The sequence below is a fragment of the Enterobacter sp. K16B genome (assembly GCF_020216105.1).
Lineage (GTDB): Bacteria > Pseudomonadota > Gammaproteobacteria > Enterobacterales > Enterobacteriaceae > Enterobacter > Enterobacter sichuanensis.
Genome location: NZ_JAIWJZ010000024.1, coordinates 1 through 56,195, shown reverse-complemented (window position 1 = coordinate 56,195; position 56,195 = coordinate 1). Strand labels below are relative to the sequence as shown.

55 protein-coding genes and 2 pseudogenes (1 of these 57 running past the window's edge) are annotated in these 56,195 nt (G+C 51.7%); 23 read left to right on the top strand and 34 right to left on the bottom strand.

The window, feature by feature from the left end:
* Nucleotides 1-726 carry the 5' portion of an acyltransferase family protein gene (locus LDK53_RS06045; protein WP_225284947.1) on the bottom strand. 1,206 nt of this gene lie to the left of the window's left edge, so the window shows 726 of its 1,932 coding nt (coding positions 1-726); its start codon is at nt 724-726; the stop codon falls past the left edge of the window.
* Nucleotides 727-1,147: 421 nt separating this feature from the next.
* Here LDK53_RS06045 and LDK53_RS06040 point away from each other — a divergent pair.
* The 4 genes and pseudogenes from LDK53_RS06040 to LDK53_RS06025 all read left to right on the top strand — a co-directional run.
* Nucleotides 1,148-1,564 (top strand): annotated as a pseudogene (locus tag LDK53_RS06040) (resolvase); the annotation flags it as partial.
* A 156-nt stretch (nt 1,565-1,720) separates the two neighbouring features.
* Nucleotides 1,721-2,062, top strand: coding sequence for a hypothetical protein (locus tag LDK53_RS06035; RefSeq protein WP_225284946.1), 342 nt, complete (start codon nt 1,721-1,723; stop codon nt 2,060-2,062).
* Between the two features lie 954 nt (nt 2,063-3,016).
* The gene (locus LDK53_RS06030) at nt 3,017-4,270 is read left to right on the top strand and encodes an HlyD family secretion protein (RefSeq protein ID WP_225284944.1); all 1,254 of its coding nucleotides are present in this window, start codon (nt 3,017-3,019) and stop codon (nt 4,268-4,270) included.
* Nucleotides 4,270-6,450: a peptidase domain-containing ABC transporter gene (locus LDK53_RS06025; protein ID WP_225284942.1), complete on the top strand. Its 2,181-nt coding sequence runs from the start codon at nt 4,270-4,272 to the stop codon at nt 6,448-6,450. Before LDK53_RS06030 ends, LDK53_RS06025 begins: the two co-directional genes overlap by 1 nt.
* A 147-nt stretch (nt 6,451-6,597) precedes the next feature.
* Here LDK53_RS06025 and LDK53_RS06020 read toward each other — a convergent pair.
* Nucleotides 6,598-7,640: pseudogene (locus LDK53_RS06020) on the bottom strand (hypothetical protein).
* Between the two features lie 113 nt (nt 7,641-7,753).
* Nucleotides 7,754-8,008 (bottom strand): helix-turn-helix transcriptional regulator, encoded by a 255-nt coding sequence (locus LDK53_RS06015; RefSeq protein WP_412174822.1) that lies wholly within the window; start codon nt 8,006-8,008, stop codon nt 7,754-7,756.
* A gap of 251 nt (nt 8,009-8,259) precedes the next feature.
* On the opposite strand from LDK53_RS06015, the gene LDK53_RS06010 reads away from it, so the two are divergent.
* Nucleotides 8,260-8,724, top strand: a complete 465-nt coding sequence (locus LDK53_RS06010) for a hypothetical protein (protein ID WP_225284941.1) — start codon at nt 8,260-8,262, stop codon at nt 8,722-8,724.
* Nucleotides 8,725-8,912: 188 nt separating this feature from the next.
* Here LDK53_RS06010 and LDK53_RS06005 read toward each other — a convergent pair whose 3' ends face one another.
* On the bottom strand, nt 8,913-9,290 hold the full coding sequence (locus tag LDK53_RS06005; RefSeq protein WP_225284939.1) for a helix-turn-helix domain-containing protein: 378 nt from the start codon (nt 9,288-9,290) through the stop codon (nt 8,913-8,915).
* A 223-nt stretch (nt 9,291-9,513) separates the two neighbouring features.
* Between LDK53_RS06005 and LDK53_RS06000 the strand changes: the two genes are divergently transcribed.
* The gene (locus LDK53_RS06000) at nt 9,514-10,098 is read left to right on the top strand and encodes a hypothetical protein (protein WP_225284938.1); all 585 of its coding nucleotides are present in this window, start codon (nt 9,514-9,516) and stop codon (nt 10,096-10,098) included.
* Nucleotides 10,099-10,120: 22 nt separating this feature from the next.
* Nucleotides 10,121-10,954 (top strand): lysozyme inhibitor LprI family protein, encoded by an 834-nt coding sequence (locus tag LDK53_RS05995; protein WP_225284937.1) that lies wholly within the window; start codon nt 10,121-10,123, stop codon nt 10,952-10,954.
* Between the two features lie 153 nt (nt 10,955-11,107).
* Here LDK53_RS05995 and LDK53_RS05990 read toward each other — a convergent pair whose 3' ends face one another.
* From LDK53_RS05990 to LDK53_RS05975, 4 genes are all read right to left on the bottom strand, one after another.
* The gene (locus LDK53_RS05990; protein ID WP_225284936.1) at nt 11,108-11,725 is read right to left on the bottom strand and encodes a Shedu immune nuclease family protein; all 618 of its coding nucleotides are present in this window, start codon (nt 11,723-11,725) and stop codon (nt 11,108-11,110) included.
* A 207-nt stretch (nt 11,726-11,932) separates the two neighbouring features.
* Complete coding sequence (locus LDK53_RS05985; protein ID WP_225284935.1) at nt 11,933-13,915, bottom strand: DUF3732 domain-containing protein; 1,983 nt, start codon at nt 13,913-13,915, stop codon at nt 11,933-11,935.
* Complete coding sequence (locus LDK53_RS05980; RefSeq protein ID WP_225284934.1) at nt 13,915-14,409, bottom strand: three component ABC system middle component; 495 nt, start codon at nt 14,407-14,409, stop codon at nt 13,915-13,917. The genes LDK53_RS05985 and LDK53_RS05980 overlap by 1 nt, the downstream gene beginning before the upstream one ends.
* Nucleotide 14,410: 1 nt before the next feature.
* A complete protein-coding gene (locus tag LDK53_RS05975) occupies nt 14,411-15,322 on the bottom strand; it encodes an ABC-three component system protein (RefSeq protein WP_225284933.1) in 912 nt (303 codons plus the stop codon).
* 985 nt (nt 15,323-16,307) lie between these two features.
* On the opposite strand from LDK53_RS05975, the gene LDK53_RS05970 reads away from it, so the two are divergent.
* Nucleotides 16,308-17,123 (top strand): DUF4225 domain-containing protein, encoded by an 816-nt coding sequence (locus tag LDK53_RS05970; RefSeq protein ID WP_225284931.1) that lies wholly within the window; start codon nt 16,308-16,310, stop codon nt 17,121-17,123.
* On the opposite strand, the gene LDK53_RS05965 is transcribed toward LDK53_RS05970, so the two are convergent.
* Entirely contained in the window at nt 17,101-17,430 is a 330-nt protein-coding gene (locus LDK53_RS05965) for a hypothetical protein (RefSeq protein ID WP_225284930.1), read from the bottom strand. The genes LDK53_RS05970 and LDK53_RS05965 overlap by 23 nt on opposite strands.
* A gap of 303 nt (nt 17,431-17,733) precedes the next feature.
* Nucleotides 17,734-18,597, bottom strand: a complete 864-nt coding sequence (locus tag LDK53_RS05960; protein ID WP_225284928.1) for a YicC/YloC family endoribonuclease — start codon at nt 18,595-18,597, stop codon at nt 17,734-17,736.
* 125 nt (nt 18,598-18,722) lie between these two features.
* Here LDK53_RS05960 and rph point away from each other — a divergent pair, with 125 nt between their 5' ends.
* Nucleotides 18,723-19,439: a ribonuclease PH gene (rph, locus tag LDK53_RS05955; protein ID WP_013094888.1), complete on the top strand. Its 717-nt coding sequence runs from the start codon at nt 18,723-18,725 to the stop codon at nt 19,437-19,439.
* Nucleotides 19,440-19,506: 67 nt separating this feature from the next.
* On the top strand, nt 19,507-20,148 hold the full coding sequence (gene pyrE, locus LDK53_RS05950; protein ID WP_225284926.1) for an orotate phosphoribosyltransferase: 642 nt from the start codon (nt 19,507-19,509) through the stop codon (nt 20,146-20,148).
* Nucleotides 20,149-20,229: 81 nt separating this feature from the next.
* Here pyrE and slmA read toward each other — a convergent pair whose 3' ends face one another.
* The 3 genes from slmA to coaBC all read right to left on the bottom strand — a co-directional run bounded on the left by slmA (nt 20,230) and on the right by coaBC (nt 22,594).
* Nucleotides 20,230-20,826, bottom strand: coding sequence for a nucleoid occlusion factor SlmA (slmA, locus tag LDK53_RS05945; protein ID WP_047957446.1), 597 nt, complete (start codon nt 20,824-20,826; stop codon nt 20,230-20,232).
* A gap of 120 nt (nt 20,827-20,946) precedes the next feature.
* A complete protein-coding gene (gene dut, locus LDK53_RS05940; protein WP_008502691.1) occupies nt 20,947-21,405 on the bottom strand; it encodes a dUTP diphosphatase in 459 nt (152 codons plus the stop codon).
* Nucleotides 21,383-22,594: a bifunctional phosphopantothenoylcysteine decarboxylase/phosphopantothenate--cysteine ligase CoaBC gene (coaBC, locus tag LDK53_RS05935; RefSeq protein ID WP_225285007.1), complete on the bottom strand. Its 1,212-nt coding sequence runs from the start codon at nt 22,592-22,594 to the stop codon at nt 21,383-21,385. Before coaBC ends, dut begins: the two co-directional genes overlap by 23 nt.
* A gap of 171 nt (nt 22,595-22,765) precedes the next feature.
* On the opposite strand from coaBC, the gene radC reads away from it, so the two are divergent.
* The 4 genes from radC to mutM all read left to right on the top strand — a co-directional run bounded on the left by radC (nt 22,766) and on the right by mutM (nt 24,961).
* Nucleotides 22,766-23,434 (top strand): RadC family protein, encoded by a 669-nt coding sequence (gene radC, locus LDK53_RS05930; protein WP_225284925.1) that lies wholly within the window; start codon nt 22,766-22,768, stop codon nt 23,432-23,434.
* A 218-nt stretch (nt 23,435-23,652) separates the two neighbouring features.
* Complete coding sequence (rpmB, locus tag LDK53_RS05925; protein ID WP_002436699.1) at nt 23,653-23,889, top strand: 50S ribosomal protein L28; 237 nt, start codon at nt 23,653-23,655, stop codon at nt 23,887-23,889.
* Nucleotides 23,890-23,911: 22 nt separating this feature from the next.
* On the top strand, nt 23,912-24,079 hold the full coding sequence (gene rpmG / locus LDK53_RS05920) for a 50S ribosomal protein L33 (protein WP_003024094.1): 168 nt from the start codon (nt 23,912-23,914) through the stop codon (nt 24,077-24,079).
* A gap of 72 nt (nt 24,080-24,151) precedes the next feature.
* A complete protein-coding gene (mutM, locus tag LDK53_RS05915) occupies nt 24,152-24,961 on the top strand; it encodes a bifunctional DNA-formamidopyrimidine glycosylase/DNA-(apurinic or apyrimidinic site) lyase (protein ID WP_225284923.1) in 810 nt (269 codons plus the stop codon).
* 2 nt (nt 24,962-24,963) lie between these two features.
* On the opposite strand, the gene coaD is transcribed toward mutM, so the two are convergent.
* The 7 genes from coaD to LDK53_RS05880 form a co-directional block, all read right to left on the bottom strand.
* A complete protein-coding gene (gene coaD, locus LDK53_RS05910) occupies nt 24,964-25,443 on the bottom strand; it encodes a pantetheine-phosphate adenylyltransferase (RefSeq protein ID WP_025758454.1) in 480 nt (159 codons plus the stop codon).
* Between the two features lie 3 nt (nt 25,444-25,446).
* Complete coding sequence (locus LDK53_RS05905; protein WP_225284922.1) at nt 25,447-26,217, bottom strand: glycosyltransferase family 2 protein; 771 nt, start codon at nt 26,215-26,217, stop codon at nt 25,447-25,449.
* Nucleotides 26,217-27,491, bottom strand: a complete 1,275-nt coding sequence (gene waaA / locus LDK53_RS05900) for a lipid IV(A) 3-deoxy-D-manno-octulosonic acid transferase (protein ID WP_025758451.1) — start codon at nt 27,489-27,491, stop codon at nt 26,217-26,219. Before waaA ends, LDK53_RS05905 begins: the two co-directional genes overlap by 1 nt.
* Before the next feature lie 156 nt (nt 27,492-27,647).
* On the bottom strand, nt 27,648-29,282 hold the full coding sequence (locus tag LDK53_RS05895) for a sulfatase-like hydrolase/transferase (protein ID WP_225284920.1): 1,635 nt from the start codon (nt 29,280-29,282) through the stop codon (nt 27,648-27,650).
* A gap of 18 nt (nt 29,283-29,300) precedes the next feature.
* Nucleotides 29,301-30,272 carry a glycosyltransferase gene (locus LDK53_RS05890; protein ID WP_095441439.1) on the bottom strand — a complete coding sequence of 324 codons (972 nt, stop codon included), beginning with the start codon at nt 30,270-30,272 and terminating at the stop codon, nt 29,301-29,303.
* 8 nt (nt 30,273-30,280) lie between these two features.
* Nucleotides 30,281-31,264, bottom strand: a complete 984-nt coding sequence (locus LDK53_RS05885; RefSeq protein ID WP_155030510.1) for a glycosyltransferase — start codon at nt 31,262-31,264, stop codon at nt 30,281-30,283.
* A 145-nt stretch (nt 31,265-31,409) separates the two neighbouring features.
* Nucleotides 31,410-32,780 (bottom strand): O-antigen ligase family protein, encoded by a 1,371-nt coding sequence (locus LDK53_RS05880; protein ID WP_225284918.1) that lies wholly within the window; start codon nt 32,778-32,780, stop codon nt 31,410-31,412.
* A 230-nt stretch (nt 32,781-33,010) separates the two neighbouring features.
* Here LDK53_RS05880 and LDK53_RS05875 point away from each other — a divergent pair, with 230 nt between their 5' ends.
* The gene (locus LDK53_RS05875; RefSeq protein WP_095441437.1) at nt 33,011-34,114 is read left to right on the top strand and encodes a glycosyltransferase family 4 protein; all 1,104 of its coding nucleotides are present in this window, start codon (nt 33,011-33,013) and stop codon (nt 34,112-34,114) included.
* Here the strand turns inward: LDK53_RS05875 and LDK53_RS05870 are convergent.
* From LDK53_RS05870 to rfaD, 5 genes are read right to left on the bottom strand one after another with little or no spacing between them, the layout of a single operon-like run.
* On the bottom strand, nt 34,093-35,202 hold the full coding sequence (locus tag LDK53_RS05870) for a glycosyltransferase family 4 protein (protein WP_225284917.1): 1,110 nt from the start codon (nt 35,200-35,202) through the stop codon (nt 34,093-34,095). The genes LDK53_RS05875 and LDK53_RS05870 overlap by 22 nt on opposite strands.
* Nucleotides 35,199-36,308 (bottom strand): putative lipopolysaccharide heptosyltransferase III, encoded by a 1,110-nt coding sequence (gene rfaQ, locus LDK53_RS05865; protein ID WP_225284915.1) that lies wholly within the window; start codon nt 36,306-36,308, stop codon nt 35,199-35,201. The genes LDK53_RS05870 and rfaQ overlap by 4 nt, the downstream gene beginning before the upstream one ends.
* Nucleotides 36,301-37,287, bottom strand: a complete 987-nt coding sequence (gene rfaC / locus LDK53_RS05860) for a lipopolysaccharide heptosyltransferase RfaC (protein WP_225284913.1) — start codon at nt 37,285-37,287, stop codon at nt 36,301-36,303. Before rfaC ends, rfaQ begins: the two co-directional genes overlap by 8 nt.
* Before the next feature lie 3 nt (nt 37,288-37,290).
* Nucleotides 37,291-38,337: an ADP-heptose--LPS heptosyltransferase RfaF gene (gene rfaF / locus LDK53_RS05855; protein ID WP_025758441.1), complete on the bottom strand. Its 1,047-nt coding sequence runs from the start codon at nt 38,335-38,337 to the stop codon at nt 37,291-37,293.
* 2 nt (nt 38,338-38,339) lie between these two features.
* Nucleotides 38,340-39,272, bottom strand: coding sequence for an ADP-glyceromanno-heptose 6-epimerase (gene rfaD, locus LDK53_RS05850; RefSeq protein WP_025758440.1), 933 nt, complete (start codon nt 39,270-39,272; stop codon nt 38,340-38,342).
* 215 nt (nt 39,273-39,487) lie between these two features.
* Between rfaD and kbl the strand changes: the two genes are divergently transcribed.
* The 3 genes from kbl to LDK53_RS05835 all read left to right on the top strand — a co-directional run bounded on the left by kbl (nt 39,488) and on the right by LDK53_RS05835 (nt 42,661).
* Nucleotides 39,488-40,684 (top strand): glycine C-acetyltransferase, encoded by a 1,197-nt coding sequence (gene kbl / locus LDK53_RS05845; protein WP_025758439.1) that lies wholly within the window; start codon nt 39,488-39,490, stop codon nt 40,682-40,684.
* A 9-nt stretch (nt 40,685-40,693) separates the two neighbouring features.
* Entirely contained in the window at nt 40,694-41,719 is a 1,026-nt protein-coding gene (gene tdh, locus LDK53_RS05840) for an L-threonine 3-dehydrogenase (RefSeq protein ID WP_021242426.1), read from the top strand.
* 141 nt (nt 41,720-41,860) lie between these two features.
* Nucleotides 41,861-42,661 (top strand): glycosyltransferase family 2 protein, encoded by an 801-nt coding sequence (locus LDK53_RS05835; protein WP_225284908.1) that lies wholly within the window; start codon nt 41,861-41,863, stop codon nt 42,659-42,661.
* 11 nt (nt 42,662-42,672) lie between these two features.
* Here the strand turns inward: LDK53_RS05835 and LDK53_RS05830 are convergent, their stop codons facing one another.
* From LDK53_RS05830 to gpmM, 3 genes are read right to left on the bottom strand one after another with little or no spacing between them, the layout of a single operon-like run.
* Nucleotides 42,673-43,605 carry a divergent polysaccharide deacetylase family protein gene (locus LDK53_RS05830; protein WP_045286242.1) on the bottom strand — a complete coding sequence of 311 codons (933 nt, stop codon included), beginning with the start codon at nt 43,603-43,605 and terminating at the stop codon, nt 42,673-42,675.
* 3 nt (nt 43,606-43,608) lie between these two features.
* A complete protein-coding gene (gene envC / locus LDK53_RS05825) occupies nt 43,609-44,868 on the bottom strand; it encodes a murein hydrolase activator EnvC (protein ID WP_025758434.1) in 1,260 nt (419 codons plus the stop codon).
* A 33-nt stretch (nt 44,869-44,901) separates the two neighbouring features.
* Nucleotides 44,902-46,446, bottom strand: coding sequence for a 2,3-bisphosphoglycerate-independent phosphoglycerate mutase (gene gpmM, locus LDK53_RS05820; protein ID WP_225284902.1), 1,545 nt, complete (start codon nt 46,444-46,446; stop codon nt 44,902-44,904).
* Between the two features lie 247 nt (nt 46,447-46,693).
* Here gpmM and LDK53_RS05815 point away from each other — a divergent pair, with 247 nt between their 5' ends.
* From LDK53_RS05815 to cysE, 5 genes are all read left to right on the top strand, one after another.
* A complete protein-coding gene (locus LDK53_RS05815) occupies nt 46,694-47,125 on the top strand; it encodes a rhodanese-like domain-containing protein (RefSeq protein ID WP_013094920.1) in 432 nt (143 codons plus the stop codon).
* An 11-nt stretch (nt 47,126-47,136) separates the two neighbouring features.
* Entirely contained in the window at nt 47,137-47,388 is a 252-nt protein-coding gene (gene grxC / locus LDK53_RS05810) for a glutaredoxin 3 (protein WP_010426371.1), read from the top strand.
* 32 nt (nt 47,389-47,420) lie between these two features.
* A complete protein-coding gene (secB, locus tag LDK53_RS05805) occupies nt 47,421-47,888 on the top strand; it encodes a protein-export chaperone SecB (protein ID WP_003860835.1) in 468 nt (155 codons plus the stop codon).
* A complete protein-coding gene (gene gpsA, locus LDK53_RS05800; protein ID WP_025758430.1) occupies nt 47,888-48,907 on the top strand; it encodes an NAD(P)H-dependent glycerol-3-phosphate dehydrogenase in 1,020 nt (339 codons plus the stop codon). Before secB ends, gpsA begins: the two co-directional genes overlap by 1 nt.
* 75 nt (nt 48,908-48,982) lie before the next feature.
* Complete coding sequence (gene cysE, locus LDK53_RS05795) at nt 48,983-49,804, top strand: serine O-acetyltransferase (RefSeq protein WP_008502718.1); 822 nt, start codon at nt 48,983-48,985, stop codon at nt 49,802-49,804.
* A gap of 32 nt (nt 49,805-49,836) precedes the next feature.
* On the opposite strand, the gene trmL is transcribed toward cysE, so the two are convergent.
* From trmL to LDK53_RS05765, 6 genes are all read right to left on the bottom strand, one after another.
* Nucleotides 49,837-50,307 carry a tRNA (uridine(34)/cytosine(34)/5-carboxymethylaminomethyluridine(34)-2'-O)-methyltransferase TrmL gene (gene trmL / locus LDK53_RS05790; RefSeq protein ID WP_025758428.1) on the bottom strand — a complete coding sequence of 157 codons (471 nt, stop codon included), beginning with the start codon at nt 50,305-50,307 and terminating at the stop codon, nt 49,837-49,839.
* Nucleotides 50,308-50,352: 45 nt separating this feature from the next.
* Nucleotides 50,353-51,693, bottom strand: a complete 1,341-nt coding sequence (locus LDK53_RS05785) for an MFS transporter (protein ID WP_047957462.1) — start codon at nt 51,691-51,693, stop codon at nt 50,353-50,355.
* A 178-nt stretch (nt 51,694-51,871) separates the two neighbouring features.
* Entirely contained in the window at nt 51,872-53,059 is a 1,188-nt protein-coding gene (lldD, locus tag LDK53_RS05780; protein ID WP_225284901.1) for an FMN-dependent L-lactate dehydrogenase LldD, read from the bottom strand.
* Nucleotides 53,056-53,829, bottom strand: a complete 774-nt coding sequence (lldR, locus tag LDK53_RS05775; protein ID WP_025758422.1) for a transcriptional regulator LldR — start codon at nt 53,827-53,829, stop codon at nt 53,056-53,058. Before lldR ends, lldD begins: the two co-directional genes overlap by 4 nt.
* Complete coding sequence (gene lldP / locus LDK53_RS05770; protein ID WP_014882014.1) at nt 53,826-55,481, bottom strand: L-lactate permease; 1,656 nt, start codon at nt 55,479-55,481, stop codon at nt 53,826-53,828. Before lldP ends, lldR begins: the two co-directional genes overlap by 4 nt.
* A 271-nt stretch (nt 55,482-55,752) precedes the next feature.
* Nucleotides 55,753-56,115 (bottom strand): YibL family ribosome-associated protein, encoded by a 363-nt coding sequence (locus tag LDK53_RS05765; RefSeq protein WP_225284900.1) that lies wholly within the window; start codon nt 56,113-56,115, stop codon nt 55,753-55,755.
* Nucleotides 56,116-56,195: the final 80 nt, after the last annotated feature.

Sequence of the window (56,195 nt, the reverse complement as noted above, 5' to 3'; positions counted from 1 at the left end):
CAGCGTCGTGATTGTGCGCAATGCCCTGGTGAGGATTAAACGGTTTGCCCCATACCAGACGAGGCCGCCGCAGAGCATTTCCCAGGCGCGATAGGGCATCAGATAAAACCGGGTAGCGTCATTCACTGTGGCACTCATGCTGAACCAAAATGCGCCCATCGTGAGTACCAGCAGGCATAACCCAGTATTAACCCATTTTCTGAACGGATATAACGCCATAATGATAAGGGGTAATGCCAGATAAAACTGCCATTCAACCGAGAGTGACCATGTATGCAGGAACCAGTTTTCATGCGAGTCGGTGGCAAAATAATCCCCGGACTCTTTTTTTAACTTTATATTGGATATAAAAATAACAATATAGCCAATATAATTTCCGAGTTTTCGGTATTCATTTGTCGGAAGCCAGAATAAGGTCGCCAGCGCCATGATAATACACAGCATAAGCAATGCAGGGATGATGCGTTTAGAACGCGCAGCGTAAAAGTCTATAAGATTAAACGAACGCTTTTCGAGGCCGGTGGATATAATTTTTGTCATCAGAAAACCAGAGATCACAAAGAAGATATCCACGCCAACAAACCCGCCCGGGAGCAGAGCCGGCGCGAAGTGGTAAAGCACCACGGAAAGAATGGCAACGCCACGCAGCAGGTTGATATCCTGGCGGAATTCGCGGTCAACAGTGAAGCTTTTGCTTTCCTCTAATGTTAAGTTGATGTTTGCCATTCACTTTTCCGATCGCTATTTTATCTTTTAATTAAAACGCCGGAGAGTGTATCAAAACTGATCAGTAATTTCTTATGTTCTGATGCCAAACGAAAAAGGCCACTGCATCCAGCGGCCTTTTAAACTGAGATGAGGAAGGTTACTCGATTGGATCTGAATGTTGAGTAGCGGTGTATAGCGATTGATTACATTGACTTTTCTCTACTCAGGCTTTTCATTATGTACACGTCTATGTACACAGAAAATCGACGCTATACTGAGAATGCTGCTTAATTGAGCAATGCAGCGTGACCACTGCGTCCAGATTGTGCGTTTATTGAGCAGTTTAATCCTATATTTGACGATTATGTCAGTGATGGCACTAAATAAGCTTGAGCGTCGTTGCCCGCTATGACCCAATGATACTCACTATGCCACTATACGTCTGACCCGTCTGAGTAACAGCGACTGGATGACGCTGAAAAAACAGATAGAACAACACGAGCTGCGGATTGTCAGCCTAGATGTACCCACCTCATGGCAGGCGCTGTCAGATAAAGACGCTTCGCAGGCAGACCCAGTCACCCGTGTCGTTATAACCACCATCAACAATATGCTTATCGATCTGATGGCCGCAATGTCTCATAAAGACTGGCTGAGTCGCCGCCAACGACAAAAACAAGGCATTGAACGGGAGCAGACACTGGGTAAATACCGGGGGAAGCAGGCCGATCATGAGCGGCATCAGAAAGTTATGTACTACCGGCAGGTTAAGAAATTGAGCATTCAGGAAACCGCAGATGCAACGGGCTACAGCCCTTCCCAGATTTGCCGAATTCAGCTACTTCATAAAAAATAACTATATGATTTAATAAAAAATATACAATCAAGGGCTAGTACTCAAAACATTCGCATCCATGTTTACATTTAATTACAAATGTTCGCTATTCGTACACATTTCGTGTGTGTAATAGTCTGATACCACATTTTGCTAAAACAATGAAAGAGGGATTTTATGTCAAATATCAGAGAATTAAGTTTTGATGAAATAGCGCAGGTAAGCGGTGGTGGAAACGCAGGTGACCATGACCACAATTATGGTGGCTCCAAGAGTTCAGGTCGTTCAGGAGGTTGGGGAGCCCCAGCAACAACGGCTAATAATGCCGGATTTGTCATTATTGGTGGGGTACTGACGGCTGTAGCTACAGGTATTGGCGGTCCTATTGCTGGAACCGTGGTAGGAACGGCCTTTGCGGCTGCATCTCAGTCTTTGCCTAACGATAGTAACAATAACAGGGGCGGTGGCTCCTGGCACGATACAAACCCTGGTGGAATGGTTGGGGAATGCCGCTGGTAAGTCAATTTGAAAAATGCTGCCGTTAATCACGGCGGCATCCTAATATAATTGTTCAGTAAACCACTAAGTTCCCAACACCAAGATTGATGATATATATGGAATCTTCAACAGGTGTGAGTGTTATGAATTAAGAGGGAAGAGTATGTTTCTTTATATATGGAGAGAGTTTTTTACTGGCTGGAAAAAAAGGAAAATCACGCGGTTAAGAGCATTTTGTTACCAGTTTCTTATATTGTCCCTTCAGTTATTCATTGCGTTTTTATCAGCAAAAACAATGAAACTTTCTGCAATGGGAGAAATATCTATCTTGATAGCTATGAGTATGTTTTCATTACTGGCTGCATTGCTTGTTGCAACAGTTTATTGCAGCATGCTGATCATGACAAAAAGAATTAGAGACTTGGGTTTTAAGTATTGCTTTATCATTACTATCTTTACATTCTCTGCCAATTTTTGTGCGTTAAAGTTGAGAGGTTTCCACTCAACTCAGCTCATGAATCATGACTATTTGTATATCCTTAATTATGTTTTTTATGTATTGATTGTTATCTGGAATCTTTATGTTATGGTAGGAAAATCAAAATAAACCCCTTTTTTAAAAAGGGGGGCTATTATTTGATCATGTGTTCATTTTTAGTTGCGGAGGTTTCATGTTCTGTTCATCTTCATATTTTAAATCAAAAAAGAAAGAGATTTTTGTTCAGGTGATTGCTTATTTTATTTCTATATTATTAATCACCACAATATTTCATTCCATTGATAAGTCATGGGGTGTTGTGTCTATTTCATCACATGTGGCAAACATACTGATTAGCATATGTGTTATCCATTCATGTTATCGAGTATCATTATTAGTGACAACTAATATATTTAAATTATTCAATGTATAATAAGCTTGAATTTTTCTTTTGTAAAAGACAACCATTATAAAAATATTAAAAAGATTATATAATTATGAGCATATTTAGAGAGGAGGCATTAAAACACCATAATGATACCGGGTACGGAGATATTGTTTTACCCGCGTCATTTGGCATGTCAGTATGCGCTGTAGCTACACTACTGATAGTTCTGTGCATCTCACTATTCGTTTATTATGGTAGTTATACTCGCAAGGCTCATCTTAGTGGAATTGTGATGCCTTCATCAGGGCTGGTAAAAATCACACCGCAATATGCCGGCTCTATCACCCAGCTGACGGCTTCAGAGGGCCAGCATGTTATGGCTGGTGAATCCCTCTACCATATCAGCGGCGAGCATTATAACGGACAGGGCACTGGTACGCTGGCTGCCATGAGCCTGTCCCTGAAGACTCAGTATGCCATGCTGTCTTCCCAGCAGACGCTGGAATGGCGTGACAATAGTCAGCAGCAGCTGGCCATACAACAGCGAATTACCTCCCTGAAACAACAGATGAAAAGTGCGGAGCAGCGCCTGTCGCTTGCCGGGCAACAGACTATGCTGGCCAAGTCCGTCATGGAACGTTATAAAACACTGGCTGGCACGCATTACGTCTCAGATATCGAATACAAGCAGAAGCAGATTGACGTTTCTACGGCACAGCAAAACGTTGAGGATCAGCGTCAGGGACTTCTGCAACTACACACGGCAATGGAGGCTGCTGAAGATGACCTTAACCATCTCATCGTTCAGGGGGAAAGCCGGAAAGCCGAGCTGGACAGGCAGTTGCAGGGGATCAGGCAACAGCAGGACGAACTGGCCGGACAGGAGAACTTCACTCTGACGGCGCCAGTATCCGGTACCGTTGCGGCAGTACTTGTCAGACAGGGACAGTCTGTCAGAGCCTCTGAACCCGTTATGACTCTTGTACCCGACAATGCGCGTCTGCAGATAGAACTCTATGCCACCAGTCAGAACGCCGGTTTTATTCAGTCCGGGCAGCGTGTTGCACTGCGGTTCGCCGCCTTCCCCTACCAGAAGTTTGGTGTTCAGTACGGGACTATCCGTGAGATCAGCCGTATAACGCTGACCCCTTCGGATTTGCTCTCCGTATCACCTGTGACCTGGAAGGAAAATGAGGGGCATTACCGCGTCATCGTTGAACCTGAGAAAACCTTTATTCTGGCTTATGGAAAAAAAGAACTCCTTCGTCCCGGTATGACCCTTGAAGGGGACGTCAGCCTTGATACACGTCATTTATGGGAGTGGCTGACGGAACCACTCTGGAGTCTGAAAGGAAAACTGTAATGGGATCACTTAACTGGACAGGGATAAAACTGCTCCCCGTTATCCGGCAGACAGAGTCAGCAGAATGTGGACTGGCGTGTCTGGCAATGATGGCCTGCTGGCATGGTCTGCAGACGGATTTACCCACACTCCGTGAACGCTTCAGTGTCAGTACTCAGGGAATGACTCTGCAAAGGCTGATTGAGTGTGCAGCGGGTATCAGCCTGTCTTCCCGAGCCGTCAGGTTAGAGCCGGAAGACCTGAAGTCCCTCTCTCTTCCGTGCATTCTCCACTGGAATATGAATCATTTCGTCGTGCTACATAAAGTTCGTGGGAGCAGACTGGTTATTCATGATCCGGACAAGGGAAAGGTCTCGCTTTCCCTGCAAGAGGCAGGAAAGCACTTTACTGGTATTGCGCTGGAGCTGTTACCTGCCAGTGACTTTACAGCCAGGGATGAAAGAAAAAAAATTCGCCTGCGCCAGCTGACTGGCAAGACGCCTGGCCTGCTGCCTGCAATGTTGCGCATTATCATTTTTGCCTTGATGTTAGAGATCCTGACGCTGGGAAGCCCTCTTCTGAACCAGCTGGTGATCGATGAGGTTCTGGTGGCCGCTGATCGAAGCCTGTTGACCGTCATTATCATTGCACTATTGTTGTTGTCTCTGACTCAGATGCTACTGTCACTGGCCCGTCAGTGGGCCAGTATAACCTTATCCGTCAATTTTAATATGCAGTGGACGGCCCGGGTGTTCCATCATCTGGTTCGACTCCCTCTGTCATGGTTTGATGCGCGCAGTAAGGGAAGTATTAACGCCCGGTTTGAAGCCGTAGATACAATTCAGCAGGCGCTGACCACACAGGTACTCGAAGGTATTCTGGATGTGCTGCTTGTGGTGACCGCGTTCTGCATGATGCTGCTGTACAGCCCTGAAATGACGCTGATAGCAGTACTTGCTGCCATTTTTTACGGTGTGCTGAGAGCGCTATGGTATCCCTCCCTGCGGCAGTCGGCAGAAGATGCCTGGGATGCAGGTGCAAGGGAGTCCGGTCATTTTCTGGAAACTCTCAACGGGATACTGAGCCTGAGAATAAACGGTGTGACCGCTCACCGAGAAGCCGCATGGCTGAATCTCAACGTCACCCGCAGAAATACGCAGCTACGCCAGAGCCGTCTTCTGATGTGTTATGACATTGCGCACACCCTGACCGGCAGCGTGGTATCGGTGGTTATTTTGTGGAAAGGTGCCGGTGAAGTTCTGAACGGCACCTTTACTGTCGGTATGCTGGTTGCTTATATGTCTTATCAGATGCGTTTTTCTTCGAGTATCAGCAGCCTGACCGATAAGATTTTTGCCTGGCGCATGCTTGATGTCTATAACGAGCGTCTGGCTGATATTGTGTTGACCCCGACAGAAGACCATCAGCAACAGCCCGTGCAGGAAGACAGTCGGTCTTCAGCCATTCCTTCTGTTTTTCGTGGAGCAGTGTCCGAAGATACCCACCTCCCGTTATCCCTTGAACACATAATATTCAGTCACAAAGGGAGCAACACATCAATACTCCGGGGGGTATCGCTGACTCTGCATCCTGGAGAAGTGGTGGCCATTACCGGTAAATCGGGATGCGGAAAATCAACACTGGTAAACCTTATCCTGGGGATCCATTTACCTGATGAAGGAACGATCAGAACGTTTGGCATACCGCAAGCGCACCCGGATTATTTTCATGTACGCCGGCGAATCGGTACAGTGCTGCAGGATGACCATCTTTTCAGGGGATCCATTGCAGATAACATCATTTTCTTCAGTGAGGACCACAATCATAAGCGAATGATCCACTGTGCCCGGCTGGCGCTCATCGACAGCGATATCATGGCAATGCCGATGGGATATCAGACATTAATTGGTGAAACTGGTGGAGGACTTTCCGGAGGGCAAAAGCAGCGCATTCTGTTGGCAAGGGCGTTATACAAGGAACCAGGATTTTTATTACTGGATGAAGCGACCAGCCACCTTGATGTTGAGAGTGAAATCCAGATAAGTCAGACATTACGTCAGCTGGGACTCCCGGTCTTGCTGATTGCCCATCGCCCGGAAACCCTAGCCTCTGCAGACCGGATTCTGTATTTATCTGACGGAAATTTAAGGGAGCTGAATCACATGAACACAGTCGATGATGGCGATCTTGTTTATGAATGACAGGTCAAAAATAAGCCTTAACGTACAATAATTTTCTATATCCAAACTGCCCCCCTCTTCATGGCTTACTGGGGTGTCTGGCAGACACTCCAGTCGTTGATTAATTGCTCGGCTGAGAGCGTTAAAAAGTTTGTGTCATTCCAGCCATCAGAAAACAGACGCTATACTGAAAATGCCGCTTAATTGAGCAACGCAGCGTGACCACTGCGTCCAGACTGTATATTTATCGAACAGTTCTATTTCGTGCTCTGCAATGAGTCTTTCGACTTTGCGAGGCAAGCGTGGGTATTGCATAGTTGCCAGCATGTAGCGCTTCATTTCAGCGATGCTGGGAGCGTCTGGCAAGGTACAAAGAAGCCCTCTTTCCAATAACACATCTCCCAAATCTTTCGAGTAGACCCGGAGTCGCTCGAAGGGATTTCTCATCTCTGAAAGGTGGGCCAGCATTAAAACGTTACCCTTCTTGCTTGTGGGTTTAGTGTTTGGCCTGTACGAGCCTCAATTCGCAAGAATTGCTGATACTCATCAAAATTAATGTTAATGAATTTGGCTCTTTCCTTAAATACCAGTTTTCTATCGCTGTTAACATCAACTTTTCCATAGCAAAGGATGTGTAAAAGCGAGCGGCAACTTCCTATCCTTAGTCCCGGTAAACCATTTTCCTTATCAAAGTATGCTGTTTTTGCTGAACGTTCTAAGCCCCATATATAATCATCCAATTTGCATTTGTAGACGTCAAGAGCGACATCGATTTGTGTAATCCATGCCTGCGCCAGCAGCTGGTAGAATATTCCTCCTAATCGACTATTTATCCACGACAGCAAATGATCTATTTTTGTGGGCTTCATATGTTGGGGGCGAAAATCTAGACGTATTCCTCCTGTATTACGAATTATTGGAGAATAATCTATTCGCAACAGTACAGGTGAGTGTTTCTTCTTCCCTCGGATCAATAATGCTTTTCGATAAGGTTTCCCAACTTTGTTAAGGATATATTGAACGCGATATTGTTTGAATTCCTTGTGTCTCATCCTTTTCAGTTTTGCATATGTAATCTTCATTTCGGTATTTTTATCGAATTGACTTACAACACATAGCTTATCAACTCGCATTTTTAACTTTTGATCTCTGGTATTAATGCCAATGTCAAGTGAACAACAAAACTCTATGTTTCGTTTGTTAAGTTTCATTTATATCCCTTACAGAAATAACTATTGGTATGGGATAGTGAGTATTGAATCAGATAATCACTATCCCTATAGATGTGCATATAACGTGCTATTAGAGCGATGAGCTTTTTCGCTCAATTTCTTCTTGTTTCTGATAGCGGTACTTTCTGGCGGCTGGTAATCCACAACTGTACTTCCTCTTCTCTCCACGCTACTGAGCGAGAAGATGCGTTTACAGAACCAGTCAGGCGAACTGGTTCAGGGAAATGACCTGCTTTGATTTGGCGATAGAGCGTAGCGCGTGAGAAAGCACAGTATTCAAGGACTGTTTTGATCTTGATTAGGCGTAGAGCAGTCATGGTTAAAGCCTGTTTAGTTAACGCATCCAATTGATGCTCCCCGTTTTTACAGATTTTTCAGAATGAATGGTTTTTGCGATAAAAAATGCCTCTTTATCAGGGGATGAGGGATGGGGTTGTTCATTAACCTATTGTTAAATATGACGATATTTTTTGTCTTTTTTGTAACATTTTTATCTGATCATCAGATTTTTTACATGGTAATCTGATCATCAGATCTAAATTTGACAGTTTGAAGCTTGTCAGTGATCTGATGATCAGAAAATCATAAGGGGTTGGTAATGGCGTTAAAGCACATAAAATCGAGCGAACTTGATGATTCTTTTGAATTTAAGACTGATGATGAAGTGGAGGATTTCGAGGACGAAGAAAAGGATGGTGGATCTAAGGGTATTGATGAATCTTTAAAAGCTCGACGTAAAGCCAATATTGAGTATCAGAACACACGCAAAAAGCAGCTTGAAAAAATAGGAAGGAATCATATTCAACTTAGGCTTGATGATGAAATTTTTGAAAAATTAAGTGATTTGTGTGAGGTGCTAGGTTATAAGAGACCTAAGCCTCAAATGCACAATCTTGTTGAAATGTATTCGGTAATTTTTAAATATTTACTAAGAACTAGCGATGAAAGTTTTGGATATTCTCCGACTACTAGCCGATCAATTAAAACATTAGGTGTCTATAAGTATGTTGATCATCTTAGTAATGAAAAAATTGGCCGAAGGATGCTATTCTCGCAGAGCTAAAAAATAAGGGAGGCAAAATTTATATAAACAAAATTGGGGAAAACGCGGCCTATCAGGTAACGAAAAATTTCTTGAACGATTCTTTGATAAAAATAAAATTCTTAAACTACTTACAGAAATGGATGATGCTGTCTGAATATCAGACGGTAGTCATATTTTTGGAAGAAATGAGACTTTACTTTTAAGTCTCATTTCGTATATTCATCTAAGAGCATAATCAGTACACGTCTTTGCTCATGGGTTAATAGAGGCCATATCTGATCAAAACGATTTTTTAAATCGGCATCCTTGACTGGCACAAAATCTTGCTGGTTCTTAGATTCATTGTCTAATGTTGAAAAGCAGTCAATAAAAAACCAACTAATAGGTGTATTCAATTTAATAGCGATGTTAACAAGATGTGCCACATTGATCTTGTTTGTACCACGTTCATAGCGCGAGAGTTGCTGATGAGAGATATCGACAAGTTCGGCTAGGTGCTGAGCTGTTATCCCTAGCTCTTTACGTCGCATCTGAATGCTCTGTCCTACCTGTTTATCTGCAATATCTGAAGATAACTGAGCCATATACCACCAATCCAATTAATGTCTATAGATGGAAGTTTGTGGGCTTTTTGCTCTCGCATAAGCATCATCTATGGATTATAAATGTATTTTTGCTCTTCTATGGCTTTTGCCTGGAGTGCTGAACTGAGATATGAGGATTCATATGACTTTTACTGTAGTCATGCTCATCAAGGATGGTCCATGTTGATAAGGTCATGATTGAAGCTCTTAGTGGGCGTACGTAATGAAAAAACAAAAAATACTTATTATTGAATCACGCAGCGATCTGGATATTTATGATGAAAGATACGAGGGAAATACGCTTAAGAAGGTTTTGGAGTTACAGGGTGTATCTGCAAAATGTACTGAGGTAGTTAATGAGGGAATGCTAGTAAAAGCATTAAAGATAGCGCAACGAGAACACATTAAATATGTACATATTAGTGCTCATAGAGCGAGTGATGGTTTTATTTTAACAGATGAGGTATTTATTTCATGGAGGGATTTTGATCGTATAGTATGGCCTATATTAAGAGGAAAGTGTATTTGCTTTTCTAGTTGTTCAGTCGGTAGGGGCGCAGAACAATTATTTGATTCCCATAAGTCTTTTTGCAACGCGATTATTGGCCCCACAAGAGATATTACTTGGGGAGAGGGACTTGTTGCATATTCTGCATTTTATCATCGAGCACAGTCGTATGAGAAATCCTCCTTCCAGGATGTTCGAGTAATAAATCATATTGTTGGTGCGGGGACGTTCAAGCTCATAGAATCCCCATATATATCATCTACCTACACAATTGATGGTTTTCTCAAATATGTTTATTAGGTTTATAAATTAAGGGTGTCTCATGGTAAATATCATAAACAAAAAATCTTTATTCATTCTTTCAATGATGACTTGCAGTGCAAATTATGCTGCTTCTTTTGATTGTAATAAAGCCTCTTCAGATGTTGAAAAAATGATTTGCTCAGATCATAAGTTAAGTCGTTTGGATGATTATCTATCCCGAAACTATAAAATAGCTATGGGTCCTGATATGCCTGAAGGATCTAAATCTCAAATTAGAAAATCACAAATGGATTGGTTTGATAAAAGAAACGCTTGTACTGATACGCAATGTATAGAAAAAATGTACGCTAAGCAGATTGATTATCTCAGGAATGAATGTTTTGATCATCTTAGTGGTAGAACTGAATATATTAAATTTTCCGAAGCAATAGATAAGATACAGAGAGAAATAGATTCTAAAGAATATAACAGAACTCACAAGAAGCCTGAGGAAGTCATCAAGGAAATATCTGTCAAGAATACTAACAAAGTGCAACAATTAGGATTTAATAAAAGACAGTTAGAATCAACTATGTTTTTAGATGGGTTTCGGAGTTATTTTGAATACCATACCCTTAATGAATGTTTATCCTTGATTTTTGAGCTGTCTGATTTAATAACACTAGAAAAAATAACTTACAAAGATCATGTTGGATTTAAAATAAAAACTGCAGGGCGGCCTTATTCGGGGTTTATTTTTAGAGAAGAGAAAGGTGAGATTTATTTAACCGGTCTCGTGTCAGGCGATAAAATTATAGAGGCTACTACCGAAAGTGACATGCGAGAGCTTGCTCGTATATTCTTGAGCTATACAGGCTATGTTATTGATAATAATAACTCTAAGGATTTATGATGGGTCTTGTAATGAGAGATGCCTATTGTAACCTTCACATCTCAGGCTTATAATTTTATCTATACAAAAAATAGTGTTACATTTGAAGGCGATAATTAAATAGGTAGGTGTAATGGGGCCTGCCTATTTACTCAAAACTTACTTCGAATATAATTATATCTTAGCTTCTGGTAGATCTTTATTTATATAAGAGCGGTTGGAATAATGCACAGTAGATAGATAGTCAGATAACATATCCTGAGGTGGTATAGTATTATTTTTCTCACGAGCCCACCCATCATACGTTCGTACTTCAATAAATGGATTTGATAAACATTTTTGAATCCAACGCTCCTCTTTTCTATTATTCTTTAACTCCGAATCTCGCCCATAGATTAAAATTCCCCTTACTGCAAAAAATGGTGGTAAGTCATTATAAGACTTTAGTGGGACTAATATATCTCGAAAGGCATCTTGGTTTCTGGCACACCAACCCAGCCAATCTTCCACTTGTCCGTATGCGTGATTGAAATTTTGAGTAAAAGAACCATCTTTATTAAAGATTGATTTAGAAGGCTTTTCGATCTCAATAAGATAAACATATGTAGGTCCAGAACGAGGATTTACCCATGCAAAATCTGTAACAAAATCGACACCTAACGGAAGCTTAGCGATCAATACACTTGATAATGCATAGGCTGTGCCTATGATTGAAGCTGGATGTTTTTCGAAAAATTTCTGTACTGCGACTTCTTCGGGAACAGTATTAATTAATTTTATCAATTCATTCATTTAGATATCCATTGTCAGTCAAACTAATTGTGTGAGTTAATACTTACAATTAGCCGTTATAATGGTGCATGACCCTCAGTTCTCAGATCAATTTATGTTGTAAATCAGTACGTTCAACCATAAAAAACTAAGCAAAGTAATATGGTTTTGGTCTGATGGGTTTCAATATCTGCATTCGGGATAATATAATAAATGAGATGATCATAATTAAAAGTCAACCAACCATTTCACCGGAACTAATTTAATACCATTGCGCCACTCTGGCAACCCAACAACGCCATCAATGTCACCCCAGACTTCACGAGGTGCATGATCCAAAACGATCAGCTGAAGTTTCCCTTTCTCTTGGAGCACCACACTTCCCATTGCTTGAAATGCCCTTCTTACAGCTTCAACATCTTCGTCACGAAGTTTAGGATCATCTTCATTAGTAATGTTTTGAAGCTGAGTAGATTTAGGAAAATAGACCTGACTTGGTTGGTCAAGAATAAGGAAGCTGGGCACAGGATTGTTTTTTTGGCTTAAATAAAATTGATGGAGGGATAGTAAAACTGCCAAATGATAAGAGAGCCAATTTGAACCACTTCCTATCTCCGAAAGATAATCATCACGCTCATCCCCTAACACTTTTATTGTGAGATCGTTAATTTCTAAAGAAATTGGTGCGTTTGGGTCTTCAACATCTAGGCCCTGAAGAATATCGCCTGCTTTAGCGTTAATAACTCTTAATGCTTGGTTTTTACGCAATTCGATATCTTTTTCACGTAACTCTTTTTCTAAGGTCTGTACTATATCTTTGAGTTTTCTTACTTCTTCTACAAGTCCACTGTCACTGCCTAGTTTTCTATGTAACTCTAGCGCAGCTTCGACATTGCCGATGAAACGTTCAGCACGCCTAGTAGAAAACTGATGCTCACGTGCCTCCTTCGATCTGCTCGTTAAGGTTCGTTTACGTGACTGGATGGACCTTAAACGCTCAGTGGCGTTAGCCACTTCAGTAGTTACACGTTGTAACTCTCTATCAAACGCGGCTGGAACTTCCTTATGGGTATCAGCCCCTACCGCAGCCTCAACATCTGACAGTCGTTGGACAAGAGCTTGTAGTTTTTGCTTGGCAGAATCAGTATGACTACCACACATTGGGCAATCCGACTCATCATGCGCATTAGATAAAAGCCAGCCAGAAATTTTAAGCCTATCTCGTTGCATCAAAAGGGCATTTTCATATTGATGTACTCCAACTCGTAAACGGTTCATTTCCTCAAGACGGTGACGCAGCGTAGTTAGCTCACGAGAAACTAGTCGCTCTTCGCTTTCAAGAGTATTTAATTCGCTCAAAGCGTCTGAAATAGTTGTTACGGTTACCTTCAAAGCTAGATCGGTTCGTGAAATGACTTTTTCAAGATGCCTAATCATTTGCTCTCTGGATAACTGCTCCTGTGGTTTAGGAACCAAACCAAGTTCTTGAGCCTCACTATATTTAGATTTTAAATCAGCAAGCCATTGTGCTGATATATCTTGAGCATCTTTTAGCTCTCGTTCTTTGCGACGTAATAATAGGCGATTTCTATTCAGCTCAAACTGTTTAGCCATCAAATCAGATGTTATTGCGCCAAGGACATAGGGAAAAATCTTCCGCAATTTTTCCCTATGTTCATAGGTGTTAGTTTTGAAAAATAACACATCTGGATTGGCAACAACGTTTTGCGGCTGAAATGTGAAAGCAGCCAAATCACGAAAAGCTGGGCGACCATCAAATCCTGAGTTTTCATCACCACCTGAAAAGTCAAGATTAGAAAGATTAGCCAAATCATCAAGCATTCTCTTTACAGCAAATACGGTAGTGTTTTTTTTCAGACTACTGGGGATTGACGTAATCTTTTCGGCCTCTAGCACATACATATCTGTGGTGCTACGCTGGTTTCCTGGTTCTTTTCTAGCCAGTAGTTTTTCACCTTGCTCTGTCGCCACTACGATCCCAAACCATTCACAATATTTACGAATAGTTTTTACTGGAATTGAGCATGTATTGGCTCCTAAACAATAATCAATGATAGGGATGACTGCCGATTTCCCAGTGCGTGAGGCTCCGCTGATGACATTAACTTTGCCAAGTTCAAAACGAATGGTATGAGGCTTAAAATTTTTATTTCGTGGCCAGAGTATGATACCTCGAATCTGAAAATACATTAGAGTTTCACCTTTAACGTTGTCACAACTTCGTGAACCGAGAGTTCACCAAACCAAGAACCCAGTTTTTCTGCCAAATCTATCAATGCCTTCACTTCGTCCGGTAATCCTCTCGCCTTTGTTTTTGATAAAGGGATTACATTACCCTCATCTTGCAATCTGAGTAGATTACCCGCGACTGCAAGCTCAATTGATTGTAGGCTGAGCTGACGCCAACGAATTGAACGATCATGAATTTGGAACAGCAAATCCTGCTTAGATACTGATGAGTCACCAAACTTTGCTGCAAATGCCCGTAGTCCCGAACTTTTATAGGTTCGCTTCACAAAGTCAGAAGTCTCTTGATGCAGAATAATAGGAAGTACTAGAAAGAGAAATGGAAGAGGTGGGGGAGAACTTACGCGATGAGATTCGACATAACCGCAACAAAACCGCCATAGAATTGCAGCACCTAACGCAGGGTTTTGAACATTTTGGGCTTCTCTTGCCAGCATCTTATGCAACCTTTTTATTCTTCAACTTTAACTCATAGTTTGGATGCCAGCCTACGGCTAATTTATCAGCTAGGATATGATAGCAACCCGGGATAAAATGGCTTGGCGGAGACATGGCCTGAACTGGTGTGTCGAATTGCATACATTCAAAGTACAGTAGTTGGCCTTGATCCTGTTCTGATCTTCCTCTGTGAGTTAATTCACATATTCTCTGTTTATTCTTCCAAGTTCGCTGTAGTACAGCGTCCAAATCATCAAATGAGGTTTCGTCAATTTCTCCCCGTGCAGCCCAATCAGTTCGGTCGAATGAAGCCATTAAATAATCGCTTACAGCTCCGAGTAAGTCTTCATAAGGCAGATCGATAATCTCTAATTGTTGCACGAATTTATCAGGTAAATATTCCCGAGAGACCTCTTCTACGGGAGTCTGAGCGCGGCTTGAAAGAACCATCTGGCGATCTATTTTCTGAACATATGCTTTGTACCAGATGTAAAAATCATCGCGGGCAATGACTGCAGGTTTTTCTGCCTCTAGAAGCATATCGATGTGGCGTTTTACTTTTCCGCAAAGGTAATTAGTGATATCGCTAACCTTTGAAGGCGATACAGGATGGCTTCGCACACATGCTTCAAGATCTGCTTGTGGGCTACCACTGCCAAGCGTCAGTTGGAAGTTGCAAATAAGTCTTTGTAGAATTTTTTGGTCTGTAGTGAAGACTTTTTCGACGTATTTGGAAATTTCTTTCGAGATGTCATCCTTCAAAGTGAAGTGTGGTGAATCTCCCCATAATTCTGTTCGGGCATGGGTAATGGCTTCTTGGGCATCCTCTGGTGTTTTAGCTTCATTAAACTTTTTAACAATACTCCCTTCAACTGGACGCGATACATATAGCTCAAAAATGGCTTTTTCCACTTCGAAGCCTGGGGATGTAGCAAGATCAATCCAATTAGAAAGTGTTTTCCATAATGATTTCGCACGATCAGCTGCGGGATTAGCTGTAAGAGCGCTTTTGCTTTGAATGAATCTGATATCGCCTGAATCATTCTCTTAGGCAACGTCATCAAGTACCTCCAAACTGCAAAGACTACCCTCAGGCGCTTGAAGCAACAAATGAGTGAGCAGTGTAAATTGAAGGCTGTACCCTAACGCTTGACCAGGAACCTCAGTTTTACGCTTGGGCTTAGATTGACTATTCTTTTTTGAAATTGCCATATGGTTCCATCCAAAATAAAAGTGCAGTTTCACCCTTTTGTACATATTACAAGAAGATAATGATGAAAATCTATACTATCAACCAGAATTCTGTTCAAGTTCACATTCGAAACCATTGTCTTGAAATATCTAGTCTTTTTAACAAAAGCTGGGGCAGTCTCCTTTATGCGATAACCTTTCTTAGTAACATCATGTTATAGACTTCATCTCTTTCCAGAGATACGAGCAAGTTACCGGTCTATAAATAATCCTGCCAGTCCCTCTGCTCTCATTAGCCTTAATCCGTTTACAGCACTGATGATGTTCAGGTAATCCCTTTAACTTTGGTGAGCGGTCTTTACGGCACAGGCGACGTAAAGGGGTAATTTTAGGGGCCTGACCCGCATCATTTCATCCCAATGGCTTAAAATGGTCGTTTAGTTCCTAGCCGCAGAGGCTGAGCGTGGCGCATTCTTGAACGAACTAGTGAAGTATGGGTTGCTGCAATGACTTCAGGTGCCTGGTTCGTCAAGAAGCCCCATCCAGAGGCAGCTTCGGCTATATCCTTGATTTAGCAGGGACTACCTTTAAGGCAGTATCAAAGAAAATAGGCATATCAAGACCAACATATTTTCGGCTGAAACGACGGTTTACAGCTGAAAATAAAGAGGTATTATCGGTGATTTAATATTCAGGGAGAACAAAAATGGATGCTGCATTACTTGATATGATGCACTCAGGCAGGAACAAGTACTGGGCGGAAACAATGGTTAATCTAGAGGCCAGAAAGCTTATCAATACAGCTAATACGCTGTCTGCTTTCCACCTGAGTGATAGCCTGACCCGAATGAAGTTTGTCCAAGAAATAAAAGAGTTTATTGAGCTGCAGTTCGCCACGGCCAGGAGCGCAAAATCTGATGAAGAGTGCATGGCCTGTATAAAAAATCTTAGGACAGAGATCGAAAACCTTGAAGAACAGGGGCGAATGCTACGTACGAAAGCTGCTAAGCTTTACGCCAAAGTGGAGTTCGTCCGGGAAAATAACAAAATTGTGGGTTACGTAATTTCTGCTGTGAACGTAGTGCTTTCGGGAGCAGAGATAGCTTTAGGAACAACGTTACTTGCCAGCGCTAATCCATTGGGTTTGTTGGCTGGAGCAATACTTGTTGTGGATGGATTTAATGGCCTAAGCAAAGAATTTAGCCATCAAGTGCTTCATGATTCTACATCTGAAGGGTTTGCTGCTAATGCAGCTATGGCTACGGCTGAATTTATGGGGTTTAGTTCTAAAAGTGGATTAGGCGTATATAAATCAATCTCACTTGTTGCTAATGCTTACAGCATATTTGGTTTAATAAGGAAGCCTGGATCATGGAGACTGTTTCGCTACATACCAGTCGATTATTACAGAAAAGTCAGTACATTAAGCAGGCCAAAACTAACCATGAAAATAGTTGGATACGGCGTGAAGGCAAAAGTTATTTTTGATCTGATGACAATTACTGATCGCCCTCAATCCTAGACGCATATTGTTTATACCGCCAAGCTTTAAATGCGAGTTTGGCGGGCGCCAAATACCAGATAAAAGGTAATCCTACAATCAACGAAAAAGCCAGAGATAGTGTGTTATTTTTCGTCGATAAAACAGATGTAAAAATCAGGATTATGAAAGCAACAATAGTTATCCACTTAGCTACATTAAATCGTTTTGCTAAATCATGAATCACTTCATCAAGAGTTCCCCCAAAATCTTCCACATTGCTTTTAATTTTCTGAAGATCTGTATGGCTGAAGCCGGACTCTAGCAATGTCTTTTCGCTAACTTTCATGGTTCTTTATCCTTAAAACTCACCAGAACATCAAAGGTAAGTTTACCTGAAATCGGACGATAAATCGCCACATACAACCTCAGTTTTTATATTGACTTTTTTATATTTAAAACAATAACTTATGTAGTTGCAGTGGTTTTTACACAATTGGACGTTAAACCCCGTTACGTACTTGTGCATTTTATGCAACCCCATGTCTTAAAGGTATCGCGATACAATATGAGACTATATAAAACAAAAAAGACCATGATTTACAATGGTCTTTTTATGACTTAGTGAGACAACGCGAGATCGCGTGAAACACTACTCGATATTCTGAATCTGCTCGCGCATTTGCTCAATCAGTACCTTGAGCTCAATTGCTGAATTCGTCACCTCAGCATTGATCGAGTTAGATGCCAGAGTGTTCGACTCGCGGTTGAACTCCTGCATCATAAAGTCGAGGCGGCGACCTACGGCTTCTTTCTTCTTCAGAATGTTGTAGGTCTCTTTAACGTGCGCTTCCAGACGATCCAGCTCTTCAGCGACGTCAACGCGCTGCGCCATCAGCACCAGTTCTTGTTCCAGGCGGTTGTTTTCCAGCTGAACTTCCGCTTCTTCCAGTTTGGCAACCAGGCGCTCGCGCTGCCACTGCAGCACTTCTGGCATATGCGTGCGCACTTTTGCCACTTCGGCGCTGACCCCTTCAAGGCGCTGCTCAATCATCGCTTTCAGCGCCTGGCCTTCGGTTTCGCGGGCAACGATAAAGTCATCCAGCGTGCTGTCGAGGGCGGCAAGAATTTCAGCGGCAATCGCGTCCAGATCCTGCTCACCGGCGGCCATCACGCCAGGCCAGCGAAGAATATCAACCGGGTTGATTTCGCCTTCATCGCTCTGCATTTTGACCCAGTTCGCCGCATTGACGAGCTGTTTCGCCAGTTTTTCGTTAAGGATGAGTTCGCCCTGCGCGCTGGCATCAGGCTCAAAGCGCAGATTACATTCCACTTTGCCGCGCGTCAGACGGGTACGGATACGCTCACGTACCACCGGCTCAAGGCTGCGGAACTGCTCCGGCATACGGAAATACGTTTCCAGGTAACGCTGGTTTACCGAGCGCATTTCCCATGTGGCGCTACCCCAGCTACCCTTGATTTCACGCCGGGCGTAGGCGGTCATACTGCGGATCATAGACATTCCCGTTTTTAAAGGAGAGATGGGGGGATTATAGCTTTCGGGGGCTTCTCAGGATAGGAATAAGCGTCCTTTATCCGTATAATGCGCAGCCACATTCGTTTCAAGCCGGAGAATTCATCATGCGTCCAGCAGGTCGTAGCGCCAATCAGGTGCGTCCCGTCACTCTGACCCGTAACTATACAAAACACGCTGAAGGCTCCGTTCTGGTTGAGTTTGGTGACACTAAAGTGCTGTGCACCGCCTCCATCGAAGAAGGCGTTCCGCGCTTCCTGAAAGGCCAGGGCCAGGGCTGGATCACGGCTGAATACGGCATGCTGCCGCGTGCGACCCATACCCGTAATGCCCGCGAAGCGGCAAAAGGTAAGCAGGGCGGTCGTACCATGGAAATTCAGCGTCTGATCGCGCGTGCGCTGCGCGCCGCTGTTGACCTGAAAACGCTGGGCGAATTCACCATCACGCTGGACTGCGACGTCATTCAGGCTGACGGTGGTACCCGTACCGCCTCCATTACCGGGGCCTGTGTAGCGCTGGCGGATGCCCTGAATAAACTGGTTGCGGCCGGTAAGCTGAAAACGAATCCAATGAAAGGCATGGTTGCAGCGGTCTCCGTGGGTATCGTTAACGGTGAAGCGCTGTGCGATCTGGAATATGTCGAAGACTCTGCCGCTGAGACCGATATGAACGTGGTCATGACCGAAGACGGTCGTATCATTGAGGTGCAGGGTACCGCAGAAGGCGAACCCTTCACCCACGAAGAACTTCTCACCTTGCTGGCTCTGGCCCGAGGGGGAATTGAATCTATTGTAACGACGCAGAAGGCGGCGTTAGAAAATTGATTTTAAAGGCGACTGATGAGTCGCCTTTTTTTTGCCTGTAAGACAGAAAAGACAAAGGAGCGAATCCATGAAACCGTATCAGCGCCAGTTTATTGAGTTTGCGCTTAACAAGCAGGTTCTTAAGTTTGGCGAGTTTACGCTGAAATCCGGGCGCAAGAGCCCCTATTTCTTCAATGCCGGGCTGTTTAATACCGGGCGCGATCTGGCATTGTTAGGCCGTTTCTATGCCGAAGCGCTGGTGGACTCCGGGATTGATTTTGACCTGCTGTTTGGCCCGGCCTATAAAGGCATTCCGATTGCGACCACCACCGCGGTAGCGCTGGCGGAACACCACGATCGCGACGTGCCGTACTGCTTTAACCGCAAAGAGGCCAAAACTCACGGTGAAGGCGGGAATCTGGTCGGCAGCACGCTGCAGGGCCGCGTGATGCTGGTGGATGATGTGATCACCGCGGGCACGGCGATCCGTGAATCGATGGAGATTATTCAGGCTAACGGGGCGACGCTGGCTGGCGTGCTGATTTGTCTGGATCGTCAGGAGCGGGGTCGCGGCGAGATCTCCGCCATTCAGGAAGTGGAGCGTGATTATCATTGCTCAGTGACGTCAATCATCACCCTGAAAGACCTGATTGCGTACCTGGAAGAGAAGCCTGAGATGGCTGACCATCTGGCGGCGGTACGCGCATACCGGGAAGAGTTCGGGGTGTAATTGTATTGCCCGGTGGCGCCAGCTTTACCGGGCAATACAACCCCAGGCCGGATAAGGCGAAGCCGCCATCCGGCAACGATGTTACTGTAACTGAGCAGCCACTAGCGGCCAGCGGGCGTCAAAATCGTCCGTTGGGCTGTATTTGAACTCGCTGCGGACAAAGCGGGAGAGCATCCCTTCGCAAAACGCCAGGATCTGGCTCGCCAGTAGCGTTTCATCCGTGCTGTAACCTTCACCTTCACGCATTTTCTTCTCGCGCAGTACCTGGCGCAGTTGCGCTTCAATACGCTCGAAAAGCTGATTAATGCGGCCCTGCAGTCTGTCCTGCTCGAACATCAGCGCGTGGCCGGTCAGGATACGGGTTAAACCTGGATTGCGTTCACCAAAGCCCAGGATTAACAGCACAATCAGACGCAGACGCGCGGTGGTGTCTTTTTCGTCTTTCAGGATCAGGTTGATGCGTGTGATCAGGCTGTCTTCAATAAATTCGATCAGGCTGTCGAACATCCGGGTTTTGCTCGGAAAATGACGATACAGCGCCGCTTCAGACACGCCTACGGAGGCGGCCAGTTTGGCGGTGGTGATGCGTTGGCTACCATCGCTGGATTCAAGCATCAGCGCCAGAGATTGAAGTATTTCTTCGCGACGATTCCTTTTCGCGGTTTGTTTTTCTGCCATGTTACAAAATACCCCTGAAAATAAGCACTTGTCAGGCTGGCATCCACACAGCGACCGCAAACTGACGTTTGCGGTTTGTTATGACGTTATGGCGCTGTGAGATGCGTGTCTGTCGGGCGGTTATTTGCGCCCGGAATGGCCGAAGCCGCCTTCGCCACGGTCGGTGGCATCAAAGTCTGCCACCAGGTTAAATTCTGCCTGTACCACCGGTACAAAGACCATTTGCGCAATACGCTCACCCGGTTCAATGGTGAAACTGTCCTGACCACGGTTCCAGACGGAGACCATCAGTTGACCCTGGTAATCGGAGTCAATCAGGCCCACCAGGTTACCCAGCACGACGCCATGCTTATGGCCGAGGCCAGAACGCGGCAGGATCACCGCCGCCAGAGACGGGTCAGCAATGTGAATGGCCAGGCCAGTCGGCACCAGGGTGGTGGCACCCGGCGCCAGTTCTACGGCGTCATCGAGACAGGCGCGCAGGTCAAGTCCGGCAGAGCCGGAGGTGGCATAGGTTGGCAGCGGGAATTGCTCGCCAACACGCGGGTCCAGAATCTTAACGTCGATTTTTTTCATCATAACGGGTAACGATCTCGTCGAGTAATTGTTGGCCCAGGAGTTCCTTGCGCTCAAGCGGTAAGACTTTATCTCCATCCTGCCAGAAAAGGTGCAGTGCGTTGCTGTCGCTGTTAAATCCTTGTGTGGCCAGCGATACGTCGTTCGCGCAAATCAAATCGAGGTTTTTGCGGGTACGTTTTTGCCGGGCATATTCTTCCACATTATTTGTTTCTGCGGCAAACCCAACAACGTAAGGACGGTGGCTTTTTAGTGCGGCGACACCGGCAACGATGTCCGGGTTTTTCACCATTTTTAGTGTTAATTCATCACCTTGCTTTTTAATTTTCGCCTCGGCGATGGTCTCGGCGCGGTAATCTGCGACGGCCGCACAGCCGATAAATATTTGCTGGCTTTGCGCATGCGCCTGCACGGCGGCTTCCATCTCCTGTGCGGTGGTGACGTCAATTCGCGTGACAAACGCAGGCGTAGGCAGCGACACCGGGCCACTCACCAGCGTCACGTTCGCACCGCGTTTTGCTGCCGCGGCCGCAATCGCAAAGCCCATTTTGCCGGAGCTGTGGTTGGTGATATAGCGCACGGGATCCAGCGGCTCACGCGTTGGGCCTGCAGTAATCATGATGTTGAGATGTTGCAGATCGTTGACAGGCGAAAAATGCGCGGCGGCCATATCGACAATGGTTAGCGGGTCAAGCATACGCCCTGGGCCAACGTCACCACAGGCCTGGCTGCCGCTGTCCGGCCCCCAGATCAGCAGGCCGCGCGAGGCCAGCGTCGCCAGATTATGCTGAGTCGCCGCGTTGCGGTACATCTGCTGGTTCATGGCAGGCACAACGGCAACAGGCGCAGGTGTGGCCAGACAAATGGTGGAGACCAGGTCGTTTGCCATACCGGCGGCCACCCGGGCGATTAAATCCGCGGTGGCGGGGGCAAGGATAACCAGGTCAGCCCATTTCCCTAGCTCAATATGGCCCATCGCGGCTTCAGCGGCCGGATCAAGCAGACTGTCTGATACCGGGTACCCTGAAACCGCCTGCAGGCTCAATGGAGTGATAAAGGCTTTACCGCCTTCGGTTATCGCGACCCGCACATCGGCCCCGCGCTCGCGCAGACGACGCACCAGCTCTGGCGCTTTATAGGCAGCAATACCGCCGCTCACGCCAAGAACGATTTTTTTACCGGCCAGGCTCATCATGATTCTTTCCTGTTGGGTTTCACCAGAGAGCGGGCATTTTATCACAATCCCTAAAACCGGGTGATGTTGTCCTTCGGGCTCTTTGCGAGGCGCTACGCAAGAACGCAACGTGGCCGTCGAGCGGCTGGCTGGCCTGTGGCAGCATGAGGTTAAAAAAGGAGAAAGAGCATGGAAGACGAGGATGAGCAGCTGCTGCCGCGCGAAAAGCTGCTGCGCAATGGCGTCACTCTGTTAAAAGACGATGAACTGCTGGCGCTCTTTTTACGTACCGGCACGGCAGGAAAAAACGTCTTTACGCTGGCAAAAGAGCTGATCGCGCATTTTGGTTCACTGTATGGGCTGTTGACCGCCGATCTGGCGCAGTTTAAGCACGTCGAGGGGATCGGCGTGGCGAAATATGCCCAGTTACGGGGCATTGCCGAACTTGCTCGCCGTTTTCACAATGTTCGTATCGAGAAGGAAGAGCCGATCCTGACCCCCGTGATGACGCGCGAATTTCTGCAAAGTCAGTTAACGGATGCCGAACGTGAGATCTTTATGGTGATCTTTCTCGACAACAGAAACCGGGTGCTGAAACATAGCTGTCTCTTTGCGGGCACATTAAGCCATGTTGAGGTGCATCCGCGTGAAATTGTGCGGGAAGCGATAAAAGTGAATGCAGCGGGCGTGATCCTCGCGCATAATCACCCCTCTGGCTGTGCACAACCAAGCAGAGCTGACAAAGAGATCACCGAACGCATTATCAAATGCTGTCAATTCATGGACATTCGTGTGCTGGACCATCTGATAATTGGCCGCGGAGAGTACATTTCTTTTGCAGAACATGGCTGGATTTAGGCTATTTCTCGCGATCCATCGGGATCTTTGTCTGTTCGGGACTTGAGCACACCGCCGAGTCAGCGTATACTACGCCACCTTTGAGAATCTCGGGTTTGGCATTTGGGCCTGGCAATCGAGAGTTCACTTAGAACTATGCGATGACCGGGCTGTAAAGCCTGACGAGGCGCCGATACCCCATACGAAGCTCGAGCTAATTTGATTTTTGGAGAATAGACATGTCCCGAGTCTGCCAAGTTACTGGCAAGCGTCCGGTGACCGGTAACAACCGTTCCCACGCACTGAACGCGACTAAACGCCGTTTCCTGCCGAACCTGCACTCTCACCGTTTCTGGGTTGAGAGCGAGAAGCGTTTTGTCACCCTGCGCGTATCTGCTAAAGGTATGCGTGTAATCGATAAGAAAGGCATCGATACAGTTCTGTCTGAACTGCGTGCCCGTGGCGAAAAGTACTAAGTACTTAAAGAGGAAATAAATCATGGCTAAAGGTATTCGCGAGAAAATCAAGCTGGTTTCTTCTGCTGGTACAGGTCACTTCTACACCACCACGAAGAACAAACGTACTAAGCCGGAAAAACTGGAACTGAAAAAATTCGATCCAGTTGTACGCCAGCACGTACTGTACAAAGAAGCTAAAATCAAATAATTTTAGCCTCCTTGTATCGAAAAACCCCGCAACTGCGGGGTTTTTTGCATTCTGCATCTCAACGGAGGAACCATGCCTGAATTACCTGAGGTAGAGACCAGCCGCCGCGGCATTGAGCCCCATCTGGTCGGAGCGACGATTCTTCACGCCGTTGTCCGTAATGGACGTTTGCGCTGGCCGGTGTCCGATGAGATCCATGCCCTGAGCGATAAACCCGTCCTGAGCGTGCAGCGCCGGGCGAAATATCTGCTGCTGGAACTGCCCGACGGCTGGATTATTATCCATCTGGGAATGTCCGGCAGCCTGCGCATTCTTACCGAAGAACTGCCTGCGGAAAAGCACGACCACGTCGACCTGGTGATGAGCAACGGTAAAGTGCTCCGTTATACCGACCCACGACGCTTTGGCGCGTGGCTGTGGGCCAAAGAGCTGGAAGGGCATAACGTGCTCGCGCATCTGGGGCCAGAGCCGCTCTCAGACGCGTTTAACGCCGAATACCTGAAAGCGAAGTGCGCGAAGAAGAAAAGCCCGATTAAGCCCTGGCTGATGGATAACAAACTGGTGGTCGGCGTGGGGAATATCTATGCCAGCGAATCACTGTTTGCCGCCGGGATCCATCCCGATCGGCTGGCCTCTTCCCTCTCCGCTCAGGAGTGTGAACTGCTGGTCAGAGTGATTAAAGCGGTACTGCTGCGCTCGATTGAGCAGGGCGGAACAACCCTGAAGGACTTCCTGCAAAGTGATGGCAAGCCGGGCTATTTTGCACAGGAGCTGCAGGTGTATGGTCGTAAAGGCGAACCCTGCAGAGTCTGCGGCACGCCGGTGATTGCCACGAAGCACGCCCAGCGCGCCACATTCTACTGCCGTCAATGCCAGAAATAGCGCTACTTTAGCTTTTCCATCAATGCCTGGTGGACGTTATCCGGCAGGAAATGGGTCACATCGCCGTGATGACGCGCCACCTCTTTTACCAGCGTGGAAGAGATAAACGACCACTCTTTGGAGGGCATCAGGAATACGCTCTCCAGCTCTGGCATCAGATGGCGGTTCATGTGCGCCAGCTGCATCTCATACTCGAAGTCTGCCACCGCGCGCAGACCGCGGATAAGAATGTTTGCCTGCTGAGCGCGGGCGAAGTTCGCCATCAGATCGCTAAACCCGACCACTTCAACATTCGGCAGGTGCGAAATGGCATCGGTAGCCAGCTGCACGCGCTCGTTCAAATCAAACATCGGTTTTTTGCTGGGGCTGGCGGCAATCGCCAGGATCACCTTGTCGAACATGCACGCCGCACGGGTGATGATATCAAGATGACCGTTAGTGATCGGATCGAAGGTACCCGGATAAATCGCTTTTGTGCTCATGGCTCACGTTTTCTTAGAGTAGCCGCGGCAGAGCGCCCACAGCTCGGTGTATTTGTTGAAAGTATACTGGGCATTCACCACCGCCAGTAACCACCCCTGTTTACCGTCCAGTATGCCGCCACGCAGCAATAGCGTCTTCAGAAACGCCCCCAGCGTGTGGGTGAAGATTCCGGTCAGCGTGGTCTTTTTACCGCGCTGGTGACGCTCCTGCGCCCATGCGGTGGCGTAGTTAAGCTGTTTACGCTGGAAGCTGGCGAAATCCCGACAGGTCAGGTGCAGCAGATCGCCCGTCAGGGAGATCACTTGCGCGCTACCGCAGTCCAGAGATTCATGGACCAGGTTGTCGTTGTACTGGTAACGTTCGCGCTCGTAGAGGCGCATCACACGGTCTGGATACCAGCCGCTGTGGCGCATAAACCGGCCGAGGAAGTAGTTGCGGCGGGCAATGCTGTATACCGCGCCAGGCTGAGGCGAGGCAAGCACCGCCTGAATGGCCTGCTGAAGTTCTGGCGTGACGCGCTCGTCAGTATCGAGCATCAGGACATAATCGCCCGTGGCGTATCCCTGCGCGCGCTGGCGCTGGATGCCATAGCCTTGCCAGTCCGTGTCGATAAAGACCCTGGCGCCCGCTGTTCGGGCAACGTCTACCGTGTTGTCCGTGCTGCCGGAATCGAGCACGACAATTTCGTCAGCCCAGGCAACGGAGGCCAGGCAGTCCGGAAGCAGGTCGGCGGCGTTTTTGGCGATCATCACGACCGACAGACGCGTTGACATTAGTGGCTCCGCTGAGGCAGATAAGGTTGCAGAAGTTGCAGCAGACGGGTGAGTGCGCCCTGGTTCTGATGCAGCACTTCGACGGCATGGCGACCGTACCACAGGCGGTAATCTTCGTCAGTCAAAAGGGTCGAGACCTCTTTGACCACGGAGTCCGCATCGGTCACGGTGATTAAACCCTCGGCCTGCTGCAATTTCGCGCAGATATCTTTGAAGTTAAACGTGTGTGGACCCATCAGCACCGGAATGGCATGCGCTGCCGGCTCCAGCGGGTTATGGCCGCCGCGCGCCACCAGGCTGCCGCCGACAAAGGCCAGATCGGCAATGCCGTAGAGCAGCATCAGCTCGCCCATCGTATCGCCAATCACCACCTGGGTACTGCCGGAAGGGATCTCACCGCTGCTGCGCAGGGTGTAGCTGAAACCGCCTTTCTGCACCATTTCGCGGGCATCTTTAAAACGTTCGGGATGGCGTGGAACGAGGATCAGCAGTAAATCGGGGAATTTTTCCAGTAGCTGACGGTGAGCCTGCAGGATAATGGCCTCTTCGCCATCATGGGTGCTGGTTGCAATCCAGACCTGACGACGCGGCGCCCACTGGCGACGCAGGGTGATTGCACGAGCAGCAAGTTCAGGGGTAACAGAAATATCAAATTTCAGGCTGCCCGTTACCGCGAGCTGGTTGCGTTTGAGCCCCAGAGAGACAAAGCGGGCGGCGTCTTCTTCGTTTTGCGCGGCAATCAGCGTAATTTTGCCGAGCAGACGACGCATAAATTTACCCAGCTTGCCGTAGCCTTTCGCCGAGCGCTCTGACAGGCGCGCGTTGGCAATCACCAGCGGAATTTTACGGGCATGCAGAGCGGAAATCATGTTCGGCCACAGTTCGGTTTCCATCACGATCACCAGTTTCGGGCGAACGGTATTCAGGAAACGATTCATGGCGCAGGGCAGATCGTAAGGGAGATAGACGTGATGAACGTCTTTGCCAAAAGCGGATAACGCGCGCTCCGAGCCGGTCGGCGTCATCGTCGTGACGGTGATCGGCAACGACGGATAGCGGTGACGCAGGGCGCGAACCAGCGGGATCGCCGCCAGCGTTTCACCGACAGAAACGGAATGCAGCAAAATACCGTCCGGTGCGACTTTATTGCGGCAGAAGCCATAGCGCTCAGCCCAGCGTTTACGATACGCAGGCGCTTTACGGCTACGAAGCAACAGTCTCAGCCACACCAGCGGCTGAATGATGTAGAGCAGAGCGGTATACAACAATTCCAAGCGATTATCCGTTTTTTTAGTTTCGGCGGGCAAATTCTAAGCATTTGGGCCGTCTAAAGCTATCTCTTTGGTGTTTTTAGGCATCCATTTGCCTGCGTTACGTTCATTCGCAGATAAAAAAACGGGCAATCGCTTGCCCGTTTATGATGCTTCAGATTAACGCTCCGCTTCGGGAAGCGCATTCAGATGGTAGGTTACGCGCTCCGACAGGCCGCGGATATCACCGCCGGTGATGAAGAAGCTGTCATCTTTTTGGTTAGGGTTGCTGACGTCGTAGCCCAGCATCTTGTTGATAAGCGTCGCCACCTGGTAATGGTTCAGCGGCATCTGCGGGCTGATCTCCTTCATGGCGTAAGCTGGATCGTTGCTGAAGTAGAGGAACGGTACCTGAGCAATTGGCATTTCTACAACCGAGTGGCCAAACAGACCGTTATCGCCCACGCGTTCTCCGTGATCGGAGGTGATAAACACCAGCACCGGCAGTTTGGATTTTGCCAGCGCGGTGCGAATCGCGGACGCGAGTTCTTTGTCATACAGGCGGACCGCATCGTCATACTCATTTTTCTTCTGCGCCACATCATCACTCAGACGCGGCGTAGAGAACTTCGCGAAGCCCTGCGGGATATTACGCTCGTACGGGATATGTGGAGCACGGCTGTTGAGCACCATCAGGAACGGTTTGTTCCAGTCCAGCGTGGCCTTTTCCACGGATGGCGTCAGAACAACGTCCGCGCCGACATCCGGTGCCGGGCGGATCTGGGTATCTTCCCATAGATCAATATCATGAATACCAATCCAGTTGCTCAGCCCTTCCAGTCCCTGGGCGGAGATAAAGGCGGTCTGATAACCCTGTTTTTTCGCGTTGGCAAAGATATTGGTAGATTTAGATTTATAGGCCCCGTAGTTATCCGGTTCACGCAGGTTGTTCACCAGCATTGGAATAGCCACACGCGTGGACACCGCGTTGGAGACAATCAGTCGGCCTGTACCCTGATACTGCTGCAGCAGCGCTTTCAGCTCTGGCGTGGTATCTCGCTCGTAGCCCAGGGCGCTGACGTGATGCGGGTTAAGGCTCTCACCAATCGCCAGAATAATGGAGTATTTACCGGCGTGCGTTCCCGCAACAGGGGTGACCTGGTAAGGGTCGTAATGGGTCAGATTCTGGTTTTCACCCGACATCGCTTCCGGGATCAGGCGAATAGCGCTGAAGCTCATCGCGGACAGGCCGTTACGCAGCAGGGAGTGGCGCAGGTCCGGGTTGAATTTGTACATCTGCCCGTCGACCGCTTTGTAGAACTGGCCGACAAACATCACGACGATGGCAAGCAGGCAAGGAAGCGCAATCCATTTGTGCCAAAGCGGCGCCAGACGACGCGCAAAGACCAGCGCAAAGACGATGGCCACAATCATGATGGCGAAGTAGATGCCCAGTGAGCCCAGACTGTCTGTGATCCCGCTGGCAATGTCTTTTGTTTCCACGAACGCCAGCCAGACTTCACTTGGGCCATAGAACTGACCGTAGAACTGGTAGTACACCGCTTCCGAAATCTGCACGATAAACGTGACGGCCAGCAGCAGGCGAGTCAGGAAGAAACGCGCACTGGCAGCAGCCAGCAGAGAGATGATCAGATACAGTGAGATATCACCGGATTTCGGCTGATAGACATGATCTTTCAGCAGAATGATGATTTCTGAGAGCGAAAACAGCAGCAGGAATGCCAGCGTCAACCCCAGGGTACGCAACAGATTACCGCGTGGGGTGAACGAAGAGGATGAAGTTGTTTTAAACATGGAAGGACTCGATTCCGATCAGAACTTTTTAGTCAGCGGGCGAATGACTTTACCAAAGCCAAAGCGCAGTGCGCGAACCACCGTAGGGCGATTGTGCAATCCTTTACGCCAGATATCCTCAAACAGGGCGTACCAGCGTGCAGCGACCGCTTCACGGGAATAGACCTGGAGACGTTTTTCACCCTGCTCGCGCATCTGACGATACAGTTCAGGGGAATTTTTCAGCCGCATAATGGCATTGAAGGCTTCATCAGGGGTTTTGGCGATCAGGTAGTCCAGCTCACTCTCGCGGATTGCACGGTAAGAGGGCTCGTCGTCGCAAACCATCACTGTTTTGCCCAGCCAGTTGTTAATGAGCTTACTGGCAGGCTTACGCGCCAGTTTGTGGTCGTGTGATTTGCGGAAGCTGATGCATACGTCCACGTCCTGGTAGTTTGTCCAGTTATCGAACGAGATGCGGAGCTCAATACCTTGTTCGGCAAGACGTTGCTTAAAATTCCCTTCGCGGTATTCGTCCGGGAAACTGTCCACACGGCCAAAGAACGCGACGGTTTTGATGGTCTCGTCGGTGCGCTCACGGGGTTTCACGCCCGGCTGTGGCCAGTAGGGAACGAAGATACGGTTGTTATGGTTATCCACTTCCGGGTTCTGGTCGACGACAACATCGGCGCCAATAACGGGAGGACGGTCCGCACGTGCGACCACGGTGAAGCCACGCCACGGCTTCACGCGAGAGCCAAAGTCGTCGTTATGCATCAGGTTAATGGCATCGGGCCTGCATTCAGAGCCAAACGAACACTCGATTGCGTCACCATAATAGTGCTTCAGCGCCAGTGTGGTCTGGAACGTCCAGCCACCGCGGCCGCCACAATAAAATCGCTCCGGAATATCGTCAGGATTGACATGGTTATCCAGAAGGGTCTGGAAATCTGCGTAGTTTTTAGCGATGAAATCCGCGCGGGAGACCGCGTGTAATTTAAGTTTGCTCATAATTTCCGTTAGCCAAGAATTTTTTTAAGACGGAAGTAGCGACGTCCCAGACGCCACCGTTGGCGGAGGCCGCGCGCATTTTGCCAGATCAGGGTCCAGATACCGCGATCGAAAAGCTCACGGGTGATCTCGCGTTTTTTGGCCATATCGTCAATGTTGTTAATGCTGTGCAGGATCCCCAGACCCTCTTTGGCGATTTGCCAGTGGCAGGCCGGCACGCGTTTCACCTGTTCCGGATAGCGCTTATTGATAGCGTCCAGCATCTCCAGAATCTTCATATAGTGGCGCGAGGAACGCATACGCGTATCGTCCGTGCCTGGGGTATGAGAAACGGAAGCGGAGTGGATCAGGTAATCGTAATAGACCTCATCAATATACTGCACGCGTCTGGCGGTGAGCAGCACTTCCGTCGTCCAGGGGATATCCTGATGACGCAGGCCGTGTTCAAAGCGAAAACCCTGCTCTTTAATAAAGGCGTGTCGATAGATATTCAGCCATGTCACGTGCAGGAACTTGCGGGATTCGAGCGCCATCTGCAGCCAGGTTGGGCCGTCTAGTACGCCTGTTGACGCGAGTTTATCTGAGGGGAAGATCTTCTTCGACGGGCGTCCGTCATCATAAATATAGGTGCCGTTGCAGGTCGCGACGTCCAGTTGTCCGGCAAGCGCAATTTCCAGCAAACGCGGATACATCCCCGGGTAGATGACATCATCAATATCCGGAAACGCGACGTAATCGCCCGTTGCCATGGCGAGACCGGTATTACGGGCCGCGGAGACACCGCCATTAGGCTGGTCAATAACCTTAAAAAGACTGAATTCACTGGCGTAGCGGGCGATGATATCTGCAGAACCGTCAGTTGAACCGTCATTAACAATAATAAGTTCCAGACCTGGCAGATTCTGTTTCTTAATGCTTTCAAAAAAAGCGCTCAGGAAATTTTCGCCATTATAGACGGCGACAACGAGGCTTAATTGAGGCGTTCCAGACATGCTTACTCCGTAATGTCATGCGGTGAGATGCGGCCGACGAGCTTTACAGTAACGTACAATGGCTTTTCGACAGCCGGCAGGCAAAAGAGTTCTGATGGATACCTGTGCGCCGGCATTTATGACCCCCGGCGCAAGGTACACGCGATCAGGTGGTTGTTTCTGTCTGTTTAGCGGGGCGTAATGCGCACATCCCAACCAGCAACCCGGTTAACAGCATATATTGCTCCAGGTAGTGATCTTTCAGATTGTGGTCGACCATGGTTCGCGAGAAGAAGCCAACCGTAAACAGCAGCAGGAACATCCCCACCATCGCGTTACCATGGCGGAACTCACGCCAGCCGATATACCAGCAGCCTGCCAGTAAAATCAGCCAGCCCGCGATGCCCGCAACGCCGTTCTGAATACCAAACTCAATCAGGCCATAGTGGCTGTGCGGGATATTAATGCGATTGTCCTGTGTGTCGCGACGCAATACGTAGCGGAAGGCTTCCTTGCGGGGCCCCATTCCCGCAGGATGCTCACCCACCAGTTTCCAGCCCTGATGGAAGAAGCTGGCGCGGCACCCGTTGGAGTGGTTCATTGGTCGGCCCAGGTCGTTCCTCGGTACCGTTCCGTTAGTTTTGTTGTAGCAAAAGCTGGTGAAGGGCGCGTTCCAGCCTGTTACCGCATCATCTTCCAGGCTTTGCCAGCGCGGATCGGTTTTAAAGGAGGCATAGCCCAGAAGCGCGGAAGCGATAATGATGCTCACAAGAATAGCGCCTGTGAGCACCACGCGACTGCGACGCATACTGTGCAGGCTGAGCAGAATGAAGGTGGAGAACAGGCTGCCGACCAGGCCGATCGTTCCCCAGCGGGTATCAACTAACGCAGTGCAGACAAGGTTACACAGCAGCATAAAGGCGAGGAACGGTGTCTTCAGGCGTAAGAAACGCTGATGCAGCAGACCGCGCGCAAGCAGTTCGGCAAGCAGGAAACCGGTGATCATATTGACCTGGAAGCTCATGCGCGTGCGGTTATAAACAATCCGCGTTTCGCCCCAGTGGATCACGCCGTCTCGCCAGTAAAGCCAGGCGGTATCAAGCAGGTGAATACAGACGACGCCCCAGAAAAAAAGGACGACGAGAGTAAAGAAACGGGCAGCCGATAAAGAGGGGAAGCGCTCCTGAATCACCGGTAATAACACCAGCCCCGCACAGAAAAGCAATACCGGACGTAACCACTGACCATCCCAGGTCGATACCATTTCTTTAATATCTGGCGCGACAAAAAAGCCGTTAATCAGGATAAAGAAAGTTAAGGCCCACAGTACAATAAGCACGAACTTAATTTTGTTTAAGTCCAGCGCTTTTCTCGCCACGGAAGAGCTAAAGAAAAGACCGAGCGCCACCACAATATTAGGATAAATCAGACCGTTACGATGAAAAGGGAGCTGATCGTTTGGGATTGGCCAGATAAAACATAAAGCCAGTACAGACAGGACTAAAAGACCTGTCAGGATGTTACGAGTATTTGTCATAATTTTGGTACTGGTAAAGGATCTCGGCGTTAATACCGGTTAGTTAACAATGCCATGCGCAAATTCCACTGATTTCGAATGGAATAAAAGCCTGAGAAAATTACCACAGAAGCCATAACTACAGAAGGACAATGTTTGTAAGCAAGATTAATCCGCCTGTGCATTACCGTAATACCCACGTATATAATCGGCAGTCTGAACAGCGCTTTCAGCTTAACGACAGGAAATGTATGCATATTGTTCACACTGAAGCAGACGGCGGCAAAGGCGGACAGCCTCTGCGCATTATTAACGAATCGCTAGGGATGATTCAGCGTGGCCATCAGGTGACTCTCCTGTGTCCGGAAACCGCGCCGCTGCACGCCCTGGCGCGCAATGCCGGGTTAACGGTGGTCACTATGCCGTTGAAGCGTAAGAACCTTAAAAACCTGCAGTTGCTGCGTCGCTGGCTGAAGGATAACCGACAGTCAATTGACGTCATTAACAGCCATAACTCTGCCGATACCTGGCTGGTGGCGCTGGCGAATTTGACGCTCTCCAGTCCCGTACCGCTGGTGAGAACCCGTCATGCGTCCGGCGTACCGCGTAACAACTGGACGACCCGCTGGCTGTTTCGCACGGCCTGCGCGCATATCGTGACCACCGGGGAGGCGCTGCGCCATCAGGTGGCAAATATTGGCGTGCCGATGTCCCAGAGCACGTCGGTGCCAAGCGGCGTTGATACGCAGCGTTTCCATCCGGGAGATAAGCACCAGGCCCGGGCTCATTGTGGTTTGTCTCAGGATGATTTCTGGCTGGGCGTGGTATCGCATTTGCGCCCGAACAAAGGCCATAGCGTACTGCTGCGCGCCCTGGCGAAAATCGACAATCCGCAGATCAGGCTGGCGATTGTTGGCGAAGGCCCGCACAAAGCGGCGCTGGAGCAGGAAATCACCGCCCTGGGGTTACAGCAGCGCGTAGTCATGGCGGGGCATCAATCCGATCCGGAACGCTGGTTCCCGGCATTTGATATTGCGCTCAGCCCTTCGCACGATATGGAAGGTGTCCCGCAGGGCGTGCTGCAATCGTTAGCCAGCCGCGTTGCGACCATTGCGACGGATGCGGGTGGAACGGGAGATGCGGTGATTAACGGGCAAACGGGATTGCTCATCGCGCAGCGCGACGAAAACGCACTGCACGATGCCATCCTGCAACTCTATGACGACTCAGCCCTTCGCGAGACGCTCGCGCAACAGGGATATGACTACCTGAGCACGCACTTTACCCGGGAATGTATGCTGGACGCGATGGAGAAAGTCTTCTCCGATGCGGTTCAGCGCAGCAAATCACGATAAAGCGCCTGTAGCTCTTTCGCCATTCTGTCCAGGGTGAAGGGCTCGGCAGTTGCACGCGCAGCGGCGGAGTAATCAACACCCTGTTCCCGGCCTTTCAGCCATAGCGAGATGGCCTGCTGGTAGCCTTCACTGTCCAGCGCATCACGCACCCAGCCGTTTTTACCCTCGGTAATCCACTCCGCCGCGCCGCAGCCGTGGCTGGTAAGCAGCGGTAAACCGCAGGCCAGTGCTTCCACGCAGACGTTCGGGAAGGGATCGTAGAGCGTCGGCAGGATAAGCGCATCCGCCGTGCCATACACTTCACGCACGTTGGCCACCGGCCCCAGGAATGTCACGCGTGAGGAAACACCCAATGTCTGCGCCAGTTTTTCAAACTTCCGTGCATGTTTATCGCGCCCGGCAACCAGCAGCCAGACGTCAGGATGCGCCACAATAGCACGCAGCGCGGTAGCGACGCCTTTACGGCTGAAGCCCGACCCGACATACGCCAGCACCGGTGCATTACGGGGAATACCCAGCGCATCGCGCTGCGAAAGGGCACGGACCTCAGGGCTAAACTGAACGGTGTCGACGCCGTTATAGATCACCGTCAGCTTGTCGTCCGGCAGTCCGAAGCGACGGGCGATATCATCACGCACCATCTTCGAATTACAGATCACTTTGCGCAGCTGCGGATGGGTAAACATCTGCGCCTCAGCCTGCAGAATGTAGCGGTGGTACCGGCTGAGCGACTGCGCCCAGCGCGCCAGCGGCGACAGAATGCGGCCATATTGCTCAAGCCAGGTGGCGTGAACGCCGTCGCCTGCCCGGAAGATGGTCGCTCCCGGTATGCGTTCGTGGCTTTGCACAATATCAAACTGCGCAAAATGCGCGGCAGCTTCGGTGGCAAAACCGGACTCGCGGGCGATGCGATTACGAAACGGCGGATTGACCGTCAGCGTTTTCCAGCCTGCGGCATCCTCCCACTGGCGGGCAATCAGCGTGACATCAAGCGACGTATCCTGCGCCAGCACGTTCAGCGCGCGCGAGACGAAACGTTCTGCGCCACCGTTGGGGTTGTGGGTCTGTCGGACAATCGCCAGCTTCATGCAGGGGTTTCCGTTTCGAGGAGCATCGTATCGATGGCGCTCAGCACCTGCTGCGGGGTGATGGCGGTAATGCAGTCTGAGACACCGCTGTCTCCGCAGCCCGCTTTGCCGCACGGCTGGCAGGTGAACCCGGCGACAATCACACGGTAGTTCACCCCCCACGGCGCCCACTTAATGGCGCCGGTAGGGCCAAAGATGGCGACGGTTGGCGTACCGACGGCGCTTGCAAGGTGCATCGGCATAGAATCGACACCGAAGTACACCCGCGCGTGCTTCATGAGCGCGCCCAGCTCTTTCAGGTTCAACTGACCGCTTAAATCAAAGACCGGCTGGGTGAGCGCAGCGCGCAGCGCGTCCATGTAGGCCTGCTCTTCTTTTGACGGCGCGGCGGAGAGGATAATCGGCAGGCCGCGCGCCGCCAGGTTATCAATGGTCGCTGCCAGCTTGTTGATATCCCAGGCCTTAAACATCCAGCGCGAGGTCGGGTGAACCAGAATGTAGGATTTACTCGCAAGTCCAAAACCGGCCAGCTTTTCAGCAACGGAGGCTTCCGCCGCATCGCCGGGGACAAACAGCGTGTGTTTGTCTTCGTCGGACTGCGGATGAATGCCGATCCGGCGCAGGGCGTCCAGATTGACCTCCACCATATGGCGGCTGTTGTCCTGGATCGCCGGGTAGAGTGTGGTAAATGATTTCACCCAGCGACGACGCGAAAGGCCGCTGCGTTTATCCGGTTTGAAGCCGACGGAGACGCGCGGTTTCAGGCGACGCGCCAGACGCGCGCCGTGCCAGTGTTCGGTCAGGTTAATCAGTACGTCATACTGACGGCCTTTCAGGGTAGCGAGCAGCGTGCGGTAGAGGCGGAATTGTTCAAACCAGCCCTTCTTGCGCCAGTTGCGCCCAATGGTATGGACCTGGTCGATATGCGGATGGCTGGTCAGCATCGCCTGAGTGTCGTCATAGACCAGCGCATCGACTTCCACGTTCGGCCAGTTCTTTTTCAATACGGTGAACACCGGCGAAGTCAGTAGCACGTCACCGTGGTGACGTAATTTAACGATCAGTACGCGCCTGGGTGGACGCTCCGCTGAGAAAAAATCAGACATAAGCTCTCTCTGCTGCCAGCAAAGGCTCTAATTGCGCAAATACCGCAGCGGCACTGAGGTCGCTCAGCTGCGATGAGTGTTCCGGGCGGCAGATATATTGATTTTTTCCATAGCCGCCGATAAGGCCCGGGTCCGTTGGGCCGTAAAGCGTAATATTAGGTCGATCCAGCGCCGCCGTCAGGTGGCTGAGGCCCGTATCCACAGAGACCACTGCCGTAGCGTCGGCCAGCGTCCGGGCGACGCCATCCAGTTTCATGCGCGGCAGAACGTCCACATAATCAAACCCTGCCGCCAGGCGTTTGGCGCGCGCTTCTTCATGGGGAGCGCCCCACGGGAGTTTGATACGTAACCCTGCACTCCCCAGCAGGCCGATCAGTTCGCGCCAGTGCGCTTCCGGCCAGTGTTTGTCGTCGCGGGTCGTCGCATGCAGGAAAATCAAATACGGTGCGCCTTCTTGCTGCGAACTGTGAAGGAAGTGCTGCGAAATGGCGTAATCACCCTGGGTTTCCGGTTTGGCATAACCGAGGCTTTTTGCAAACAGCTCGCGGGTACGTTCGACGGCATGCTGTTGCTTTGCAATGTGGTGACGGCGGTTATAGAACAGGCTCGCCAGCGGTTCGCGGGCGGTCTGCCAGTCCATGCCGTGCTTTATGCCGTGTGCCAGTCGCGTCACCAGCGCGGCGCTTTTGACCAGCCCCTGGGCGTCGATGATGGCATCATAACGCTGCGCCTGTACCGCCTCGCGGAAGGCCTTGCGTTCGGCTTTAATCGGCGCGGAGAACCACGCTTTGCGCCAGCGACGAATCGCCACCGGGATCGCGCGGTCGACCGCTTCGTGCCAGGTGGGGATCTGCGCGAAGCCCTCTTCCACCACCCAGTCAAAACGAATGCCCGGTAGGGCCTGCATGGCGTCCGTCAGTGACGGCAGCGTGTGCAGCACATCGCCCATCGACGACGTTTTAACAATCAGTACCCGCATCCGTTATCCTTCTTCGCTCAACAGCAGTTCGTTAAGCTCTTCAAGAACGCGCTGCGGGGTAATGTCGATCAGGCTCTGGTGATAGCCTTCTGCTGCATCGCCTTTGCGCACTTTGTGATAGCCCGTGATCAACCGAATAACGCGCGCTTTATGCGAAAGCGGTGGCGTGAAGTCCGGGCTGCTTGGGCCATACAGCGCAACCAGCGGGCGGTTGAGCGCAGCAGCAACGTGCATCAGCCCGGAGTCGTTGGTGACCACGGCTTTACAGGCGGCAATCAGGATCACCGCCTGCTCAAGCTGGGTTTCTCCCGCCAGGTTACGGCACCACGCCTGTTGCTCGGTACTGAGCGTCGCGAGGATTTCGTTGCCCGCCTCGTGGTCTTTTGCCGAACCGAACAGGACAATCTGGTAGCCTTCGTCAATCAGCTGTTTCGCCAGCTCCGCATAGTGATAGTGCGGCCAGCGTTTTGCCGGACCGAACTCGGCGCCAGGGCAGAAGCCAATCATCGGACGTTCAGACGAAAGACCAAACGCGTTGCAGGTGTGGGATTTTTCACCCTCGTTAACCTGAAGCTGTGGCCAGAGCAGCGGCTGCGGCAGATCTTTCGCGCTGCGCATGACCCCTTTGTCATAGGCCAGCGCCACATAGCGCTCCACCATCAGCGGCCAGGCCTCTTTATCCAGTACGCGCGCGTCGTTCAGCAGGCCGTAGCGCATTTCACCGCGCCAGCCGGTGCGGTGCGGGATGCCCGCAAAGAAAGGCACCAGGGCGGATTTAAAGGAGTTTGGCAGGACATACGCGCGGTCATAGCGCTTCTCGCGCAGGCTGTGGCCGAGTTTACGGCGTTCGCCAATTTCCAGCGCCCCGTGGCCGAGCGGCATCGGAATGGCGTCATTCACTTCCGGCATGCGCGATAACAGCGGACGGCACCACGCGGGTGCCATCACGTCGATTATCGCCTGGGGATAGCGCGCCTTGAGCGTGCGATAGAGACTTTGCGACATCATCATGTCGCCCACCCATGACGGGCCGATCACCAGAATTCTCATACTTACGCGTCGCGGTTCAGCCAGGCCATATACTCCGTTACGCCTTCGGCAACGGTTTTGAACGGTTTGTCATAGCCCGCTTTACGCAGGTTAGTGAGATCCGCCTGGGTGAACGCCTGATAGCGGCCTTTGAGCTTGTCCGGGAACGGAATGTACTCAATGCTGCCTTTTTTGTGGTACGCCAGCGTGGCGTCAGCCACCGCCTGGAAGGACTCCGCACGGCCAGTTCCCAGGTTGAAGATGCCGGACACGCCGTTCTCCCAGAACCACAGGTTTACGGCGGCCACGTCGCCCACGTAGACGAAGTCACGCTTAAAGCCGTCGCTGCCTTCGAACAGTTTCGGACTTTCGCCATTATTCAGCTGGGTGTTCAGGTGGAAGGCCACGCTTGCCATGCTGCCTTTGTGACCTTCGCGCGGCCCGTAGACGTTGAAGTAGCGGAAGCCGACAATCTGGGAGTTCGCTTCTGGCAGGACCTGACGCACGTATTCGTCGAACAGGAATTTAGAGTAACCGTAGACGTTCAGCGGCTGCTCATATTCGCGGGACTCGATGAAGTCTGAGGTGCGCCCGCCGTAGGTTGCCGCAGAAGAGGCGTACAGGAACGGAATTTCACGCTCGAGGCAGTAGTGCAGGATCTCTTTGGAGTACTGATAGTTGTTGTCCATCATGTACTTGCCGTCCCACTCGGTGGTGGATGAGCAGGCACCTTCGTGGAAGATGGCTTCGATCTCGCCGAACTCTTCCCCTGCCATAATCTGGATAAGGAAGTCTTCCTTATCCATATAATCAGCGATGTTCAGATCCACCAGGTTGACGAACTTGGTGCCGTCTTTCAGGTTGTCAACCACCAGGATGTCGGTGATGCCTTTGTCATTGAGAGCCTTAACAATATTGCTGCCGATAAAGCCCGCGCCGCCGGTAACGATGATCATAACTGTAACCTTTGAAGTGTGAAGCCCGGGGACAATCCCGGACGCTAATGTTTCTATCATATCATTAGTATGGCTGCCCTTCAGCCATTCACCTTCACAGCGCAGGGGTACGCGTGATTTATGCTGCAAAAACGACAAGAGATAATGTGTCATCTCGTCATGAACTATAGGTTTGGGTAATATGTCCCGAAATTTGCCGAGTCTGGAGAATTGCAATGCGTGGTGATTTTTACAAACAGTTAAACAGCGACCTCGACACCGCACGTGCGGAAGGGTTGTTCAAGGAAGAGCGTATTATCACGTCTGCCCAGCAGGCGGACATCACCGTTGCCGATGGCAGCCATGTGATCAACTTTTGTGCGAACAACTACTTAGGTCTTGCGAATCACCCTGAGCTGATTGCCGCGGCGAAAAACGGCATGGATACTCACGGTTTCGGCATGGCTTCCGTACGCTTTATCTGCGGTACCCAGGATAGCCACAAGCAGCTTGAGAAAAAGCTGGCGAACTTCTTAGGTATGGAAGACGCCATTCTGTACTCCTCCTGCTTCGACGCTAACGGCGGTCTGTTTGAGACCCTGCTTGGCGCAGAAGATGCCATTATCTCCGACGCCCTGAACCACGCGTCCATCATTGACGGTGTGCGCCTGTGCAAAGCGAAGCGCTACCGCTATGCCAATAACGATATGGTTGAGCTGGAAGCGCGCCTGAAAGAGGCGCGCGAAGCGGGCGCTCGTCATGTGCTGATCGCCACCGACGGCGTGTTCTCGATGGACGGTGTGATCGCCAACCTGAAGGGCGTGTGTGACCTGGCGGATAAATATGACGCGCTGGTGATGGTCGATGACTCTCACGCGGTCGGTTTTGTCGGTGAAAACGGCCGTGGCTCCCACGAATATTGCGACGTGATGGGTCGCGTGGACATCATCACCGGTACGCTGGGCAAAGCGCTCGGCGGCGCGTCCGGCGGTTATACCGCTGCGCGTAAAGAGGTGGTTGAGTGGCTGCGTCAGCGCTCCCGTCCGTATCTGTTCTCCAACTCCCTGGCGCCGGCCATTGTGTCTGCCTCCATCAAAGTGCTGGAGATGGTGGAATCCGGAGCCGAACTGCGCGATCGCCTGTGGTCCAACGCTCGTCTGTTCCGCGAAAAGATGAGCGCAGCAGGCTTTACGCTTGCCGGTGCTGACCACGCGATCATTCCGGTCATGCTGGGCGATGCGGTCATCGCGCAGAACTTTGCCCGTGAACTGCAAAAAGAAGGGATTTACGTCACCGGGTTCTTCTTCCCGGTGGTGCCAAAAGGTCAGGCGCGTATCCGCACCCAGATGTCTGCGGCGCATACGCCTGAACAAATTGAACGTGCGGTGGAAGCCTTCACCCGCATCGGCAAACAGCTGGGCGTCATTGCCTGAGGACGTAAGATGAAAGCGTTATCCAAACTGAAAGCGGAAGAAGGGATTTGGATGACCGACGTGCCGGAACCGGAAGTCGGTCATAACGATCTGCTGATCAAAATTCGTAAAACGGCTATCTGCGGTACTGACGTTCACATCTATAACTGGGACCAGTGGTCACAGAAAACCATTCCGGTACCGATGGTTGTCGGCCATGAATATGTTGGCGAAGTGGTGGGTATCGGCCAGGAAGTAAAAGGCTTCAAAATCGGTGACCGTGTCTCCGGTGAAGGCCATATCACCTGTGGTCACTGCCGTAACTGCCGCGGCGGACGTACCCATCTGTGCCGTAATACCATCGGCGTGGGCGTGAACCGTCCGGGCTGTTTCGCAGAATACCTGGTGATCCCGGCTTTTAACGCGTTCAAAATTCCGGACAACATTTCTGACGATCTGGCCTCCATCTTCGACCCGTTCGGTAACGCGGTACACACCGCGCTCTCCTTCGATCTGGTTGGTGAGGACGTGCTGGTCTCCGGCGCGGGCCCAATCGGCATTATGGCCGCGGCGGTGGCGAAGCACGTTGGGGCACGTAATGTCGTGATTACTGACGTGAATGAATATCGTCTGTCGCTGGCGCGCAAAATGGGCGTGACCCGCGCGGTGGATGTCTCGAAAGAGAGCCTGACCGACGTGATGGAAGAGCTGGGCATGACCGAAGGCTTTGACGTGGGTCTGGAGATGTCCGGTGCGCCACCGGCGTTCCGCACGATGCTGGATACCATGAACCACGGTGGCCGCATCGCGATGCTGGGTATTCCGCCGTCGGATATGTCTATCGACTGGAACAAAGTCATCTTCAAAGGGCTGTTCATCAAAGGCATCTATGGCCGTGAGATGTTTGAAACCTGGTACAAGATGGCGGCGCTGATCCAGTCTGGTCTGGATCTGTCCCCGATTATCACTCATCGATTCTCCATTGATGAGTTCCAGCAGGGCTTTGACGCAATGCGTTCCGGTCAGTCCGGGAAAGTGATCTTGAGCTGGGATTAACAGAGAAAGCGCCTTCGGGCGCTTTTTTATGCCCTCTTCACGTTTCTGACATCCGCAATCAGAATATTTTGATTTTTTCTTCGCTTTTTTACCCACACACTTATAAAGTTTGTTGATTATCCGTTTACCTTTACAGTGCCTATGTTCAAGCTCACCGTTTGTTTATTGACCTGTAATTCTGCGCGTTTATTGCGCGAGGTTATCCCTCCACTGTTAATGGTGGCAGATGAAATTGTCGTTGTGGACTCCGGCAGCACGGATACCACGCTGGATATTTGTCGCGAATATGGACTTTCTATCCACCATCACCCCTATGCCATGCACGGCGCGCAGATGAATTATGCCGTTGATCTGGCGAGCAATGACTGGGTGTTGTGTATGGACAGTGATGAGATCCTGGATGCCGAAACGGTCGATTTTATTCTGGCACTGAAAGCCGGGGATGAACCTTCCGCCGATCGCGCCTGGCGCATCGCCCGATACTGGCATGTGCTGGGTGAAGAGGTACGCACCATTTACCCCGTCTCCTCTCCCGATTTCCCGGTACGGTTGTTTAATCGTACCCAGGCCCGTTTTAACCACCGTCCGGTGGACGACAAAGTTGAAGGTAAGGTTATTGCAGTAAAAATGCCGGGACGGGTGCGCCACGACACGTTTTATAACCTGCATGAAGTGTTCAACAAGCTGAACAGTTACACCACCCGTCTGGTGAAATACCAGCCTGTCCGGCCCTCAATTGGACGCGGCATAATCAGTGCGATCGGGGCGTTTTTCAAATGGTATCTGTTTAGCGGAGCCTGGCGTCAGGGCAAAGTCGGCGTGGTGACAGGACTCTATGCCACCGCTTACAGCTTTTTGAAGTATTTCAAATCCTGGTATCAGCATCAGGAGAAAAAAGAGCCCGTTGCGAAAGAGCATACGGACTCTCAGACGGCAAAATAAGCGTCAGGCAATCACGCTTTTTTTCCCCATCCCTGCCACTGCTGCTGGACGTATTTCACCAGCGTACTGTTGCTGATGCTGTCACCAATGACAGAGAAGAAGCGAGTCGCGTAAACCGGTTCTGGTGGCTGCTTCAGCACGCAGCGCTTCACGCCGCGGAACGGATTACGTGGCGCTGTCGGCGCGGGCTGTGCAGAATTCGGCGTAGAGGTATCCACCTGCGGCTCGTTCAGCAGATCGCTCGGGCGCACCAGCGTGATATCAGAAGGTAACGTCGGCAGCATTTGTTGCAAAACGCGAACGGTAGACGGGTGCGGGTGACCGATGGCGATGGCCGAGCCATTGCGGCGGGCCAGCTGTACCGCGCGATTAAACTGCACGCGGATATCGGCTTCGTTCTGGGTATCATCCAGGAACACTTTACGCTTAATGACTTTGACGCCCGTTCCCTGTGCGGCACGCATCGCCTGACTGTTGCCGATGGTCATGCTGTCGAGGAAATAGAGGTTGTAGCGCTCCAGCGCCTGCATCACTTTAAGCATCCCGTACAGGCTCGAGGTCATCGCGCTACCCATATGGTTGTTCAACCCTACGGCATACGGCACTTTGTTGTATGCGTCGCGGATGATGCGCTCGATCTCATCGCTGCTCATATCCGGGCGCAGGGTGTCTTTTTCCAGCGGCTGCTTGCTGAGCGGTGCCATCGGCAGATGGATGAGAACCTGATGCCCGGCGTTATGGGCTTTAGTCGCCATCTCACGCGCGTGGGGCGCATTCGGAAGGACGGCGACAGAGATGGCTGACGGCATCGCCAGCACCTGATTTTCATAATGTGGACGATAACCGAAGTCATCAATCACAATGGCGAGTTTACCTGCATATACCGGTGCAGCCAGCGCCAGTGCGCTGACGACGGAGAGAACAATGCGACGAAATTGAAGCAAAACTTATCTTCCCAACCACGGCTGTGGATTGACCGCCTGACCCTGACGACGAATTTCGAAATAGAGTGACGGGCGGCCCTGACCGCCACTGCTGCCCACAAGGGCGATGGGTTGGCCCGCGCGCACCTGTGTGCCGACGCTGACCAGCGCGCTCTGGTTGTAGCCGTAAAGACTCATATCGCCTTTACCGTGTTCGACCACGACCACCAGCCCGTAACCCTGCAGCCAGTCGGCCAGAATCACGCGGCCATCAGCGATGGCTTTCACTTCGCTACCTTCAGACGCACCGATAACTATCCCTTTCCAACGTAGCTCACCCTGCAGCTGTTCGCCATAGCGATGCAGAATTGAACCACGAACGGGCCAGTAAGCCTGACCGCGAGGCGAGCCCAGGCCGCCGGTACGTGACATCAGGGAACGTTCGCTTTCGCTTGGCTTGTAGGTCGTCCCTTTACGGGACGCTTCCTGCTGTTTGTCGCGAACGGCCTGCGCCTCGCGGGCCTCTTTTTCAGCGCGCGCTTTTGCCGCGGCTTCCGCACGGGCGATGCTATTACGCAGTTTTGATTCGTTGGCGCGCATTTCGCTCAGCTGGCTCTGACCTTCCTGAATGGAAGATTCAAGGCCGGAAAGGGTTTTCTTACGCTCGTTGCGGGCCTGCTCAAGTTTTGCCTGCTGGGCCTGCTGATCGTAGAGCAGCGTCTGCTGCTGGGTCTGCTTCTCTTCCAGCTCGGCTTTTTGCGTGGTGACCTCTTCGCGCGTCTGCTTCAGCTGCGCGATAGTCTCCTGACGCGCCTGGTTCAGGTAGCCGAAATAGGCCTGCAGGCGCTGGCCGCGCTGGCTCTCTTCACCGCTGAGGATCAGTTGCAGACCGGTGTGTTCACCCTGGCGGAATGCGGCATCAAGCTGTGCGGCAAGGTTGCGCTCCTGCGCATCGCGTTGCCGCTCCAGTCTGGCAATCGACGCGTTCATCTCGTCGATCTGCTTATTCAACTGGGCGAGGGTGTTTTGCGTTTCACGGAGTTTACGCGTGGCGGCAGAGATGGCCTCTTCCTGCTGCTTAAGCTGGGCGAGCAGGGCGGCGCGCTGCTGCTGCTGCTGGCGTACCGCACGCTCTTTGGCGGCGATATCGGCCTGAATGGATTTTAGCTGGTCGCGGTCATCCGCGTGGGCGGATGCGGCGCACAGCAATACGCCAGCGCTGAGTGCGCTGGCGTAAAACAGAGGTCTGACTGATAACCTAAGCGGCTTCACGACCCATGTGATTGAAAAAATCGCCTTTCCCCTCATGGGGAGCGATTATTCCACGATGAACAGCGGCTTACCAGTCATCTCTTCAGGGATCGGCATCCCCATCAGCGACAACATGGTTGGCGCGATGTCAGAAAGCTTGCCGCCTTCCACTGCTTTCAGTGATTTATCACCGACATAAATCAGCGGAACGGGCAGGTTGGTGTGAGCCGTGTGCGCCTGGCCAGTTGCCGGGTCGCGCATCTGTTCAGCGTTACCGTGATCCGCGGTGATCAGCAGCTGGCCGCCAACGGATTCAACCGCTTTCGCGACCTGCTCAACGCAGTGGTCCAGCGCTTCAACTGCTTTTACTGCCGCTTCCATCACCCCGGTATGACCCACCATGTCGCCATTCGGATAGTTACAGATGATGGTGTCGTACTTGCCGCTAACGATTGCCGCCACCAGTTTTTCGGTCAGCTCAGCAGAGCTCATCTCTGGCTGCAGATCGTAGGTGGCGACTTTCGGGGAATTAATCAGAATGCGCTCTTCGCCAGGGAACGGCTCTTCAACACCGCCGTTAAAGAAGAAGGTGACGTGCGCATACTTCTCGGTTTCGGAAATACGCAGCTGCGTCTTATCATTCTTCGCCATCCACTCACCGAAGGTATTCGCCAGTGAAGCGGGTGGATATGCGCATGGAGCTTTGATATCAGCGGCATATTCGGTCAGCTGGATGAAGTTAATGTTCATCACTTTCTTACGGGCAAACCCGTCGAAGTCGCTGTTGACAAACGCACGGGTAATTTCACGCGCACGGTCAGCACGGAAGTTCATGAAGATCAGCGCGTCGCCATCTTCCATCGCGGCATCTGCCTGGCCTTCAGCACGAATCACGGATGCTTTCACGAATTCGTCGTTTTCATCACGCGCGTAAGCGGCTTCCAGCGCTTCAACGGCGGTCGCGAACTGGAATTCACCTTTTGTCAGGGTCATCAGGTCATAGGCCTGTTCCACGCGATCCCAGCGGTTGTCACGGTCCATGGCGTAGTAACGACCGATAATGGAGGCCACGCGGCCTTTACCCAGCGCGGCGAATTTGTCTTCGAAGGCTTTCAGGGAGCCTTTTGCGCTGCGTGGTGGCGTATCGCGGCCATCCAGGAAGGCGTGCAGATAGATTTTTTCCGCACCGCGCTCAGCGGCCAGTTCAACCATCGCCATGATGTGATCTTCATGACTGTGAACGCCGCCTGCAGAGAGCAGACCCATGATATGTACGGCCTTGCCAGCGGCAACGGCGTTATCGACGGCATCGCACAGCGTTGGGTTGGAGAAGAAGGTGCGTTCTTTGATTTCAACGTCCAGACGCGTCAGGTCCTGATACACAATACGTCCGGCGCCCAGGTTAACGTGACCCACTTCGGAGTTGCCCATCTGCCGGTCCGGCAGGCCCACTTCCAGGCCAGACGCGTCAATCAGCGTATGTGGACGTTTTGCCCACAGCGCATCCATGACGGGGGTTTTGGCGGTGAAAATAGCGTTATCCTGGCTGTCTTCACGGTAGCCATAGCCATCCAGAATCACCAGTACCATAGGTTTTTTAGAAACCGACATTGCGACAACCTCATGCTCAAGAGTCAAAATTTGCGTAATTTTACTACAGCTGAATCGATCAAATAGCCGCAGAAGATCAAAGAAAGCGTAAGGGCAAGGTGCTTCTCAGACCATTTTGAGGCATTTTTTTAGGTGGCATGCCGCAGAAAATGGATTAGGTTAGGGTCGCTGGCTGTATTTGCCACAACGCACAGGTATACTCCTGTCCTGGTTTTTTTAATCACTAAGTCGGGAGTAGTTACCCTCCATGCAAGAAATTATGCAATTCGTTAGCCGCCATCCGGTTCTGAGCATCGCGTGGATTGGCCTGCTGGCCGCTGTGCTGTTCACCACATTTAAGGGTCTGACGTCTAAGATTAAGGTTATCACCCGTGGTGAAGCGACGCGTCTGATTAACAAAGAAGATGCCGTCGTAGTCGATCTGCGTCAGCGTGACGATTTCCGTAAAGGGCACATTGCAGGTGCGATTAACCTGCTGCCTGCTGAAATCAAAGCGAATAACGTGGGCGAGCTTGAGAAGCATAAAGCCCAGCCGATTATCGTTGTTGACGGTACCGGCATGCAGGCGCAGGAATCCGCCAGCCTGCTGCATAAAGCAGGCTTCGAAAACGTATCTGTGCTGAAAGAAGGCATTTCCGGCTGGAGCGGGGAAAACCTTCCTTTGGTGCGCGGTAAATAAGGAGTTCAGTGATGGCCAATATTGAGATCTACACCAAAGCGACCTGCCCGTTCTGCCATCGTGCGAAAGCGCTGCTGAACAGCAAAGGCGTCACGTTCCAGGAACTGCCTATCGACGGTGACGCGATTAAACGCGAAGAGATGATTCAACGTAGTGGTCGCACAACGGTTCCGCAGATTTTTATTGATGCGCAGCACATTGGCGGCTGTGATGACTTGTATGCGCTCGACGCCCGTGGTGGACTCGATCCCCTGCTGAGCTAAGAGACTTTAGGACAATTAAAAAGGGTTTTTCCATGTCAGAACAAAACAACACCGAAATGACTTTCCAGATCCAGCGTATCTACACCAAGGATGTCTCTTTCGAAGCGCCAAATGCGCCGCACGTTTTCCAGAAAGACTGGCAGCCAGAGGTTAAACTTGATCTGGATACCGCATCAACCCAGCTGGCTGATGACGTGTATGAAGTCGTACTGCGTGTGACCGTGACCGCCTCTCTGGGCGAAGAGACGGCTTTCCTGTGTGAAGTACAGCAGGGGGGGATCTTCTCCATCGGTGGTATCGAAGGTAACCAGATGGCGCATTGCCTGGGTGCATACTGCCCGAACATTCTGTTCCCGTATGCGCGTGAATGCATCACCAGCCTGGTTTCTCGCGGTACATTCCCGCAACTGAACCTTGCGCCAGTTAACTTTGATGCGCTGTTCATGAACTATCTGCAGCAGCAGGCTGGCGAAGGTGCTGAACAACATCAGGATGCCTGATGAGCACTGTTAATGCGTCAATGACTGTGATCGGTGCCGGCTCATACGGCACCGCTCTTGCCATCACGCTGGCAAGAAATGGTCACGAGGTGGTCCTGTGGGGCCACGACCCAAAACATATCGCGACGCTGCAGCGCGACCGCTGCAACGTGGCGTTTCTCCCGGACGTTCCGTTCCCTGACTCCCTGCACCTGGAAAGCGACCTTGCGACCGCGCTGGCGGCCAGCCGCAACATTCTGATTGTCGTCCCGAGCCATGTATTCGGTGAGGTGCTGCGTCAGATTAAGCCGCTGATGCGCCCGGATGCACGCATTGTGTGGGCGACGAAAGGGCTGGAAGCCGAAACCGGACGCCTTCTGCAGGATGTTGCCCGTGAAGCGCTGGGTGATGACATCCCGCTGGCGGTGATTTCGGGCCCGACCTTTGCCAAAGAGCTGGCCGCTGGCCTGCCAACGGCGATTTCGCTGGCATCAACCGATCAGACCTTCTCCGACGATCTGCAACAGCTGCTGCACTGCGGCAAGAGCTTCCGCGTCTACAGCAACCCCGATTTTATCGGCGTACAGCTGGGTGGGGCGGTGAAGAATGTGATTGCGATTGGTGCCGGCATGTCCGACGGCATTGGTTTCGGTGCCAACGCACGTACGGCGCTGATCACCCGCGGCTTAACCGAGATGTCCCGCCTTGGCGAAGCGCTGGGTGCCGATCCGGCCACCTTTATGGGGATGGCGGGCTTAGGCGATCTGGTGTTGACCTGTACCGACAATCAGTCCCGTAACCGCCGCTTTGGCATGATGCTCGGACAGGGCAGCGATGTGAAAGCCGCGCAGGAGAAGATTGGTCAGGTGGTTGAAGGCTACCGCAATACCAAAGAAGTTCGCGAATTGGCGCACCGGTTTGGTGTCGAAATGCCAATAACCGAGGAAATTTATCAGGTATTGTATTGCGGAAAAAATGCGCGCGAGGCAGCATTGACCTTATTAGGTCGTGCGCGCAAGGACGAGCGCAGCAGTAACTAGTCGGAACCGTTATCACCTGAATGACCCAGCCAGCGCAGAACTGGCTGGTCATTATACTATCGTCTGGAGTTAGCAATGCCGTGTGAAGAACTGGATATCGTCTGGAATAATATTAAAGCCGAAGCCCGGGCGTTGGCCGACTGTGAGCCGATGCTGGCCAGTTTCTACCATGCAACGTTACTCAAGCACGAAAACCTCGGCAGCGCCCTGAGCTATATGCTTGCCAACAAGCTGGCATCCTCGATCATGCCCGCCATCGCCATTCGTGAAGTGGTGGAAGAAGCTTACGCCGCTGACCCGGAGATGATCGCCTCTGCCGCCTGCGATATCCAGGCCGTGCGCACCCGTGACCCTGCCGTCGACAAATATTCTACGCCGCTGCTGTACCTGAAAGGCTTCCATGCCCTGCAGGCTTACCGCATCGGCCACTGGTTATGGAATGAAGGCCGCCGCGCGCTGGCTATTTTCCTGCAAAACCAGGTTTCCGTAACCTTCCAGGTGGATATTCACCCGGCCGCGAAAATTGGCCGCGGGATCATGCTCGACCATGCCACCGGCATTGTTGTCGGTGAAACGGCGGTCATTGAAGATGACGTCTCGATCCTGCAGTCGGTTACTCTGGGCGGTACCGGTAAAACCAGCGGCGATCGCCATCCGAAAATTCGTGAAGGGGTGATGATTGGCGCGGGCGCCAAGATCCTCGGAAATATTGAAGTGGGGCGCGGCGCGAAAATTGGCGCGGGGTCTGTCGTGCTGCAGCCTGTGCCGCCGCACACCACCGCCGCTGGCGTGCCGGCGCGCATCGTCGGCAAACCCGACAGCGATAAACCGTCCATGGATATGGACCAGCACTTCAACGGCATTCACCATACCTTCGAGTACGGTGACGGCATCTGAGATTTTGCCCGGTGGCGCTGCGCTTACCGGGCCTACCTTAGAATGGCGCCCGGATACCCAAGCTGGCGCCATGCTTCATAGACCACCACCGACACCGCGTTCGACAGGTTCATGCTGCGGCTGTCCGGCATCATCGGAATACGGATTTTCTGCTCAGCGGGCAGGGCATCAAGGATTGTGGCGGGCAGGCCGCGCGTTTCCGGGCCAAACATCAGATAGTCACCCTCCTGATAGCTCACGGCGCTGTGTGCGGGCGTCCCTTTAGTGGTCAGGGCGAACATGCGCTGCGGCTTTTCGCTTTCCAGAAACGCGGCGTAATCAGGGTGGCGCACCACGGCGGTAAATTCATGATAATCCAGCCCTGCGCGGCGCAGACGTTTGTCGTCCCACGTAAAGCCCATCGGCTCAATGATATGCAGGCGAAAACCGGTGTTGGCACACAGGCGAATAATATTGCCGGTATTTGGCGGAATTTCTGGTTCGAATAAAACGATGTTAAGCATACTGCCCCCTTAATTGCGGGGGCAGAATAGCAGAAAAGAGAGGGACTACGCGACGCCGGGTTCCTGCAGGCGACAGCGCAGCATTTTATAGACGGTGGCCCCCGCGGCGACCAGTGCGGGCAGGCTGAGGATCATTAAAATACTGTCTGCCTGCCACTGCAGCGAAAGCAGTTGCGCGCTGGTCATGGTGCCCGCCACGCCGCCAAAACGGCCGATCCCCTGCATCCAGGCGATGCCCGTCGCGCGACATTCGGTGGGGTAAAAGGTGGCGGCCAGGGTTTGCATACCCGATTGCGCGCCGTTCATCGCGATCCCCATCAGGAATATCAAGGCGCCAAACAGGACGATATGGTTATGCTCAAGGCCAAGCAGCAGGATCAGCCCCATGGTCAGGACAAATCCTCCTGCGACCACTTTGTGCGCTTCCCAGCGGTCCATCATCCAGCCTGCGAGCAGAATGCCTGCGGTACCGCCAAAGGTGAACAGTGACGTCAGCCAGGCGGATTCCGTCAGAGCATAACCCATCCCCTGCATCAGCGTCGGCATCCAGCTCAGCAGGACGTAATAAATCACCAGCCCCATAAAATAGGTCACCCACAGCATCAGGGTGCCGGGTAGCCAGGGCATGGAAAACAGCTGCGCCACGCTCCCTTTTTTAGAGGCGACCCGTTCCTCCTGCAGGAAAAAGCCGGTCACGCCGTCCAGCGTGCTGCGGGCGAACCGGCTGGCGATGCGGCGGATCTGCATCACGTCTTTCCCGCGCTGCACCAGAAATTTCACCGACTCTGGCAAAAACAGCGCCAGCAGCAGCGTTAACATCAGCGGGGCAATTGCGCCGGTCAGCAGTACGCTCCGCCAGCCATGATGAGGAATCAGCCAGGAGGAGATCGCTCCGCCGCCCGCCGCGCCCAGAGGGAAACCGCAGTACATGGTGTTAATCGCCATGGCGCGACAGCGCTGAGGGGCAAATTCTGAGATAAGCGTGATAGCGTTAGGCATTGCCGCCCCCAGCCCCAGCCCCGTCAGGAACCGCCATAGCGTCAGGGTGTTAAGGGTTTGCGCCCAGGCGGCACCCAGGCTTGCAAGACCAAAGAACAGACACGAAAAGACCAGCACGCGCTTACGCCCCATTCTGTCCGACACCGGACCGGCGATCAGCGCGCCCAGTGACAGCCCCAGCAGCGCCGCACTTAGCACCGGCCCCAGATCCTGTTTATGGATACCCCATTCAGCCGACAGCGTAGGCGCAATGTAGCCCATCGCCGCCGTATCAAAACCATCGATCGCCAGAACCAGGAAACCCAGCACGATAAGAAGCCAGTGAAATCCTGAAAAGCGGCTGTCATCGATCACCTGCTGAATATCCACCTTACCTGAATACGTCATACGCACCCCTCTGATGTGATGTTGTTTTTGTGTTCTTGTATTTGCTTGTCTATACAATTGCGGACAGCAGGGGGATGTCAAATTTTCTTATCCAATATGTTACCTGGATGTTATTTTTGGCATAAAAAAGCGCCCGAGAGGGGATCGGACGCGTGAGGGAAGGCAACGGGGGGAAGCGTCAGGCGGCGTTACCCTGAGCAAGGGGAGCCAGCGCTGCCGGTAATTTATTTAACTCCTGCACCAGAGAATCTTTACTGATTTCGCCGATCGTTTTCGCACCGGTCAGCGTCATCGCCACCTTCATCTCTTTTTCGATCAGGTTAAGCAGATTTGCTACGCCAGCCTGGCCGCTGGTGGCCAGCGCATACAGATATGCCCGACCCAGCAGCACGCTGTCGGAACCCAGCGCAATCATACGCACCACGTCCAGCCCGTTGCGGATGCCGCTATCGGCCAGGATGGCAATATCGCCTTTCACCGCATCGGCTATTGCCGGCAGGGCGCGCGCGGAAGAGAGCACCCCGTCAAGCTGGCGTCCGCCGTGGTTAGAAACCACAATCCCGTCTGCGCCAAAGCGTACCGCGTCGCGGGCATCTTCCGGGTCGAGGATCCCTTTGATCACCATCGGGCCGTCCCAGAATTCGCGGATCCACTCCAGGTCTTTCCAGGAGATGGACGGATCGAAATTGTTCGCCAGCCAGCCGATGTAATCTTCCAGCCCGGTCGGTTTACCCAGATACGCCGAGATATTTCCCAGATCGTGCGGACGGCCGTTGAGGCCAACATCCCAGGCCCATTGCGGATGCGTTACAGCCTGCCAGTAGCGGCGCAGGGCGGCGTTCGGACCGCTCATGCCGGAGTGGGCATCACGGTAGCGCGCGCCGGGTGTTGGCATATCGACGGTAAAGACCAGGGTGGAGCAGCCCGCCGCTTTGGCGCGCTCCAGCGCGTTTCGCATAAAGCCGCGATCGCGCAGGACGTACAGCTGGAACCACATTGGGCGCTTGATGGTTGGGGCCACCTCTTCGATCGGGCAGACGGACACGGTAGAGAGGGTAAACGGAATGCCTTTGGCATCCGCCGCGGCGGCCGCCTGCACTTCCCCGCGACGGGCGTACATGCCGCACAGGCCTACGGGCGCAAGGGCCACCGGCATGGCGAGCGTCTCGTTAAACAGTTTTGTCTCAAGGCTCAGGTCAGACATATTTTTCAGCACGCGCTGGCGTAGAGCCACCTCCGAAAGATCTTCCACATTGCGACGCAGGGTATATTCGGCATACGCCCCGCCATCGATATAGTGGAACAGGAACGGGGGCAAAATGCGCTGCGCCGCGGCGCGGTAGTCACTGGCTGCTGAAATAATCATGCTTTGTTCTCCCTGGAAATATCACTGTCGCCAGGCAGACGGGTAATACGCGCCTGTCGGGCCTGGTCTTCATCGAATCGTTTAATGGTGGTGTGCACGAAGCCCAGATGCGCCATCATCGCTTTGCGCGCGGCCCCGGCATCACCGGCCAGAATGGCGTTGAGCACCGCCTCGTGTTGTTCAGTGAGCTGGGCAAACACCGGCGGGACCAGATACATGCGCTGGCGGCTCTGCTTCACGGAGGATTGCAGCAGGTCGAAGAAACCGCGCATGGTCTGGAGCAGCACCACGTTGTGCGACGCCTCGGCAATCGCCAGGTGAAATCGCACGTCCGCCTGGGAGGCGATATCCGGGTCGCTGCTTTGCGTGGCCTCAAAGCAGGCTTTGAGCTTCTCTTTGTCGGCGTCGGTTGCCCGCATGGCCGCGTGCCAGGCGGTACTGGTTTCGATGGCGTGACGCGCTTCAAGGATGTCGAAGCTGTAGTCCGGGTCGTTCTCCATCAGCGTTTTCAGCGGCTGCACGATGTTTTGTTCGGACCAGTCGTCATGCTGCCAGCGAACAAAGGTGCCGCCGCCGCGACGGCTCACCAGTACCCCTTCGCTGACCAGCGTGGCCAGCGCTTCACGCAGTGAGTTGCGTGATACGCCAAGCTGGGCGGCGAGCTGGCGCTCGGCGGGCAATTTCATGCCCGCTTCCAGCTGTTGTTCTTCAATCAGCGCCCGCACGCGAGAGGCAATCTCGTCGGACAGGCGTCTGGGCATCACTATCATGGGATCATCCAGGTTAAGACATAGGCCTGCAGGGTGGTAATCACCCCGACCATGCAGGTAAATATCAGGCTGTGTTTCACGGTAAAGCGGAACAGATCCGACTCTTTACCGACCAGTCCCACCGCCGCACAGGCAATGGCGATGGACTGCGGAGAGATCATCTTCCCGGTCACGCCGCCGGTGGTATTCGCGGCCACTAACAGCACGTCTGAGACGCCGATTTGCTGGGCGGCCGTCGCCTGCAGGGCGGCGAACAGGGCGTTAGACGAGGTATCTGAACCGGTCAGGAACACCCCCAGCCAGCCGAGGAACGGCGAGAAGAAGGTAAATGCGTGGCTGGTATGCGCCAGCGCCAGTGCCAGCGTCGATGACAGGCCGGAGTAGTTCGAGATAAACGCGAACGCCAGCACCATGCCGATGGAGTAGATCGGCAGCATCAATTCTTTAATGGTCGCCGCAAAGGTCTGCACCGCAGCGGCAGGCTTCATGCGCAGCCACACAACAGAAAGAATAGCGGCAAACAGAATGGCCGTGCCGGTAGCGGAGAACCAGTCGAATTTATAGACCGCGGCATACGGCGTGGCGGCGTGCACCACCGGCGGCATACGGGCGACCATCTTATCGAGGAACGGCACAGAGATGTTAATCACCATGTCATACAGCGCGCCACCTGGGGCAAACAGGGCCTTAAACGGCGGGATACTCCAGAGCGTCACCGTGGCAGTCAGGAACAGGAACGGCGACCATGCGCGGATGACCTGGCCTGCGGTATAGCCTGTACGCGCCAGGGTTTGATCGACCTGTGAGGCGCCCATGTCGGCGAAGCGGAAAATACGTACCGGCTGCCAGCGCTTCAGGAACAGCGTCAGACAGACCAGCGAGACCAGCGAAGAGATGATGTCCGGCAGCTCCGGGCCGAGGAAGTTGGAGCTGAGGTACTGTGCAATAGCGAACGAACCGCCGGCGACCATCACCGCAGGCCACGTCTCTTTCACGCCGCGCCAGCCATCCATAATCGCCATGATCCAGAACAGGACGATGATGGTCAGGAACGGCAGCTGGCGGCCAACCATCTGGCCAATCTCAAAGCTGTCCAGCCCGGTCACTTGGCCTGCGACCAGAATCGGGATCCCCATTGCGCCAAACGCCACCGGCGCGGTGTTCACAATCAGGCACAGTCCCGCGGCATACAGAGGGTTAAAGCCCAGCCCGACCAGCAGCGCGGCGGTGATCGCCACCGGTGCGCCGAAGCCAGCGGCCCCTTCAAGAAACGCCCCAAAAGAGAAACCGACAATCAACATCTGCAGGCGCTGGTCCGGCGTGATGGAGAGGATCGACGAGCGGATAATGTCAAACTGCCCGGTTTTCACCGAGATTTTATAGACAAACACCGCGGCGATGATGATCCACGCAATCGGCCACAGACCGTAGAAGAAACCGTAGACGACGGAGGCCAGGGCGCGATCGACCGGCATTTTGTAGAAGAACAGCGCCACCAGCAGCGCGATGGCGACGGTGTACGTCGCGGCAAGGTAGCCCTTCAGCTTGAGCTTAATCAGCGCAAAGAAGAAGAACAGGATCGGCAGCGATGCGATCAGGCTCGACAGCCAGATATTTCCGGCCGGGTCGTAGTTTTGTTGCCAGAGGCTCATGCAGGTCTCCTGAGGACCAGACAGCCTGCGCTGCGGGTGAGTCTCCGCTCATCTCTGCGTCACAGTCTGTGTAAAAGTGGTCCTGCCAATATTGTGTTGTAGGGTTAATGACAATGAATGGTTAACCAGATGTTATGAGCTAGCAATGGTTTTGTGAGCGAAAATGATGGAATTGTGAACCGGGGGAGGATTGATTGCGCTATTGGTTGGACCAATTCACGCGAAGGGGAAAAGAGTAGGCCGGGTAAGCGCAGCGCCACCCGGCATGAAATCAGAATGTCGTCTTACAAAAACCCGTCATCTCTTTCAGGCCCATTTCGCGGCCAAGCTCGGTCATCGGGTGAACCACTACCAGACCACGAACGCTTTTTTTCAGCTTGCCCATGTCGGCCTGCTCTTTTTTGGTGATCGCGCGGCGGTGCGGCATGTTCATCAGCTTCTGCGCTTCTTTGCTCAGCTTCTGGCCTTTAACTTCACGCAGACGCTCGATCTCCGCTTCCAGCTTCGCGGTCTCTTTCTCAAGCTCGGCGTACTTCTCGGCGGAATCGACCAGCGAGAGACCAGCCATCTGGTGGCGGATCAGATCCAGGCGGTCGCTCAGGCGTTTAATTTCGTTCTTTTCGACTTCTTTCATGACAAATAACTCTGAAAACGGGGAATTTACAGGGAAGGATACACCAATGTGAGCAGGCTTACTTCTGAAACGCCTTTTTT

What these genes read in the sequence shown, in the direction of transcription:
- lldD (WP_225284901.1), bottom strand. Translation starts at nt 53,059, where the DNA reads ATGATTATTTCAGCAGCCAGTGACTACCGCGCCGCGGCGCAGCGCATT.
- LDK53_RS05875 (WP_095441437.1), top strand. Translation starts at nt 33,011, where the DNA reads ATGCATATTGTTCACACTGAAGCAGACGGCGGCAAAGGCGGACAGCCT.
- pyrE (WP_225284926.1), top strand. Translation starts at nt 19,507, where the DNA reads ATGAAACCGTATCAGCGCCAGTTTATTGAGTTTGCGCTTAACAAGCAG.
- LDK53_RS05990 (WP_225284936.1), bottom strand. Translation starts at nt 11,725, where the DNA reads ATGAATGAATTGATAAAATTAATTAATACTGTTCCCGAAGAAGTCGCA.
- LDK53_RS05835 (WP_225284908.1), top strand. Translation starts at nt 41,861, where the DNA reads ATGTTCAAGCTCACCGTTTGTTTATTGACCTGTAATTCTGCGCGTTTA.
- kbl (WP_025758439.1), top strand. Translation starts at nt 39,488, where the DNA reads ATGCGTGGTGATTTTTACAAACAGTTAAACAGCGACCTCGACACCGCA.
- LDK53_RS06025 (WP_225284942.1), top strand. Translation starts at nt 4,270, where the DNA reads ATGGGATCACTTAACTGGACAGGGATAAAACTGCTCCCCGTTATCCGG.
- cysE (WP_008502718.1), top strand. Translation starts at nt 48,983, where the DNA reads ATGCCGTGTGAAGAACTGGATATCGTCTGGAATAATATTAAAGCCGAA.
- lldR (WP_025758422.1), bottom strand. Translation starts at nt 53,829, where the DNA reads ATGATAGTGATGCCCAGACGCCTGTCCGACGAGATTGCCTCTCGCGTG.
- rfaC (WP_225284913.1), bottom strand. Translation starts at nt 37,287, where the DNA reads ATGCGGGTACTGATTGTTAAAACGTCGTCGATGGGCGATGTGCTGCAC.
- LDK53_RS05870 (WP_225284917.1), bottom strand. Translation starts at nt 35,202, where the DNA reads ATGAAGCTGGCGATTGTCCGACAGACCCACAACCCCAACGGTGGCGCA.
- LDK53_RS05785 (WP_047957462.1), bottom strand. Translation starts at nt 51,693, where the DNA reads ATGACGTATTCAGGTAAGGTGGATATTCAGCAGGTGATCGATGACAGC.
- lldP (WP_014882014.1), bottom strand. Translation starts at nt 55,481, where the DNA reads ATGAGCCTCTGGCAACAAAACTACGACCCGGCCGGAAATATCTGGCTG.
- coaD (WP_025758454.1), bottom strand. Translation starts at nt 25,443, where the DNA reads ATGAGCACAAAAGCGATTTATCCGGGTACCTTCGATCCGATCACTAAC.
- LDK53_RS06010 (WP_225284941.1), top strand. Translation starts at nt 8,260, where the DNA reads ATGGCGTTAAAGCACATAAAATCGAGCGAACTTGATGATTCTTTTGAA.
- LDK53_RS05815 (WP_013094920.1), top strand. Translation starts at nt 46,694, where the DNA reads ATGCAAGAAATTATGCAATTCGTTAGCCGCCATCCGGTTCTGAGCATC.
- mutM (WP_225284923.1), top strand. Translation starts at nt 24,152, where the DNA reads ATGCCTGAATTACCTGAGGTAGAGACCAGCCGCCGCGGCATTGAGCCC.
- radC (WP_225284925.1), top strand. Translation starts at nt 22,766, where the DNA reads ATGGAAGACGAGGATGAGCAGCTGCTGCCGCGCGAAAAGCTGCTGCGC.
- rph (WP_013094888.1), top strand. Translation starts at nt 18,723, where the DNA reads ATGCGTCCAGCAGGTCGTAGCGCCAATCAGGTGCGTCCCGTCACTCTG.
- slmA (WP_047957446.1), bottom strand. Translation starts at nt 20,826, where the DNA reads ATGGCAGAAAAACAAACCGCGAAAAGGAATCGTCGCGAAGAAATACTT.
- LDK53_RS05890 (WP_095441439.1), bottom strand. Translation starts at nt 30,272, where the DNA reads ATGAGCAAACTTAAATTACACGCGGTCTCCCGCGCGGATTTCATCGCT.
- LDK53_RS05765 (WP_225284900.1), bottom strand. Translation starts at nt 56,115, where the DNA reads ATGAAAGAAGTCGAAAAGAACGAAATTAAACGCCTGAGCGACCGCCTG.
- dut (WP_008502691.1), bottom strand. Translation starts at nt 21,405, where the DNA reads ATGATGAAAAAAATCGACGTTAAGATTCTGGACCCGCGTGTTGGCGAG.
- LDK53_RS05880 (WP_225284918.1), bottom strand. Translation starts at nt 32,780, where the DNA reads ATGACAAATACTCGTAACATCCTGACAGGTCTTTTAGTCCTGTCTGTA.
- LDK53_RS06030 (WP_225284944.1), top strand. Translation starts at nt 3,017, where the DNA reads ATGAGCATATTTAGAGAGGAGGCATTAAAACACCATAATGATACCGGG.
- rpmG (WP_003024094.1), top strand. Translation starts at nt 23,912, where the DNA reads ATGGCTAAAGGTATTCGCGAGAAAATCAAGCTGGTTTCTTCTGCTGGT.
- LDK53_RS06005 (WP_225284939.1), bottom strand. Translation starts at nt 9,290, where the DNA reads ATGGCTCAGTTATCTTCAGATATTGCAGATAAACAGGTAGGACAGAGC.
- LDK53_RS05905 (WP_225284922.1), bottom strand. Translation starts at nt 26,217, where the DNA reads ATGTCAACGCGTCTGTCGGTCGTGATGATCGCCAAAAACGCCGCCGAC.
- gpmM (WP_225284902.1), bottom strand. Translation starts at nt 46,446, where the DNA reads ATGTCGGTTTCTAAAAAACCTATGGTACTGGTGATTCTGGATGGCTAT.
- LDK53_RS06035 (WP_225284946.1), top strand. Translation starts at nt 1,721, where the DNA reads ATGTCAAATATCAGAGAATTAAGTTTTGATGAAATAGCGCAGGTAAGC.
- LDK53_RS05965 (WP_225284930.1), bottom strand. Translation starts at nt 17,430, where the DNA reads ATGAAAGTTAGCGAAAAGACATTGCTAGAGTCCGGCTTCAGCCATACA.
- rfaF (WP_025758441.1), bottom strand. Translation starts at nt 38,337, where the DNA reads ATGAGAATTCTGGTGATCGGCCCGTCATGGGTGGGCGACATGATGATG.
- LDK53_RS05985 (WP_225284935.1), bottom strand. Translation starts at nt 13,915, where the DNA reads ATGTATTTTCAGATTCGAGGTATCATACTCTGGCCACGAAATAAAAAT.
- LDK53_RS05885 (WP_155030510.1), bottom strand. Translation starts at nt 31,264, where the DNA reads ATGTCTGGAACGCCTCAATTAAGCCTCGTTGTCGCCGTCTATAATGGC.
- LDK53_RS06000 (WP_225284938.1), top strand. Translation starts at nt 9,514, where the DNA reads ATGAAAAAACAAAAAATACTTATTATTGAATCACGCAGCGATCTGGAT.
- gpsA (WP_025758430.1), top strand. Translation starts at nt 47,888, where the DNA reads ATGAGCACTGTTAATGCGTCAATGACTGTGATCGGTGCCGGCTCATAC.
- grxC (WP_010426371.1), top strand. Translation starts at nt 47,137, where the DNA reads ATGGCCAATATTGAGATCTACACCAAAGCGACCTGCCCGTTCTGCCAT.
- rfaQ (WP_225284915.1), bottom strand. Translation starts at nt 36,308, where the DNA reads ATGTCTGATTTTTTCTCAGCGGAGCGTCCACCCAGGCGCGTACTGATC.
- rpmB (WP_002436699.1), top strand. Translation starts at nt 23,653, where the DNA reads ATGTCCCGAGTCTGCCAAGTTACTGGCAAGCGTCCGGTGACCGGTAAC.
- coaBC (WP_225285007.1), bottom strand. Translation starts at nt 22,594, where the DNA reads ATGAGCCTGGCCGGTAAAAAAATCGTTCTTGGCGTGAGCGGCGGTATT.
- LDK53_RS05970 (WP_225284931.1), top strand. Translation starts at nt 16,308, where the DNA reads ATGGATGCTGCATTACTTGATATGATGCACTCAGGCAGGAACAAGTAC.
- rfaD (WP_025758440.1), bottom strand. Translation starts at nt 39,272, where the DNA reads ATGATCATCGTTACCGGCGGCGCGGGCTTTATCGGCAGCAATATTGTT.
- secB (WP_003860835.1), top strand. Translation starts at nt 47,421, where the DNA reads ATGTCAGAACAAAACAACACCGAAATGACTTTCCAGATCCAGCGTATC.
- LDK53_RS05895 (WP_225284920.1), bottom strand. Translation starts at nt 29,282, where the DNA reads ATGTTTAAAACAACTTCATCCTCTTCGTTCACCCCACGCGGTAATCTG.
- LDK53_RS05980 (WP_225284934.1), bottom strand. Translation starts at nt 14,409, where the DNA reads ATGCTGGCAAGAGAAGCCCAAAATGTTCAAAACCCTGCGTTAGGTGCT.
- trmL (WP_025758428.1), bottom strand. Translation starts at nt 50,307, where the DNA reads ATGCTTAACATCGTTTTATTCGAACCAGAAATTCCGCCAAATACCGGC.
- LDK53_RS05995 (WP_225284937.1), top strand. Translation starts at nt 10,121, where the DNA reads ATGGTAAATATCATAAACAAAAAATCTTTATTCATTCTTTCAATGATG.
- tdh (WP_021242426.1), top strand. Translation starts at nt 40,694, where the DNA reads ATGAAAGCGTTATCCAAACTGAAAGCGGAAGAAGGGATTTGGATGACC.
- LDK53_RS05960 (WP_225284928.1), bottom strand. Translation starts at nt 18,597, where the DNA reads ATGATCCGCAGTATGACCGCCTACGCCCGGCGTGAAATCAAGGGTAGC.